We start from the raw sequence: 57,671 nt of genomic DNA on the forward strand, positions 1-57,671 counted from the left end.
CTCCGCCGCGCGGGCGCGACCAGCCACGGGCCACCCGCCCCGGTATGCAACAGCCCCCGGCGGCCCAGTGGCCGCAGGGGGCTGTTGCGCTGCTCGGCGCTGACGAGGTGCCGCCTGCGCCCACCCGTGCCGCCCAGCGGCACGACTGCCCGCAGGCTGCGGCGTTCTTCTAGCGGAGGCGGGCCATCAGGGCGTGTTCCACCAGGGTGATCAGGGCCGACTTCGCGTCGGCGCGGTGGCGCGCGTCCGTCGTGATGATCGGGGTGTCGGGACCGATCTGCAGCGCCTCGCGCACCTCGTCCGGCTGGTACGGCTGCTGGCCGTCGAAGCCGTTGAGGGCGATCACGAAGGGAAGACCCGAGTTCTCGAAGTAGTCGACCGCGGGGAAGCAGTCGGCGAGACGCCGGGTGTCCACCAGCACGATCGCGCCGATGGCGCCGCGCACCAGGTCGTCCCACATGAACCAGAAGCGGTCCTGGCCGGGCGTGCCGAACAGGTACAGGATCAGGTCCTGGTCCAGGGTGATGCGGCCGAAGTCCATGGCGACCGTCGTGGTCGTCTTGTCCCCGGTGTGGGTGAGGTCGTCGATGCCTGCCGAAGCAGACGTCATGACGGCCTCCGTGCGCAGCGGGTTGATCTCCGAAACGGCCCCGACGAACGTGGTCTTGCCCACGCCGAAGCCACCCGCCACCACGATCTTCGCCGAGGTGGTGGAGCGGGAAGGACCGCCGCTAGAGCTTGCGAAGTCCACTGAGCACCCTTTCGAGCAGTGTCACGTCTGGCTGGCCGCCGGCGTTCTCGTCGCCGCCGGGCTGATGGATGGCGACCAGTCCCGCCTCCGCCAAGTCGGCGACGAGGATCCTGGCCACACCGAGAGGGATGGTCAGCAGGGCCGAGATCTCGGCCACCGACTTGATCTCCCGGCAGAGGGTGCAGATCCGCTGATGCTCGGGCAGCTGGCCCTGCATCTGGTGCGGCTGCGCGGTGGTGTGCACCAGCGCCTCGATGGCGAGCTGGTACCGCGGCCTGGTGCGGCCGCCCGTCATCGCGTACGGGCGCACCAGGGGATTGTTCGACGCCCCGGCGGGCGCCGGCTCGGGTGCTCGGCGTTGCGGCTGCACCGGCTGGATGCGCGGGGCGTGCGGCTGGTCGTACGGCGAAGGGCCGGGGCCCTGCGGCGCGTACGGCTGGCCGTGGTGTGGCGCGGAGGGGTATCCGTACCGGTTCTGGGAACCGTCGTTCTGGCCCTGGGCGGAGCCGTACGACCAGTTGCCCGCTGATGAACCGTCTGGGGGTGTTGCCACTTTCTCCTCCTCCGACTGTGCCTGGCACCCATCACTGTGGAGCCGCGTCCCGAAACCTTAAGGCCCCGGGACGCCAAACCGCACCGTCTGTCCTCTAGTTGAGAAGGCTCCCTTGGAGCTCCGCTCGAAGGTCCGGCGTCAGGACCGTACCGGCCCGGTCGACCAGAAGGGCCATCTCGTACCCAATGAGACCGATGTCCGCTTCGGGATGTGCGAGAACTGCGAGCGACGAACCGTCGGAAATGGCCATGAGGAAGAGGAATCCCCGCTCCATCTCCACAACCGTCTGGTTCACGCTGCCGCCCTCGAAGATCCGGGAGGCGCCTGCCGTCAGAGACGTCAGACCGGAGGCGACGGCCGCGAGCTGGTCGGCCCGGTCACGGGGAAACCCTTCGGACATCGCCAGAAGGAGTCCGTCGGCGGAGACCACCACCGTGTGGGACACCCCCGGGGTGTTGTCCACGAAGTTGGTGATCAACCAGTTCAGGTTCTGTGCCGCCTGGCTCATCGGGCTCACACTAACGCTCCTGGTTGTAGGTGCTGTCAGAACCGAAGCCCTGACCGTTCGTTTCACTGCCCGCGCTGCGGCCCTTTTGGACACCGCGGCGCAGGTTGCTCAGCCTGCCCCGGACGTCCTCCGGGGCGCGGGAGACCTGGGGGCCGCCCTGGGGGGTGGTTTCGGCGGCTCCCTCGACCAGGTTGGCCTTGGGGACCCGTCGCGGCAGACCGGAGGAGGTCACTCCGCCGGCCTTGGGCTTCCGGAGCGACGATGCCTGCTGCCAGCGCTCGTCGTTCGCCGAACGCCAGCCGCTGTCGCCGTCACCCTCCGGAGTGGAAGCCGGCGGCTCCTGGTTCACACGCCGCGCGCCGCCCGAGCCGTTCGCGCCGCCCGCGGTGGATCCGCGGCGGGGAAGCCCGGCGTCGGTCAACGGGTGGACGTCGGAGACAGCCGGTCCCGGACGGTCGAAGCCTACGCTGTCCTGCTCACGTGCGTCAGCGGCCTGCGTATTTTCCGGTTCCGGGGCCTGAGCAGGGTACTGGTCCGGGTAGCCGTTGTGGTAACCGCCCTGCTGCGGCCAGTCGTCCTGGGCCGGCTCCGCGTAGGAGGCGTCCGGGTAGCCGCCGTTGGACGAGAAGGCGTCGTTCTGCGCCGGCCCGCCGTTCGGTGCGTAGAACCCCTCGCCGTACGCCTGCTGCTGAGGCTCCTCGTACGCCGTCCGCTGCCCGTCGTCGTACGCCTGCTGGTCGTACCCGGCGGTCTGCTGCTCCTGGTAGCCGCCGTCGAAGCCCTGGCCGTTGGCCTGGTAGCCCTGGCCGTTGTCGTAGCCCTGCGGGGCGGCGAATCCGTCCGGGTAGGCGGACGACTCGGGGGCCTCCTGGGCGTTCGCGGCGGCCGGCTCGGGCTGCGCCTGGGACTCCAGGGCCGCCCGGCGCTCCTCGCGCATCAGGGAACGGCCGACCGGGTCCAGGTCGCGGATGTCGTCCGGGACCTCGTAGCGGCTGTCGTCGAAGCCCAGCTCCGCGGCGGTGCGCAGCGGCTGCCGGCCGAAGTCCTCACCCTGGAAGTTCTGCTCCGGGATGATCTGCGAGACCGTGAACTCGTCGCGGTTCGGCTGCTGCTCGCCGCCACCACCGTGGGTGATCGCGTCCGGCAGCATGACCAGCGAGGTGGTGCCGGCCTGCTCGCCCGAGGGGCGCAGCTGGACCCGGATGCCGTGCCGGTCGGACAGCCGGCCGACCACGAACAGGCCCATGCGCTGCGAGATCGCGGCGTCCACGGTCGGCGGGTTGGCCAGCTTGTGGTTGATGTCGGCGAAGTCCTCGGCGGTGAGGCCGATGCCCTTGTCGTGGATCTCGACCATCACACGGCCGTCGGGGAGACGGGTCGCGGTGACGCGGACCTTGGTCTGCGGGGAGGAGAACGTGGTGGCGTTCTCGAGCAGCTCGGCGAGCAGGTGCACGAGGTCGGTCACCGCGCGGCCGTGGATCTCGGCCTCGGGGACACCGGACAGCTCGATGCGCTCGTACTGCTCCACCTCGGAGGAGGCGGCGCGCAACACGTCGACCAGCGGCACCGGCTGGTCCCAGCGGCGGCCGGGCTCCTCGCCGGCGAGGACCAGGAGGTTCTCGCCGTTGCGGCGCATACGGGTCGCGAGGTGGTCCAGGCGGAAGAGGTTCTCCAGCTGGTCCGGGTCGGCCTCGTTGTTCTCCAGGTCGGTGATCAGGGTCAGCTGGCCCTCGATCAGCGACTGGTTGCGGCGCGACAGGTTGGTGAAGATCGCGTTGATGTTGCCCCGCAGCAGGGCCTGCTCGGCGGCGAGCCGGACGGCCTCACGGTGGACCTGGTCGAAGGCGCGGGCGACCTCACCGATCTCGTCGGTGGTGGAGATCGGGATCGGCGCGACCTTGGTGTCGACCCGGCCGGGGTCGGTACGGGAGAGCTGGTCGACCAGCATCGGCAGGCGCTGCTCGGCGATACCGAAGGCGGCGTTGCGCAGCTGGCGCATGGAGCGGCTCATCTGGCGGGCCACCATGCCGGCCAGGATGAACGCGGCGAGCAGGGCGATGACGACGGCGGCACCGGTGATGAGGGCGTCGCGCTGGGCGTCGTCGGCGATCTGCGCGGCCTCGCTCACCGCGGTGTCGGTGAGGTCGGACTCGATCTCGCTGTAACCGTCGAACTTGAGGGTGGTCACGGCCCACCAGTTGGTGGGGGTGATGCCCTGGGCGGCGAGTCCGGCGCGGGCGGAGGCGTCCGTGGAGGGGAGCCGGCCCAGCTCGGAGATCATCGTCTCCGGCTTGGCGGGCGGCGCCACGTAGTCCGGGTCCCGCTGCTTGGCCTCCCGGGCCATGGTCGTGCCCTCGGCCTGGATCCGCTGCGAGGTCTGCTCGAGCTTCTCGGCGTCGGCCTCGGTGCCACCGCCCCTGTACTCCTCGATGGCGATGCGCTCGAGGTAGGCGTAGGAGGTGAGGGCCACGCGCTGGCTGGCGAGCTGGCTGTCGGTCGGGCCGGGCTTCACCAGCAGGTGCATGCCGATGGAGCGCTCCAGCGACAGGGCCGACTTGGTCAGCGAGATCGCGTAGACCGTACGTCCGTAGCTGGTGACGTTGCCGGTGCCGAGACCGAGGTCGTTGGCGAACTCCATCAGGGGGTGGGCGACGGTGACGTAGCCCTCCTCGGTCGCGACACCCTTGAGCTTGGAGGTGTACGCCGCGGCGCGCAGCGCGGTCAGCTGGGGCTCGGCCTCGCGGAACAGCTCCATCCGGCGCTTCAGGCCGGGCTTGTCCGGCATGCTCCGCGCGGCCTCGTCGAAGGCGTCGGCGGCCTTGTCGGTCGCGGCGCGGGCCTTGGTGACGTCCGGGTCGTCCTTGCCCTTGCCCTGCAGCAGGGGGACCGCGGTGACGTCCCGCTCGTTGTAGAGGGCGTTGGCGTAGGTGAGGGAGGCCTGCACCAGACGCGCGGTGTTCTCCGCGTCCTCGGCGTCGTTCCAGGTGTCGATCGAGCCCTTCACCTGGAAGCCGCCCATGACCAGACCGACCAGCACGGGTATGAGCAGGATCGCGTTCAGTCTGGTCGTCACGCGCCAGTTGCGCGGGGAAAGGCGGCCTCCGCTCTTGGCGGGCGCGGCCGTCGGTTCGGGACCGGGCACGGGGGCGGGCGCCGCTGTGCGCGGCGGCGGCGTGAAGTTGCCCCGGGCCGACGGCTCGGGACTGTTCTTGCTTCGCCTCACTCGACCAACAACCTCTCGGCGGTCGGCACCATCGTTGTGCCGCTGTGTCTCAGAGCCCGGTGTGCCATCGACTGTGGAGTACGTCTTTGACTATTGGGCAGTTCAGGCATTCCAGCATGCCGACCAGAGCTCTTCCAAACACTGGAAGGCGGGGAATCCGAGTGATGTAAGTCCCAGATAAAACGGTCATACAGAGCGAGCGCCTGCAAAAGGCGGTTCGTTCGTGCGCGCAGCGGTACCGCGCGAACGCGTCGCGTGTCGGCCTCCCCCGATTCCTCTGCCGAAACGTTATGAACACCGAGGCCGGCCGTGTCGAAGGACACAGCCGGCTCCGGGGCATCTACGACAACTGCCGTATGTCGCTTCTTTTCTGGCTCTACCTGAGACGCGCCATGAGAGCGTGCTCGACCAATGTGATCAGCGCACTCTTCGCATCCGCGCGGTGCCGGGCGTCGGTGGTGATGATCGGGGTGTCGGGCCCGATCTGGAGCGCCTCGCGCACCTCTTCCGGCTGGTACGGCTGCTGGCCGTCGAAGCCGTTGAGGGCGACCACGAAGGGCAGTCCGCTGTTCTCGAAGTAGTCCACCGCGGGGAAGCAGTCCGCCAGCCGGCGGGTGTCCACCAGGACCACCGCGCCGATGGCGCCGCGCACCAGGTCGTCCCACATGAACCAGAAGCGGTCCTGGCCGGGCGTGCCGAACAGGTACAGGATCAGGTCCTGGTCCAGGGTGATACGGCCGAAGTCCATGGCCACCGTGGTGGTGGTCTTGTCCCCGGTGTGGGTGAGGTCGTCGATGCCCGCCGAGGCGGACGTCATGACGGCCTCCGTACGCAGCGGGTTGATCTCCGAAACGGCCCCGACGAACGTGGTCTTGCCCACGCCGAAGCCGCCCGCCACCACGATCTTCGCGGACGTGGTGGCACGGTTTTCGGAGACCGCCCCGCCGTTAGAGCTTGCGAAGTCCACTGAGCACCCTTTCGAGCAGTGTCACATCGGGGGCGCCGGTCGTCTCGTCGCCGCCCGGCTGGTGCACGGCGACGAGTCCCGCCTCCGCCAAGTCGGCCACCAGGATCCGGGCAACACCCAGTGGCATGTTGAGCAGCGCCGAGACCTCGGCGACCGACTTCACCTCACGGCACAGATGGCAGATGCGCTGGTGCTCCGGAAGGAGTCCCATGAGCGCTGCCGGGTCGGCCGTCGTACTGATCAGTGCCTCGATGGCCAGCTGATAACGCGGCCTGGTCCGGCCGCCGGTCATCGCATACGGACGCACCAGCGGCTGGTCGCCCTCGTCCTCGTACGGCTCCGCGTACGGATCATGAGAGGCGGTGGGCGGGGTCATGGGTCCTCCGGGCGGGACAGCAAGTCGGTCAGTCAAGCCGTCTGACGGGGCCGGTGGGGGGAATGTGGCGGCCGGACGGTGATTTGGTGAGACGGGTGGTGCCGGGGCCGATCAGTGGAGCAGACTTCCTTGTAGTTCGGCGCGGAGGTCCGGGGTGAGGACCGCTCCCGCACGGTCGACCAGGAGCGCCATCTCGTAGCCGACGAGGCCGATGTCGCACTCGGGGTGCGCGAGAACGGCCAGGGACGAGCCGTCCGAGACGGACATGAGGAAGAGGAATCCCCGCTCCATCTCGACGACCGTCTGGGCCACGCTGCCGCCTTCGAAGATCCGGGAGGCGCCGGCCGTCAGGGAGGTCAGTCCCGAAGCGACGGCCGCGAGCTGGTCCGCGCGGTCGCGCGGGAACCCCTCGGACATGGCCAGCAGAAGACCGTCGGCGGACACGACGACGGTGTGGGACACCCCGGGGGTGTTGTCCACGAAGTTGGTGATCAACCAGTTGAGGTTCTGTGCCGCCTGGCTCATCGGGCTCAACTAACGCTCCTGCTGGTGAGTGGGGTTCGGGAAGCTGCCGGTCTGGGTGGTACCGGCCTGACGACCCTGTGCGATACCCCGACGGAGATTGGTCAGCCGGCCGCGCACGTCATCGGGGGCGCGCGAGACCTGAGGACCGCTCTGGTGCTGTTGCTGCTGAGCCGTACCCGGGACGAGGTTCGCCTTGGGCACCCGGCGCGGCAGGCCGGAGGTGGTGACGCCGCCCGCGGCCGGCTGCCGGACGCGTTCGGCCTGCCGGACCAGCTCGTCGTTGGGCGAGCTGCGCCAGGCGGTGGAAGCGGACCGCTGCGGACCGGTGGGGGCCTGCGGCTGCTGGGACTGCTGGGGCTGCTGGTGCTGTTGCGGCTGCTGGGGTGCCGGAGCCGAGCCGTTGCCCTGCTCCTGCCCACCGCCACCGTGGAACCAGTTGGTCTCCAGCGTGTCGTACAGCGGCGTACGGCCGTCGCCGGGGCCGGACGCGGGCGGCAGCGCCCACGCGTCGGACACCGCGCGCCCGTCGGGCCGCTGCGCGGCACCGCCGTTGCCCTGCTGCTCCGGGTGGACCGGACGCTGCTGCGGGACCGGCGGACGCGGGGCGACCGGGCCGGGTCCGTGCGCGCCGTTCGGCTGCGGACGCTCGTACTGGCCGGTGACGGCCGGGTCCGCGGCGTTCGGACGCTCCGGGAGGGAGTGACGGCCCGTGGCACCGTTGTCCTGGCCCGGCATCTGGAACTGGCCGGTGGAGCCGTTGTCGTAGCCCTGCGGGACGGGGAACTGGCCCGTCGCGGCCGGGTTCTGCCCGCCCGGACCGCCCTGCGGGGCGCCGAAGATGTCACCGCGGAGGAACGGGCCGGTGTTCTGGGCACCGTTCGCACCGGGCTGGGCGTACTGGCCGGTGTTCTGGGCACCGTTCGCACCGGGCTGGGCGTACTGGCCGGTGTTCTGGCCACCGTTCGCACCCGGCTGGGCGTACTGGCCCGTGTTCTGCGGGGCGTCGGCACCGGGGGCGCCGTAGGCGGGCGCGCCGGGGTTCTGACGCTCGTCGAACCGGGGGATCTCCGCCGTCGCACCAGGGCCCTGCCGGTCGTCGAACCGGGGCATGGCCGAGGTCCGGGCGGCGTCCGGCTCCTCGTGACCGCGCGGGGCGTCCAGCGAGGCGCGCGGCACCGGCGGCTGGGCGTTCTCGTCGCTCCAGCTGGGCACGCGCGGCTGCTGCTGGTCGCCGCCGGGCAGCTCAGGGCGCGCACCGCCGCGCGGCGGCAGCTGCGGACGACGGGAGCGCTCGGGCTTTCCGGTGCCGCGCTGCGGCGGCACCTGGCCGCGGCCGCCACCGAAGGCGTCCTGGTCCTGCTGTCCGTTCGGGCCCGCGGCCTGCATGCCCTGCGGGGCACCGGGCGCCTGGCCGCCGAAGCCGGCCGGAGCCGGACGGCTCTGCGGAGCCGCACCGGGAGCGCCCCGGTCGAACAGCGACGGCGTGGAGTTGGCCGGCTGGCCCTGCGGCCCCCGCGCTCCGTCGGGCCGGCCCGCGCCGTCCCGACCGGGCAGCGCGGCCCGCGGACCCTGACCGGCACCGAGCCGGCCACCGCCGGACGCGCCGGCACCGAGAGCACCGCCCGCGGACTGACCGGCACCGGCGGCACGCCGTGCGGCCGCGGCACCCGCGGCAGCCTGCGCGGCGGCGGGGCCACCGCCGCCCGCGCCCGGCTGGCCCGGCTTGCCCTGCGGCTTCTTGCCGCCCTGGGCGACGTCGACGGGCAGCATGACCAGTGCGGTCGTACCACCGGAGTCGGACGGACGGAGCTGGATGCGGATGCCGTGGCGCTGCGACAGCCGGCCGACCACGAACAGACCCATGCGGCGGGAGACGGAGACGTCCACGGTGGGCGGCGCGGCGAGCCGCTCGTTGATCGCCGCCAGGTCCTCCGGCGACAGACCGATACCGGTGTCGTGGATCTCGATCAGCACGCGGCCGTCGGGCAGCGCGTGACCGGTGACCTTGACCTTGGTCTGCGGCGAGGAGAACGAGGTCGCGTTCTCCAGCAGCTCGGCGAGCAGGTGCACGAGGTCGTTGACCACGCGGCCGGCCACTTCGGTGCTCGGCACGGAGGCCAGCTCGATGCGCTCGTACTGCTCCACCTCGGACGCGGCGGCACGGAGCACGTCGACCAGCGGGACCGGACGGGTCCACCGGCGGCCGGGCTCCTCACCCGCGAGGACGAGGAGGTTCTCACCGTTACGGCGCATACGCGTGGCGAGGTGGTCCAGCTTGAACAGCGAGGAGAGCTGGTCCGGGTCGGCCTCGCGGGACTCCAGCTCGGAGATCAGCGACAGCTGGCGCTGGATCAGGCCCTGGGAGCGGCGCGAGAGGTTGGTGAACATCGCGTTGACGTTGCCCCGCAGCAGGGCCTGCTCGGCGGCGAGGCGGACCGCCTCGCGGTGCACGTCGTCGAAGGCCGCGGCCACCTTGCCGATCTCGTCCCGGGAGTGCACACCGACCGACTCGACGGAGGTGTCGACGTCCTGCGGGTCGGACTCGGAGAGCTGCTTGACCAGCTCGGGCAGGCGTTCCTGGGCGACCTTGGTGGCGGTGTCCTCCAGCCGGCGCAGCGAGCGGATCATGGAGCGGGCCACGACGAAGGCGCCGACCAGCGACACACCGAGCACGAGCAGGATCAGCACACCGGAGACGATCGCGTCGCGCTCGGTGGCGCTGCGCAGCTCACGGGCCTGCTGTTCCATGTCCTCGAGCAGCGTGAGCTCGATGTTCTTCATCTGCTGGATCTTGGTGGAGCTGTCGTCCAGCCAGTCGCGGTAGGACCGCTCGCCCACCGACGTGAGGCCGAACTCCGAGGCCAGGGCACGCCCGGCGTACTCGTCGGTGGCCTTGATCGTGCTGTTGCCCTCCTCGATCGGCAGCAGCAGCTCGGTGGCGGCGACATCGCCGTAGATGCTCTTGAAGCTGCGGAGCTCGGACTTCTGGCTCGCCAGCGCGGACTCGGCGTAGAGCCGGTCGTTGTCGGAGAGCTCGCCCTTGGTGGTGTTGCTGGCGGGCAGCGCCGCGGCGAGGACCGCGCGCTGGATCGACGCGTACTCCTTGGCGGAGGAGAAGGACGCCAGGGCACGGGTGCGCTGGATCATCTCGGGGTTGCTGGTCGCCTCCGCCATGTCCTGCGAGAGCTCGACCAGCTTCTCGATCAGACGGTGGTAACCCTCGACGGTCTGCGTGGAGTTCTTCTCCGACTGGTACGCCGTGTTGCGGATCTTCTCGAGTTCGCCCAGTTCACCGGCGAGCTGCACCAGGTTGTCGCGGACGCCCTTGAGGTTGCCGTCCTTGCTGGCGTCGTCGATCTCCTCGGAGCTGTCGATGAAGAGGTTGCGCGCCCGGTCGGTCTTCTCGCGGTAGCCCTTGACCGAGAAGTCGGTGGCCTTGCCGCCGTGCGCCAGCGGGCCGGCCGACTGGTCGCGCTCCTCCTGGAGCGCGTGGGCCAGTTCGGTGGCCTGCTTGGTCATGTCCGTCAGCAGCTTCATGTTGTCGAGCTGCTGGATGTCGTCCAACGACTGGTTGATACGCAGCGCGCCCAGCGAGGTGGCCGCGACCACCGGGAGGGCGAGCAGCGACACCAGACGGGTCGAGATCCGCCAGTTCCGCAGGGCTATTCGCGGCCCCGGGCCGGTCGGGCCCTTCGGGGCGGCCGGCGCCGGGCCCGACGCGGCGGCGCCTTCGCCGCCGTTCCCGGCCGCGTCCGGACCCTGGTTCTGGGCGTGCTGGGGCGTGGAGCCGACGGCCTTGGGGCCGGTCCCGCCCTGCGGCTCCGGCTCTGCCGAAGCGCTGCCATCCCTCTTGAAACGTCCCTGCACTAGCGTCGCAACCTCTGAACCAGGCACCCCTCCGCGTGAACGGCGAGGCACGGTGTCGGCGTCATAGGGGCGCCCTGAATACGCCCCGTGGTGGTCGTGAGTGACCGGCGCTGGTTCCCCCTTCTCGCCCGCCACTCGGCGCGTCTGTGCGCCCCCTGTGCGCCGGCTCGATCCTGCGGCGGTTCCGTGGAATTCCAGCACAGTGCAGGATCTCCAACAAGGCCCATCGCCTTACGGGTGAGATACGTGACACCGCGTGAGTGGCGAGTCACCGGGGGTAGAAAGTGATCTCGTCCATAAGGGACGTATGCCCGCGAGTCGTAGGGTCGCTCCGGGTGTCCCAGTCGCCATGATCAGGAGCGGAATGGTGGCTTCAGGGGGTGAATGTCCGATTCCACCTCGTCGGGGGGCGGGGTGAAATGGGCGGTTTGTCCAGTGATCCGTGAGCAAACTCACACCCTGATCAAGGGCTCCGACCGAGGTCGGCGGGGAATTGCATGTTTAGCCTGACGCTTTACAGGGATGGCGAAACCGACAACCCGCGCCCTCACCGGGGTCTCTTACCCCCCTCCGGGCGCCCGTGAACAGGACAGGGTCAAGTAAACAGTGAAGACGACGATGATGTTCCACAAGATCGCCAACCCGCGGCGCACCACGCTGGCGCACCTCGACGGCGCCGATGAACTGCAGACACCGGTCCAGCAGGAGCACACCGTCGACCTCCCGGCCCAGACCGCCAACCCCAAGCGCACCGTCCTCATGGAGATCCCGGCCGCGGCCACCGCCGCGAAGTGACACCGGTCCATACGCGCACCGGCCGCGAAACACTCAAGGGGCGTCCCCACGGCAACGGGGACGCCCCTCGTCATTGCGCGGGACGCGGACCCCTGCCGCGTTAGCCTGGGGCGTCAGACTTCAGCCGATCGGTCAAGGGGACAAGCATCCCGTGCGCATCGCCAGATTCTCCATCGACGGGAACGTCGCCTTCGGCGCGGTCGAGGGCGAGAAGCAGGACGAACTCGTCCTGGACATCATCAAGGGCATCCCGTTCGCGGACTTCGAGCTCTCCGGCACCAAGGTCCCGGTGAGCAAGGTCAGGCTGCTGCCCCCGGTGCTCCCCAACAAGGTGGTGGCCTTCGGCCGCAACTACGCCGAACACGCCAGGGAACTCGGCAACGAGGTGCCCGACGCCCCGTTCGCCTTCTTCAAGCCCTCCACCTCGGTGATCGGCCCCGGCGACGAGATCCAGTACCCCTCCTTCTCCCAGGACGTGCACCACGAGGCCGAGCTGGCCGTGGTCATCGGCCGGATGTGCCGCGAGGTCCCGCGCGAGCGCGTCAAGGACGTGATCTTCGGCTACACCTGCGCCAACGACATCACCGCGCGCGACGTCCAGAAGCGCGAGAAGCAGTGGGCCCGGGCCAAGGGCTTCGACACCTCCTGCCCGCTCGGCCCCTGGGTGGAGACGGACATCGACATCGCCGCCGCGGGCGACCTGACCATCCAGCTCACGGTCAACGGTGCCCAGCGCCAGCTCGGCCGCACCAGCGAGATGATCCACTCCATCGAGGACCTGATCGTCAACATCTCCGAGGCCATGACGCTGCTCCCGGGCGACGTCGTCCTCACGGGCACCCCGGCTGGGGTCGGCCCCCTCAACGTCGGCGACGAGGTCGCCGTCACCATCGAAGGCATCGGCACTCTCACCAACAAGGTTGTCAAGCGTGGCTAGCGCACCCGTCCGCGTACGTTTCTGCCCGTCGCCCACCGGTAACCCCCACGTGGGCCTGGTCCGCACCGCCCTGTTCAACTGGGCGTTCGCCAAGCACCACCAGGGCACCCTGGTCTTCCGCATCGAGGACACCGACGCGGCCCGCGACTCCGAGGAGTCGTACGACCAGCTGCTCGACTCGATGCGCTGGCTCGGCTTCGACTGGGACGAGGGCCCCGAGGTCGGCGGCCCGCACGCGCCGTACCGCCAGTCGCAGCGCATGGACCTCTACAAGGACGTCGCGGCGAAGCTCCTGGAAGCCGGCCACGCCTACCGCTGCTACTGCTCCCAGGAGGAGCTGGACAGCCGCCGCGAGGCCGCCCGCGCCGCCAACAGGCCCTCCGGCTACGACGGCCACTGCCGCGAGCTGACCGACGCGCAGGTCGAGGAGTACAAGTCCCAGGGCCGCGAGCCGATCGTCCGCTTCCGGATGCCCGACGAGACGATCACCTTCACCGACCTGGTCCGCGGCGAACTGACCTTCACCCCGGAGAACGTCCCCGACTACGGCATCGTCCGTGCCAACGGCGCCCCGCTCTACACGCTGGTCAACCCGGTCGACGACGCCCTGATGGAGATCACCCACGTCCTGCGCGGCGAGGACCTGCTCTCCTCCACCCCGCGCCAGATCGCCCTGTACAAGGCGCTGACCGAGCTGGGCATCGCCAAGGGAACGCCCGCCTTCGGCCACCTGCCGTACGTGATGGGCGAGGGCAACAAGAAGCTCTCCAAGCGCGACCCGCAGTCGTCGCTCAACCTCTACCGCGAGCGCGGCTTCCTCCCCGAGGGCCTGCTCAACTACCTCTCCCTGCTCGGCTGGTCGCTCTCCGCCGACCGGGACGTCTTCTCGATCGACGAGATGGTCGCGGCCTTCGACGTCGCGGACGTGCAGCCGAACCCGGCCCGCTTCGACCTGAAGAAGTGCGAGGCGATCAACGGCGACCACATCCGCATGCTCGACGTGAAGGACTTCACCGAGCGCTGCGCGCCCTGGCTCAAGGCCCCCTTCGCGCCCTGGGCCCCGGAGGCCTTCGACGAGGCCAAGTGGGCGGCCGTCGCCCCGCACGCGCAGACCCGCCTGAAGGTGCTGTCGGAGATCACGGACAACGTCGACTTCCTGTTCCTGCCGGAGCCGGTCTTCGACGAGGCGTCCTGGAACAAGGCGATGAAGGAGGGCTCCGACGCCCTGCTCCGCACGGCCAGGGAGAAGCTGGAGTCCGCCGACTGGACGTCCCCGGACTCCCTCAAGGAGGCCGTCCTGGCAGCCGGCGAGGCCCACGGCCTCAAGCTCGGCAAGGCCCAGGCCCCGGTCCGCGTCGCCGTCACCGGCCGCACGGTCGGCCTGCCGCTCTTCGAGTCCCTGGAGGTCCTGGGCAAGGAGAAGACCCTGGCCAGGATCGACGCGGCGCTGACGAAGCTCGCCGCGTAACCCACAGGCCGTGAAGGGGCGGCGCCCGGAACCGTCCGGGCGCCGCCCCTTCACGTTGCCGGGTACCGCCGGCGGCGTGGTGATCCGGGCGGTCGTCCGGGACGTGGAGGCCCCCCTCTCCGACGCTGCGTCCGTCGGGGGACGACCCCCGGGTCCCCGGCCGGTCCGGCTGTACCGTCGGTGGCATGGTGATCCGAGCAGTTGTCTGGGACGTGGACGACACGCTTTTCGACTACACCACCGCCGACCGCGAGGGCATGCGGGCGCACCTGCTGGCCGAAGGGCTGATGGACGGGTATGCCTCCGCGGAGGAGGCGCTGGAGCGGTGGCGGGAGGTGACACGGCAGCAGTGGGCGCGGTTCGCCGCGCGGGAGGTGGACTTCGAGACGCAGCGGCGCGACCGTACCCGGATCTTCCTGGGGCGGCCGGAGCTGACGGACGCCGAGGCCGACGACTGGTTCCGGCGGTACGTCACGTACTACGAGTCCGCCTGGAGCCTCTTCCCGGACGTGCTGCCCGTCCTCGACGCCCTCGCCGCCAGCCACCGGCACGCGGTGCTCTCCAACTCCAGCCTCCACGTCCAGGACCGCAAGCTGCGCGTCCTCGGCGTCCACGACCGCTTCGAGGCCATCCTGTGCGCCGCCGAACTGGGCGTCTCCAAGCCCGAGGCCGGCGCGTTCCTCGCCGCCTGCGACGCGCTGGCGCTGCCCCCGGACCAGGTGGCGTACGTCGGTGACCACCCGGAGATCGACGGCCGGGGCGCCGCCGACGCCGGGCTGCTGTCGGTGTGGATCGACCGCGGCGGTGCCCGCGTGACGGTCGAGCCGCCGGTGGGACCGCGCCGTATCGCCTCTCTCGACGAACTCCCCGCGGTACTCGCCGATAGTCGTTTTGGAGCCCCGTCCTCCTTCGGGTAATGTTCTTCCTGCGCCGAGGGGAGCAGGTCGGAAGACCGGAGCCCCAGGCGTCAAGCTAGAACAAGATCCCCTTCGGGGCTTGCGTTCCAGTGGCCTATGGTGTAATTGGCAGCACGACTGATTCTGGTTCAGTTAGTCTTGGTTCGAGTCCAGGTAGGCCAGCTCGCAGAGCTCATCTGCACCGCGGATCTCATCCGCAAAGCCCCCGTTGTGTAGCGGCCTAGCACGCTGCCCTCTCAAGGCAGTAGCGCCGGTTCGAATCCGGTCGGGGGTACAGATCCTTCCCGCGAGGATGGTCAGGGTAGCTCCCGCCGTCGTCGACGCAGGATCGCTAGGGCCCCCGTTGTGTAGCGGCCTAGCACGCCGCCCTCTCAAGGCGGTAGCGCCGGTTCGAATCCGGTCGGGGGTACTGACTGGTCTAAACCATCATTGGTCTATGGTGTAATTGGCAGCACGACTGATTCTGGTTCAGTTAGTCTTGGTTCGAGTCCAGGTAGACCAGCAGGATCTGCGGAAACGTATGATCCACGCCCCCGTTGTGTAGCGGCCTAGCACGCCGCCCTCTCAAGGCGGTAGCGCCGGTTCGAATCCGGTCGGGGGTACACAGTGAAAGCCCTCCACCTCGGTGGAGGGCTTTCGGCGTTCCGGAACGGGACGGTACCGGAAACCAGGGGAAGGGCCCGCCGCGGCGTTGAGGCGGGCCCGGTTCCCACGGGACGGTACGGACAGGGGGTTCAGGAGCGGCGCAGCGCCTCGGAGAGACGAGCGGCGGCGTCGATGATGGCCTGGGCGTGCATCCGGCCCGGGTGGCGGGACAGGCGCTCGATGGGGCCGGAGACCGAGACGGCGGCCACCACCCGGTTCGACGGCCCGCGCACCGGCGCGGAGACGGACGCCACGCCCGGCTCGCGCTCGCCGATCGACTGGGCCCAGCCCCGGCGTCGTACGCCCGAGAGGGCCGTCGCCGTGAACCGGGCGCCCTGCAGGCCCCGGTGCAGCCGCTCCGGCTCCTCCCAGGCCATCAGGATCTGCGCCGAGGAACCGGCCTTCATCGTGAGCGTGGAGCCCACCGGCACCGTGTCCCGCAGGCCCGAGAGGCGCTCCGCCGCGGCGACGCAGATGCGCATGTCGCCCTGGCGGCGGTAGAGCTGGGCGCTCTCGCCGGTCACGTCGCGCAGATGCGTGAGCACCGGGCCCGCCGTGGCGAGCAGCCGGTCCTCGCCCGCCGCCGCGGCCAGTTCGGCCAGGCGCGGGCCGAGAATGAAACGGCCCTGCATGTCACGCGCCACCATGCGGTGGTGCTCCAGCGCCACGGCCAGGCGGTGGGCCGTGGGTCGTGCCAGTCCGGTGGCGCCGACCAACCCCGCGAGGGTGGCCGGACCGGACTCCAGAGCGCTCAGGACGAGGGCTGCCTTGTCCAGAACGCCGACGCCGCTACTGTTGTCCATGCAACGATACTTGCGTCTCACTCTGTGAAACGCAAGTTCAATTTTCCGTGGAACCCGCCACTCTGGAAGCACGGAAGCAACGCGGCCCGTGGACCACCGGGCCTGGCGGCGGACGCCCGGAAGCAGGGGTGCGGGCGCCGTCTCCCCACAGATCTAGTTGGACCGGCGCACCACGGCCGGCCGGAGGGACAGCGATGGGTAGGACACTCGCGGAGAAGGTCTGGGACGACCACGTCGTCCGGCGCGCCGAGGGCGAGCCCGACCTCCTCTTCATCGATCTGCACCTGCTGCACGAGGTGACCAGCCCGCAGGCCTTCGACGGCCTGCGCAAGAACGGCCGCCCGGTGCGCCGTCTCGACCTCACCATCGCCACCGAGGACCACAACACCCCGACCCTGGACATCGACAAGCCGATCGCCGACCCGGTCTCCCGGGTCCAGCTGGAGACGCTGCGCAAGAACTGCGCCGAGTTCGGCGTCCGGCTGCACCCGCTGGGCGACGTCGAGCAGGGCGTCGTGCACGTCGTCGGCCCGCAGCTCGGTCTGACCCAGCCCGGCATGACCGTCGTCTGCGGCGACTCGCACACCTCCACGCACGGCGCCTTCGGCGGACTCGCGTTCGGCATCGGCACCTCCCAGGTCGAGCACGTGCTGGCCACCCAGACGCTGCCGATGGCCCGCCCGAAGACCATGGCGATCACCGTCAACGGCGAACTGCCCGACGGCGTCACGGCCAAGGACCTGATCCTGGCGATCATCGCGAGGATCGGCACCGGCGGCGGCCAGGGCTACGTCCTGGAGTACCGCGGCGAGGCCGTCGAGAAGCTCTCGATGGAGGCCCGGATGACCATCTGCAACATGTCGATCGAGGCCGGCGCCCGCGCGGGCATGATCGCCCCCGACGAGACGACGTTCGCCTACCTGGAGGGCCGTCCGCACGCCCCGAAGGGCGAGGACTGGGACGCGGCCGTCGCCTACTGGAAGACGCTGAAGTCCGACGAGGACGCCGAGTTCGACGCCGAGGTGGTGATCGAGGCCGCCGAGCTGTCGCCGTTCGTCACCTGGGGCACCAACCCGGGCCAGGGCGCCCCGCTTTCGGCGTCCGTCCCCGACCCGGCTTCGTACGAAGACGCCTCGGAGCGGCTCGCCGCCGAAAAGGCCCTGGAGTACATGGGGTTGGAGGCCGGACAGACGCTGCGCTCCATCAACGTGGACACCGTCTTCGTAGGTTCCTGCACCAACGGCCGCATCGAGGACCTGCGCGCCGCCGCGGACATCATCAAGGGCCGCAAAGTCGCCGACGGCGTGCGGATGCTGGTCGTCCCGGGCTCCGCGCGGGTGGGCCTGCAGGCCGTCTCCGAGGGCCTGGACGTGGTCTTCAAGGAGGCCGGCGCCGAATGGCGGCACGCGGGCTGTTCCATGTGCCTGGGCATGAACCCCGACCAGCTCGCCCCCGGTGAGCGCTCCGCCTCCACCTCCAACCGCAACTTCGAGGGCCGGCAGGGCAAGGGCGGTCGCACCCACCTGGTGTCCCCGCAGGTCGCCGCCGCCACCGCGGTCCTCGGTCACCTGGCCTCCCCGGCCGACCTCGCCGCCGACGCCCGTACGCCCGCTGGAGTCTGATCAGTCATGGAAGCATTCACCACCCACACCGGCCGGGCCGTCCCGCTGCGCCGCAGCAACGTCGACACCGACCAGATCATCCCCGCCCACTGGCTCAAGAAGGTGACCCGGGACGGGTTCGAGGACGGGCTGTTCGAGGCCTGGCGCAAGGACGCGTCCTTCATCCTCAACCAGCCCGAGCGCGTGGGCGCGACCGTGCTGGTCGCCGGCCCCGACTTCGGCACCGGCTCCTCCCGTGAGCACGCCGTCTGGGCGCTGCAGAACTACGGCTTCAAGACCGTGATCTCCTCCCGCTTCGCCGACATCTTCCGCGGCAACTCGCTGAAGAACGGCCTGCTGACGGTGGTCCTCGACCAGAAGATCGTCGACGCGCTGTGGGAGCTCACCGAAGCCGACCCCACCGTCGAGATCACCGTGGACCTCCAGGCCCGCGAGGTGCGTGCCGAGGGCATCACCGCCTCCTTCGAGCTCGACGAGAACTCCCGCTGGCGGCTGCTGAACGGGCTCGACGACATCTCCATCACGCTGCAGAACGAGGCGGACATCGCCGCGTACGAGGCGAAGCGCCCGTCGTTCAAGCCGAGGACGCTCACGGCCTGACCCGCGCCACGGCCGAAGTCCTCGCCCGAGGTCGACTTTCGGCCACCGGACCACCCCTCCCGTACCCCCGATCGCCCCGATCGGGGGTACGGGCATGTCTGCACCCGTCCGGCCCCGCGCGCCACCTCGACGGCCCCCAACTTGCTACGTTACGAAGGCGGTTGCCGGGGTACACGTGTCACGTGCCCGTGATCTTCGCGTGTGTCCGGACCGCCGTCCGAGGCGGCAGTTGCCCCCTGCGCAGGCGACAACTCGCCCCAGATGGCACAATCTGTGCATGGAACACGACGGCCAACTCCAGCTCTATGCGGCGGTCGCGGTCCGGCTCAAGGAAGCGCACGCAAAGGTGCGCGCACTGCAAGTCCCGGAGGGCGTACGGATGGCGCTGACCCGGAAGCTGCTGGTCATTACGGCCGCGGCCAAACATGATCTCGCCGGTGCGGCAAGGCGTCTGGAGCGGTTCACCGAGGACCTCGACGAGGGTCGATTCCCCGAAGAGGAACGCTGAACCAGTCGAGACAACCGAGTTCGTTGCGGCACAAGGGTGATTAGCCCGTTTCGTGTTTGATTTGCGGTATATATCTGCCTAACGTGCGAAAAAGCTTGAACACTTTCGTTCTGGCGATGTCTCCGAAGGGGAAGACGTGAACAAGGCGCAGCTCGTAGAAGCGATTGCCGACAAGGTGGGCGGCCGCCAGCAGGCCGCCGAGGCCGTCGACCATGTACTGGACGCCATCGTCCGCGCGGTCGTCTCGGGTGAGCGGGTCTCGGTCACCGGCTTCGGTTCGTTCGAGAAGGTCGACCGTCCGGCCCGCTACGCCCGTAACCCCCAGACGGGCGAGCGGGTTCGGGTCAAGAAGACCTCCGTTCCGCGCTTCCGCGCGGGCCAGGGCTTCAAGGACCTGGTGAGCGGCTCGAAGAAGCTGCCGCGCGGTGGTGAGGTCTCGGTCAAGAAGGCACCCAAGGGCAGCCTGACCGGGGGTGCTTCGGCCACGGTCAAGAAGGCCGCCGCGAAGAAGACGACGGCGAAGAAGGCCGCCACCGCGAAGAAGACGACCGCCAAGAAGGCTCCGGCGAAGAAGGCCACCACCAAGACGGCGGCGGCCAAGAAGACCACGGCCAAGAAGGCGCCCGCCAAGGCCGCGGCGACGGCGAAGACCACCGCCGCGAAGAAGACGACCGCCAAGAAGGCCCCGGCGAAGAAGGCGACGGCCACGAAGGCGCCCGCCAAGAAGTCCACCGCGCGCAAGACCACCGCCAAGAAGACCACCGCCCGCAAGAAGTAGCGGGCGGGGCCCCGTCCCTTCGGACAAGCGGCACTCACGCGCCGGGCCGGACTCCCTCGGGAGCCCGGCCCGCGGTGTGTTCCGGGGCCTGTCCGGCGGATCGAGCCGGAGAAGACCGACGGCGCCCTGCGGACCGGGTGAGCGGGGGTGATGGGGTCCCCCGAGCACGGGGTCCCTCCCGCGCGGGAGGGAGTCGGGCGGGAGGGAGTCCGCGACCGACGGCAACGCCGCTGGGGACGCCGCCCATGCCCTTCAGGCAGTGGGGGAGGGTGTGCCGGGCCCGTGTCTCCGGCGTGATCCGCCGGACAGGCCCTGGGGCCGGCGCCCCGGGTGGTCAGAACGTCTGGAGCGTCACCAGCGTGATCCGCCGGGCCCCGCCCTCGCCCTCGGTCTCGATGCGTACCCGCTGCCCGGGACGCAGCAGCAGCAGACCCCCCGCGTCGAACGCCGGGGCGTCGAAGGGCACCGGCGTGCCGTCGTCCAGGAGCACCTGGCCGCTGCGGCTGTCGGGGTCGTAGGTGTACGCGGTGGCCTGCATGCCGGCAGCCTACTGCCCGGTGATGAGCGACCGCGCGGCGACCGCGGCCGTGCGGGGGCCCACGCCCAGCGCCAGCGCCGCCCGCAGATCGTCGCCGGTGTCCACGTCCTGCCGTACCGAGTCCACACCGTCGAGACCCAGCTCCACGGCTCCGGACTCCCGGTGCCGGGCCCGGGAACCCGGGCCGAAGAACGGACGCAATTCCCGGCCCCGGCTCGCGGCCAGCAATGTCGTGCCGACCCCGGCGGAATCGGCGAGAAACGCGCGCGGGAATTCGGCGGCCGTATCGAGAACACGGGCCAGTTCCGACGGGCGGAGCGCCGGGAGATCGGCGTTGAGGGCCGCGACACAAGCCGCGCGGCGAGCGGCGCCCGCCACCGCCGCGCCGTGGGCGAGAGCCGCGTTCAGGCCGTCGCGCGGCTCGTCCGGGACGATTCCGGCACCCAGTGCGGCCAGCTCCCGGGAGGCGAGGGCGTCGTCCGTGACGACCACCACATCCCGTACCGCCGGGCATTCCAGCGCGGCGGCCACCGTGTCCTGGGCGAAGGCGAGCGCGAGGCCCGGGCGCAGGGCGTCGTCCGCGGTGTCCGAGAGCCTGCTCTTGGCCCGGTCCAGCGGCTTCAGGGGTACCACCAGGGTCCACTGCACGAGTGTTGCGTCCCTCTCTTGTCGCGGCCATTGTCACCCGGCACACCGGGCGGCCGGGGGGTCGGGGCGTACGGTGTTCTCGACAGACCGGCGGCCCGGGGCGACACTTGTGCGGCCCGCCTGGCCTCCGGGTCCGGGCCCCGGGCCTGACATTCGGAAGAGGAAGGTGTACTCGTGCCGCGCCGCAGAATCGGCTTCTGGTACCGCTTCGCCGCGGTTCTCTGCAAACCGCCGCTGGTGGTTCTGCTCAAGCGGGACTGGCGCGGAATGGAGAACATTCCGGCCGAGGGTGGATTTATCACCGCGGTGAACCACAATTCGCACATCGATCCCTTCGCCTATGCGCACTTTCAGTACAACACCGGACGCGTTCCGCGATTCCTGGCGAAGAGCGGGCTTTTCAACAAGGGATTCATCGGTGCCGCGATGCGCGGCACCGGGCAGATCCCCGTCTACCGCGAGAGCACGGACGCGCTCAGCGCCTTCCGCGCGGCGATCGACGCCGTGGAGCGCGGTGAATGCGTCGCCTTCTACCCCGAGGGCACCCTCACCCGCGACCCCGACGGCTGGCCCATGACCGGCAAGACCGGTGCCGCGCGCGTCGCCCTGCAGACCAAGTGCCCCGTGATCCCGGTCGCCCAGTGGGGCGCCAACGAACTGCTGCCGCCGTACGCCAAGAAGCCCAGCCTGCTGCCGCGCAAGACGCACCGCGTGCTGGCCGGGCCGCCGGTGGACCTCGACCGCTTCTACGAGCGGGAGATGACCCCGGAGCTGCTCAAGGAGGCGACGGAGGTCATCATGGCGGCCGTAACGCGTCAGCTGGAGCAGATCCGCGGGGAGCGGGCCCCCGAGACGCCGTACGACCCGCGCCGTGAGCGGATCGAGCAGCGCCGCAGGACGCACACGCAGAAGCGGGAGGAGCGGGCGCGGGGCAGCAGGCCCACCGCGCGGGAAGAGGGGCTGGGCACGTGAGCGAGCCGGTCAAGGCGGCCGTCTTCGGCACCGGATCGTGGGGGACGGCCTTCGGCATGGTCCTCGCCGACGCGGGCTGCGACGTCGTGCTGTGGGGGCGGCGCCCCGAACTCGCCGAGGCGGTCAACTCCACCCGCACCAACCCCGACTACCTGCCCGGGATCGAACTCCCGAAGAACCTGCGGGCCACCGCGGACGCCGCCGAGGCCGCGCGCGGAGCCGACTTCACCGTCCTCGCCGTCCCCTCCCAGACCCTGCGCGGCAACCTCGCCGAGTGGGCGCCGCTGCTCGCGCCCGGCACGGTCCTGGTGTCGCTGATGAAGGGCGTCGAACTCGGCTCCGCGATGCGGATGAGCGAGGTGATCGACGACGTCGCCAAGGTCGGCGCCGACCGCATCGCCGTGGTCACCGGGCCCAACCTGGCCCGGGAGATCGCCGCCCGGATGCCGGCCGCCGCCGTGGTCGCCTGTACCGACGAAGGCGTCGCCCGACGGCTCCAGACCGCCTGCCACACGCCGTACTTCCGGCCGTACACCAACACCGACGTCATCGGTTGCGAACTGGGCGGCGCCGTGAAGAACGTCATCGGTCTCGCCGTCGGCATCGCGGACGGCATGGGGCTCGGCGACAACGCCAAGGGCTCGCTCATCACCCGCGGCCTCGCCGAGACCACCCGGCTCGGCGTCGCCCTCGGCGCCGACCCGCTGACCTTCTCCGGACTGGCGGGCCTGGGCGACCTGGTGGCCACCTGCTCCTCGCCGCTGTCGCGCAACCACACCTTCGGCACCAACCTCGGCAAGGGCCTGACCCTCAAGGAGACCATCGCGGTCACCAAGCAGACCGCGGAGGGCGTGAAGTCCTGCGAGTCGGTGCTGGACCTGGCCCGTCGGCACGGCGTCGACATGCCGCTCACCGAGACGGTCGTCTCCATCGTGCACGAGGGCAAGCCCCCGGTGGTCGCCGTCAAGGAGCTGATGTCGCGCAGCGCGAAGCCCGAACGACGCTGAGCGACGGCCCCCTCCGTTCGGCTCACGCACGGCGTTGCGGGCGCTGCGTCCCGGCCCTACGGGCGGGTACGCTCATCGCGATATGAGCACCGAGAACCTCCCCCAGAGCCCCGAGCAGCCGTCCCGCAAGCCGCGTGTGGCCGTCGTGTTCGGCGGGCGCAGCTCCGAACACGGGATCTCCGTGGTCACCGCCGGCGCCGTCCTCAAGGCCATCGACCGGACCACGTACGACGTCCTGCCGATCGGCATCACCACGGACGGCCGCTGGGCGCTCACCGCCGACGAGCCGGAACGCATGGCGATCACCGACCGCCGCACGCCCAGCGTCGACCAGCTCGCCGAGTCGACGGAGGGCGGCGTGGTGCTCCCCGTCGACCCCGCCAACCGCGAAGTCGTCTACAGCGAGCCGGGTTCGGTGCCCAAGGCGCTCGGCGAGGTCGACGTGGTCTTCCCGGTGCTGCACGGCCCCTACGGCGAGGACGGCACCCTCCAGGGCCTGCTGGAGCTCTCCGGCGTCCCCTACGTCGGCTCGGGCGTGCTCGCCTCGGCCGTCGGCCAGGACAAGGAGTACATGAAGCGGGTGTTCACCTCCTTCGGGCTGAAGGTCGGCCCGTACGTGGTGATCCGGCCGCGCGAGTGGCAGCGGGACGAGTCCGCCGCCCGGAAGAAGATCGTCGACTTCGCCGGCGAGCACGGCTGGCCGCTGTTCGTGAAGCCCGCCCGCGCGGGCTCGTCGATCGGCATCACCAAGGTCGACGACATCTCCGGCCTGGACGAGGCGATCGCCGAGGCCCGGCGCCACGACCCGAAGATCCTCGTCGAGGCGGCACTGCGCGGCCGTGAGATCGAGTGCGGTGTGCTGGAGTTCGAGGACGGCCCGCGCGCCTCGCTGCCGGCCGAGATCCCGCCGCCCGACGCGCACGCGTACTACGACTTCGAGGCCAAGTACATCGACTCCACGCCCGGCATCGTGCCCGCGCCGCTGACCGACGAGGAGACGGCCGAGGTAAGGCGGCTCGCGGTGGAGGCGTTCGACGCGGCCTCCTGCGAGGGGCTGGTCCGCGCGGACTTCTTCCTCACCGAGGACGGCGAGTTCGTGATCAACGAGATCAACACCATGCCCGGCTTCACGCCCATCTCGATGTACCCGCAGATGTGGCAGGCCACCGGGGTGAGCTACCCGGAGCTGGTCGACCTGCTGGTGCGGGCGGCGCTGCGCCGGTCGACCGGTCTGCGCTGAGCCACCGCGCACGCACGCTTCAGAAGGCGATCCCCTCGGGGATCGCCTTCTTCAGGGCCGGGGCGAGATCGATCAGTACGCCCGTGCTGTCCCGTCCGTCGACCACCTTCACCTCGACATACGCCTCGCGGTTGGCGGTGGTGAAGCGCCGCACGTCCTCGTCCTGCGTCTCCATGAGCCAGTCGACGCCGTTCACTCCGCCCGGCACCGCGTCGGCGTCGTTCCCGTTGGCCACCTTGGGGTCGGCCATCTTCGGCGGTCGCTCGACACCGCACCGCAGTATGATCGCCACGCCGCCCCAGCCCGCGGTCAGTTCGGACGCGGGTTCGGGATCGTCGCGACTCTCACCGTCCACCTTCGCCGGCAGGGCCTCGTCCAGGTTCTGGCACAGCTTGGTGACCTTCGCGTCCGGGCTGGGAACCGCCGCGGACGCGCTGTCGTCTGCCGAGGAGCAGCCCGCGGCGGTGATCAGCACCGCGAGCGCGGGCAGGACGGTGTGCCGGTGACGGAAGGAGTTCACCGGCACAGGGTAGACGGGGGCTACAGATGGACGACCGGGCAGGTCAGGGTACGGGTGATGCCGTCCACTTGCTGGACTTTGGCGACCACCATGCGGCCCAGGTCGTCGACGGTGTCGGCCTGGGCGCGCACGATCACGTCGTACGGTCCGGTCACGTCCTCGGCCTGGATGACTCCAGGGATCTTGCCGATCAGCTCGGCGACGGTCGACGCCTTGCCGACCTCCGTCTGGATCAGGATGTACGCCTGTACCACGGAACCTCCAGGGCGGCCACGAGGATCATGTGGGGAAAAGGAACGCCACGGTATCGCGTCGCCGCTCCTCGCGGGGAGACCTGCGGGAACCGGGCCTTGCGCGCCGGGGTACAGACACGAGAGAAGTTGACGGTCACTTCGACCGTAGCGAGGACTCGAACGCCTCGCGACCGGGCACGGACAGGGATAGAAGGGTCGAAAGGGAAATGAAGGGCACTGTTGGTGAGCTCGGCGAGTTCGGGCTCATCAGGGAGCTCACCTCCCGCCTCACCACCACCCCGGCGGTCCGGGTCGGCCCCGGCGACGACGCCGCGGTGGTCTCCGCGCCCGACCGCAGGGTCGTGGCCAGCACCGACATCCTGCTGGAGGGCCGGCACTTCCGCCGCGACTGGTCCACGGCCTACGACGTCGGCCGCAAGGCCGCCGCGCAGAACCTCGCCGACATCGCCGCCATGGGCGCCGTGCCGACCGCGCTGCTGCTCGGCCTCGTCGTCCCCGCGGAACTGCCGGTGACCTGGCCCAGCGAGCTGATGGACGGCCTGCGCGACGAGTGCCAGGTGGCCGGTGCCGCGGTCGTCGGCGGCGATGTCGTACGCGGCGACACGATCATGGTGTCGATCACCGCGCTCGGCGATCTGCGCAACCAGGAACCCGTCACCCGGGGCGGAGCGCAGCCCGGCGACCTCGTCGCGGTGACCGGCTGGCTGGGCTGGTCCGCGGCCGGGCACGCGGTGCTCTCCCGCGGTTTCCGCTCGCCGCGCGCCTTCGTCGAGGCACACCGGCGCCCCGAACCGCCGTACCACGCGGGACCGGCCGCCGCCGGTCTCGGCGCCACCGCGATGTGCGACGTGAGCGACGGGCTGATCGCCGACCTCGGGCACATCGCCGAGGCCAGCAAGGTCCGCATCGACATCCGCTCCGGCGCGATCGACATCCCCTCGCAGATGAACGACATCGGCCAGGCCGTCGGCGTCGACCCCATGCAGTGGGTGCTGACCGGGGGAGAGGACCACGCGATCGTGGCGACCTTCCCGCCGGACGTGAAGCTGCCCGCCCGCTGGAAGGTGATCGGCGAGGTGCTCAACCCGTCGGCGCTGCCCCAGGTGACGGTCGACGGGGCGCCCTGGACGACCCAGGGCGGCTGGGACCACTTCGGGGACATCGAGTCATGAGCGCGCCTCCCAGGGTTCTCACCGTGGCCGGCTCCGACTCCGGTGGCGGTGCCGGCATCCAGGCGGACCTGAAGACGATGCTCGCGCTCGGCGTGCACGGCATGAGCGTGCTCACCGCGGTGACCGCGCAGAACTCCCTGGGCGTGCAGGGCGCCTGGGAGCTGCCCGTGGAGGCGGTGCGGGCCCAGTACCGCAGCGTCGTCGACGACATCGGGGTGCAGGCGGTCAAGACCGGCATGCTGTCCTCCGCCGAACTCGTCGAGACGGTGGCCGACTTGATCGCCGGCACGGACGCGCCGGCGGTCGTCGACCCGGTGGGGGTCTCCAAGCACGGGGACCCGCTGCTCGCCGCCTCCGCGCTGGACTCCGTACGGACGAGACTGCTGCCGGTGGCGACGGTCGCCACCCCGAACCTGGACGAGGTGGCGCAGCTCACCGGCGTACGGGTCGAGGCGGAGGGCGATCTGCGCCGGGCGGCTCGGGCGGTGCTGGAGTTCGGGCCGCGCTGGGTGGTGATCAAGGGCGGCCATCTGTCCGGCGACGCCGTGGACCTGCTCACCGACGGGTCCGGGGAACACTGGCTGCGCGCCCCGAGGCACGACAACCGCCACACCCACGGCACGGGCTGCACCCTCGCCTCGGCGATCGCCTCGGAACTGGCGAAGGGCCACCCGGTACCGGAGGCGGTGAGGACAGCCAAGTCCTACGTCACCGGAGCAATATCCTCCGGCTTCGCCCTGGGCACAGGCATAGGCCCGGTGAACCACGCCTGGAACCTGACCCCACCCCGCTGACGCGACCAGCCCCCCTGTCGTTCCCGCGGGTGACCGCCCCGCTGTTCCCGCGGGCAATCGTGCCGCCGTTCCCGCGGGTGACCGCCCCGCTGTTCCCGCGGGTGACTGCCCCGCTGTTCCCGCGGGCAGTCACCCCTGCCGTTCCCGCGGGCAGTCACCCCCGCCGTTCCCGCGGGCAGTCGTGCCGCCGTTCCCGCGGGTGACGCCCCGCCGTTCCCGTGGGCAGTCACCCCTGCCGTTCCCGCGGGCAATCGTGCCGCAGGGCGGCACGGGTGGGCGCGACGGCACTCCGCAAGCGCCGGGCCGCGCAACCCCACCCCCGGCCCACACCCACGCCGGGGCATCTCGCGAACGCGCCGACCCACAGCAAGAAGCCGGCCCACCCCAAGGTGGACCGGCTGTTGCGGCGAAACCGACTATGGCCGCGCGCTCAGCGAAAGCGTCAGCGCGAGACCTTGCCGGCCTTGATGCACGAGGTGCAGGCGTTCACGCGCTTCGGCGTCCCGCCGACCACGGTACGTACGCGCTGGATGTTCGGGTTCCAGCGACGAGGCGTACGGCGGTGCGAGTGCGAGATGTTGTTGCCGAAGCCCGGCCCCTTGCCGCAGACGTCGCAGTTGGCAGCCACGGGTCACTCCAAAGACTTCAGATGCACTTACGGTTGATCCCGGCATGCCGGGATCGAGATTCCGAGCTCCAGGAGCCCTGTGGAATCTGAGTGGCGGTGCCAGGTGAGAGGCCCGATCAGATCGGGCAACCGGAGCAGCATACAACGGCTGCTCCCGTAGAACGAAACTACCACGGCAGCTCAGAGGCCCGCCTCCGGCCCTCTTCCGGCGGGCGGCGTCCCACGGTCTACGCTGCCTGCCACGGTCGGCAGCTCAAGGAGGCGCAGGTGGCGCAGGTGCCGCAGACATTCTTCGATGCTCTCGCGGTGCGCTCCTGGTGCGGTCTCGCGCTCGAGGCGCTGGGACGGGCCCGTGAGGAGATCGACGCGATCAACGTCTACCCGGTGGCGGACGGGGACACCGGGACGAATCTCTATTTGACCGTCGAGTCGGCGACCGCGGCGGTGGAAGCGGTGTTCGAGGGGCACGAGGCCGGCGGGGACCGGCGGCCGGCACTGGCCGACGCCGTACGGGCGATGGCGCACGGGGCGCTGATCGGCGCCCGCGGCAACTCCGGGACGATCCTGGCGCAGCTGCTGCGCGGCATGGCCCAGGTGCTGGCCGGTGACGAGGCCCCGACCCATGCCGACGGGCAGGGGCTGCGGACCGCGCTGCGGCACGCGGCCGACTCCGCGCGGCAGGCGGTCGCGCATCCCGTCGAGGGCACGGTCCTCACCGTCGCCTCGGCCGCCGCCGACGCGGCCGGCCGGGCGGAGGGCGACTGCGGGGCGGTGGCGCGGGCGGCCCACGAGGGAGCCCGCGCGGCACTCGCAGAGACTCCGGCCCGGCTGGCCGTCCTCCAGCGCGCCGGAGTGGTCGACGCGGGCGGCAGGGGCCTGGTGGAGGTGCTCGCGGCACTGGTGGAGACGTTCACGGGAGAGGCGCCGCGAGCGATGCCCGCGGTGGGGGGACCGTGGAGCGGCTCCGTACGCACCACCGGTCCCGGGCTGCACGCGCGCGTGGAGCATGTGGCCGAGCCGCCCGCCGGGGGCGCGGCGGACCCGGGGGACGGGGAGCGGCGTCACACGTGTGCGGCGGCACGTGGAGATCTCCCCAGGGGCGCCGCCGAACCCGGTGAGCGCGCCGACGCCGGGGCAGCGCCGGGGGCCGGCGGTCCGGCCTTCGAGGTGATCTATCTCCTGGAGGCCGGGGACGCGGCCGTCGCGCGGCTGCGCGACCGGCTCGACGCGCTGGGCGACTCACTCGTGGTGGTCGGCGGGGACGGACTGTGGAACGTCCATGTGCACGTCGACGACGCGGGCGCCGCCGTGGAGGCCGGGGTCGAGGCCGGACGGCCGTACCGGATCCGGATCACCCACTTCGGCGCGGGGGACGTCCACACCACCGGGGCCGAGCCGACGGCGACGGCGCCCGGGGAACGCGCTCAGCGGGCCGTCGTGGCGGTGGTGCCCGGCGAGGGCCTGGCGGATCTGTACGCCGGGGCGGGCGCGACCACCGTGCTCGCCCGCCCCGGGGAGCCGCCCGCGAGCGGCGAACTCGTCCAGGCCGTACGGCGCGCGCACGCACGGGAGGTGGTGCTGCTGCCCAACGACGCCGACCTGCGCCACACCGCCGCCGCTGCGGCCGAGCAGGTCCGGGCGGAGGGCGTCCGGGTGGCCCTCATCCCGACCCGCTCCGCGGTCCAGGGCATCGCGGCGCTCGCGGTGCACGAGCCGGAGCGCCGCTTCGACGAGGACGTGGTGTCGATGACGTCGGCGGCGGGCGCGACCCGCTACGCCGAGGTCACCGTCGCCGAGCGTCAGTCCTGGACCATGGCGGGCATCTGCCAGGCCGGGGACGTCCTCGGTCTGGTCGACGGGGACGTGGCCGTGATCGGGCAGGACCTCACGGCCACCGCCGAGGCCGTCCTCGACCGCATGCTCGCGGCCGGTGGCGAACTGGTCACCCTGGTCCTCGGCGACGACGCACCCGGATCCGTCGCCGCCCACCTGGAGACCCGTGTCCGCGAGGGCTACCTCGCCGTCGACACGGTGGTGTACCACGGCGGCAGGCAGGGCGCCCTGCTGCTCATCGGGGTGGAGTGACACCCGTTGTCAGTGGTGTGGTGTCCAATGGATGCCGTGCCCGCACTGGAAGAACCACTGAAGAAGGTGCTCGGCCCCGCCACCGCGAAGGTGATGGCCGAGCACCTCGGCCTGCACACCGTAGGCGACCTCCTGCACCACTACCCGCGCAGATACGAGGAGCGCGGCCAGCTCACCCACCTCGCCGACCTCCCCATGGACGAGCACGTCACGGTGGTCGCCCAGGTCGCCGACGCCCGCCTGCACACCTTCGCCTCCGCCAAGGCCCCGCGCGGCAAGGGCCAGCGCCTGGAGGTGACCATCACGGACGGCAGCGGCCGGCTGCAACTGGTCTTCTTCGGCGCCGGGGTCCACAAACCGCACAAGGAACTCCTGCCGGGCACCCGCGCGATGTTCGCCGGCAAGGTCTCCGTCTTCAACCGCCGCCTCCAACTCGCCCATCCCGCATACGAGTTGCTGCGTGGTGATGCCGAGGAGACGGTCGAGACCTGGGCCGGCGCCCTCATTCCGATCTACCCCGCCACCGCCAAGCTGGAGTCCTGGAAGATCGGCAAGGCGCTCCAGACGGTCCTCCCCAGCGCCCAGGAGGCCGTCGACCCGCTCCCGGAGTCCCTCCGCGCGGGCCGCGGACTGGCCGCCCTCCCCGAGGCCCTGCTGAAGATCCACCGCCCGCACACCAAGGCCGACATCGAGGACGCCCGCGCCCGCCTCAAATGGGACGAGGCCTTCGTCCTCCAGGTCGCCCTCGCCCGCCGCCGCCACGCCGACGCGCAACTTCCCGCCGTGGCCCGCCGCCCCAAGCCGGACGGCCTCCTCAGCGCCTTCGACGACCGCCTCCCCTTCACCCTCACCGAGGGCCAGCAGAAGGTCTCCGCCGAGATCTTCACCGACCTCGCCACCGAACACCCCATGCACCGCCTGCTCCAGGGCGAGGTCGGTTCGGGCAAGACGATGGTCGCCCTGCGCGCCATGCTCGCCGTCGTCGACGCGGGCGGACAGGCGGCGATGCTCGCGCCCACCGAAGTGCTCGCCCAGCAGCACCACCGGTCGGTCACCGAGATGATGGGGGAGCTGGCCGAGGGAGGGATGCTCGGGGGAGCGGAGGCCGCCACCAAGGTGGTGCTGCTCACCGGGTCCATGGGAGCGGCGGCGCGGCGCCACGCGCTGCTCGACCTCGCCACCGGCGAGGCCGGCGTCGTCATCGGCACGCACGCGCTGATCGAGGACAAGGTGAAGTTCCACGACCTGGGCCTGGTCGTGGTCGACGAACAGCACCGCTTCGGCGTGGAGCAGCGCGACGCCCTGCGCGGCAAGGGCAAACAGCCCCCGCACCTGCTCGTCATGACCGCCACCCCCATCCCGCGCACGGTCGCGATGACGGTCTTCGGTGACCTGGAGACCTCCGTCCTGGACCAGCTCCCGGCCGGCCGCTCGCCCATCGCCAGCCATGTCGTACCGGCCGCCGACAAGCCGCACTTCCTCGCCCGCGCCTGGGACCGGGTCCGCGAGGAGGTCGCGAACGGCCACCAGGCGTACGTGGTCTGCCCGCGCATCGGTGACGAGGAGGACGACCCGAAGAAGGCCGGCAAGAAGAAGTCCCCCGAGGACGAGGCGGAGAAGCGGCCCCCGCTCGCCGTCCTCGACATCGCGGAGCAGCTCGCGAGAGGGCCGCTGCAGGGGCTCAGGGTCGAGGTCCTGCACGGGCGTATGCAGCCCGACGACAAGGACGCCGTCATGCGCCGCTTCGCCGCCGGTGAGGCCGACGTCCTGGTCGCCACCACCGTCATCGAGGTCGGGGTCAACGTCCCCAACGCCACCGCGATGGTGATCATGGACGCCGACCGCTTCGGCGTCTCCCAGCTCCACCAGTTGCGCGGCCGGGTCGGCCGCGGCTCGGCCCCGGGCCTGTGCCTGCTGGTCACCGAGATGCCCGAGGCGAGCGCGGCCCGGCAGCGGCTGAACGCCGTCGCCGCCACCCTCGACGGCTTCGAACTCTCCCGCATCGACCTGGAGCAGCGCCGCGAGGGCGACGTCCTGGGCCAGGCCCAGTCCGGCACCCGCTCCAGCCTGCGCATGCTCGCCGTCATCGACGACGAGGAGATCATCACCGAGGCGAGGGAGGAAGCGGCAGCGGTGGTCGCCGCCGACCCGGAACTGACCGGGCTCCCCGCCCTGCGAACGGCCCTGGACGCCCTCTTGGACGAGGAGAGGGAACAGTACTTGGAGAAAGGCTGAGCGGCGGCGCCGTTCAGGGGCGCGGGGCTGTATCGACATGCGGCTCCGCCGCGTGGGCGCGAGTGGCCACGACGAACCCGCAGCCGCTCACCACGCGAGGCGTCCCCCACCCCCGCCTGCCAGACTGAACAGAACACACCCCACGACCAAGGACCCCAGATGACCCGCGTGATCGCCGGCAAAGCCGGCGGACGCCTCCTAGCCGTCCCGCAGGGAAACCGAACCCGTCCCACCTCCGACCGCGCGCGCGAAGGCCTCTTCTCCACCTGGCAGTCCCTGCTCGGCGGCCCGTTGGACGGCGAACGCGTCCTGGACCTGTACGCCGGCTCCGGCGCCGTCGGTCTGGAGGCGCTGTCCCGCGGCGCCGGACACGTCCTGCTCGTGGAGGCCGACGCCCGCGCCGTCCGCACGGTCCGGGAGAACGTGAAGTCGCTCGGACTCCCCGGCGCCGAGGTCGGCTCCGGCAAAGCGGAACAGATCATCCGCACCGCGCCCCCGGAAGAGCCGTACGACATCGTCTTCCTCGACCCGCCCTACGCGGTCTCGGACGACGATCTCCGCGAGATCCTGCTCACACTCCGTTCGGGGGGCTGGCTCGCCGAAGAAGCCCTCGTCACCGTGGAGCGCAGCACCCGAGGCGGGGAATTCGCCTGGCCGCCCGGCTTCGAGGCGATCCGGGCCCGTCGCTACGGCGAGGGAACGTTTTGGTACGGTCGCGCCGCCTCTACGTGCGAAGACGCACGATGACCGGACCGGAGAGCGAGGGATCACAAGTGCGCCGCGCCGTATGCCCCGGGTCGTTCGACCCGATCACCAATGGACACCTCGACATCATCGCCCGGGCCTCCCGGCTGTACGACGAGGTCTACGTCGCGGTGATGATCAACCAGTCCAAGAAGGGCCTGTTCGAGATCGAGGAGCGGATCGACCTGATCCGCCGGGTCACCGCCGAGTACGGCAACGTCCGTGTCGAGGCCTTCCACGGCCTGCTCGTCGACTTCTGCAAGCAGCGCGACATCCCCGCCATCGTCAAGGGCCTGCGCGCGGTCAGCGACTTCGACTACGAGCTGCAGATGGCCCAGATGAACAACGGCCTCTCGGGAGTGGAGACCCTCTTCGTCCCCACCAACCCCACCTACAGCTTCCTGTCCTCCTCGCTCGTCAAGGAGGTCGCGGCCTGGGGCGGCGACGTCGCCCACCTGGTGCCGCCGGAGGTCCTGACGGCCCTCACTGAACGCCTGGGCCAGGACTGACCGTCCGCACCGGCCGCCCGGTGTCCACCGGACGCCCCATGGCCGTACAGTCGTCCCGTCCGTCTCCAACACAGCTGTAGAGAGTGGCGAGCACACGGTGGACGTGCAGAAGAAGCTCGATGAGATCGTCGCCGCGGTCTCCAGTGCCCGGTCGATGCCCATGTCGGCCTCGTGCGTGGTCAACCGCGCCGAACTGCTCTCGATGCTCGAAGAGGTGCGCGCGGCGCTGCCCGACTCCCTCGCGCAGGCCGAGGAACTGATCGGCGGCCGGGAGCAGATGGTCGAGCAGGCCCGCCAGGAGGCCGAGCGGATCATCGAGGGCGCGCACGCCCAGCGCGGTTCCCTGATCTCCGACACGGAGATCGCCCGCCGTTCCCAGTCCGAGGCCGACCGGATCCTCGAGGAGGCCCGCAAGGAGGCCGAGGAGGTCCGCGCGGAGGCCGACGACTACGTCGACTCCAAGCTGGCCAACTTCGAGGTCGTCCTCACCAAGACGCTCGGTTCGGTCGGCCGCGGCCGCGAGAAGCTGCTCGGCACCGGACCCGGCCTCGACGAGCAGGGCTACGAGGACGAGGACGCCCCCGAACGCAGCCACGACCCGGAGACCCTGCGCCGCAGCGCCGACGAGTACGTCGACGTCAAGCTCGGCGCCTTCGAGGCGGTCCTCGCCAAGACCCTGGAGGCGGTAGGGAAGGGCCGGCAGAAGCTGCACGGCCGGATCGCCAGCGACGACCTCGGCGCCCTCGCCGACGACCCGACGACCGTCCAGCACTCCAGCGACGCCGACTACCTCGCCGACCTCGCCTCCCTCGCCGAGCAGGACGCCGCCCCGGCCAAGCAGCCCGGGCCGCAGCAGCAGACCTACGCCCAGCCGGAGCCCGCGTACGGCTATCAGCAGCAGTACGGCGGCCGGCAGGACGCCTACGGCTACCAGCAGGACGCCTACGGCTACCAGCAGGCCGACCCGTACGCCGCGTACCAGGGCTACGACGCGCAGGGACAGGCGTACGACCCGAACCAGGCCCAGCAGGCCGGGCACGACCAGCAGGCGCAGCAGGCCCAGCAGGGCTACGCCCTGGACGAGACCAGCCTCTTCGACACCAGCATGATCACGCCCGAGCAGTTGCGCGCCTACGAGCGCGAGCGGGGTCTGTAGGGGCGGATTGGGCCGAGAGCGAAAGGTCCAGTATCCTGGCTCTTCGGTCGCGCTTACGTCCGCGATCCACGCTGCCCGGGAACATCGCACGGCAGTGATATCTCTGAGCTCGAAGACCGAAAGCAGGAATGGCTCTGAACGCCCGCCTCGACCACCGCAACCCCCTCGTGTTCGACACGCACGAGCTGGGGCGGCGGCCCGGTGCGCTGCAGCGCCTGACCCGCACGGTCGACGCTCCCCAGGACTTCGGGATCAAGGACGTCATCGGAGTGCCGGAAGGCGCCCCGGTGGAGCTGGAACTCCGGCTCGAGTCGGTCATGGAAGGTGTGCTCGTCACAGGCACCGCCCGTGCCAAGGCCGAGGGGGAGTGCGTAAGGTGTCTGGAGCCGCTGGAGCAGGAGCTCGAAGCGGACTTCCAGGAGATGTTCTCGTACCCTGACGCCGACGACCGGGGCCGCGTGATCGCGGAGCCGGGCGACGACGCCGAGGACGACGAGGACAGGCTCTTTCTCGAGGACGGCCTGTTCGACCTCGAGCCTGTGCTGCGTGATGCGGTGGTGCTCGCACTGCCGATGCAGCCGGTGTGCCGGGAAGACTGCCCGGGTCTGTGCTCCGAGTGCGGAGCACGGCTCGCTGACGACCCGGACCACCACCACGATGCCGTCGACATCCGTTGGGCGGCTTTGCAGGGACTCGCCGGTTCACTCGGAGACGGCGAGAAGGACGAGATGAGCGGCGCCGAGCCTGGCGTCGACGAGAAGCAGGAGAAGTAGCCGTGGCTGTTCCGAAGCGGAAGATGTCGCGCAGCAACACGCGCCACCGCCGGTCGCAGTGGAAGGCTGCGGTCCCCACCCTGGTTGCGTGCGAGCGCTGCCACGAGCCCAAGCAGCAGCACATCGCGTGCCCGTCTTGCGGCACTTACAACAAGCGCCAGGTCCTCGAGGTCTGAGCGGCTGGTGAGAGGCACTGTGTCGACGCCGAAGAAGAACTCAGCGGACCACCAGGCCTCGTCCCACACGCTTCTGGAAGGGCGGCTCGGCTACCGGCTCGAGTCCGCCCTTCTGGTGCGTGCGCTGACCCACCGTTCCTACGCGTACGAGAACGGCGGCCTGCCGACGAACGAGCGGCTGGAGTTCCTCGGGGACTCCGTGCTCGGCCTCGTCGTCACGGACACGCTGTACAACACCCACCCCGACCTGCCCGAAGGCCAGCTGGCCAAGCTGCGGGCCGCGGTGGTCAACTCGCGTGCGCTGGCGGAGGTGGGCCGCGGGCTCGAACTGGGCTCCTTCATCCGGCTCGGCCGCGGTGAAGAGGGCACGGGCGGCCGGGACAAGGCGTCCATCCTCGCCGACACCCTGGAAGCGGTGATCGGCGCCGTCTATCTCGACCAGGGACTCGACGCGGCCTCCGAACTGGTGCACCGCCTGTTCGACCCGCTGATCGAGAAGTCCTCGAACCTCGGTGCCGGCCTGGACTGGAAGACCAGTCTCCAGGAGCTCACCGCGACCGAAGGGCTCGGCGTGCCCGAGTACCTGGTCACGGAGACCGGCCCCGACCACGAGAAGACCTTCACTGCTGCCGCCCGCGTCGGAGGCGTCTCGTACGGCACCGGCACCGGCCGCAGCAAGAAGGAGGCGGAGCAGCAGGCCGCCGAGTCCGCGTGGCGGTCCATCCGGGCCGCGGCGGACGAGCGCGCCAAGGCGGCGGCGGAGGCCGAGGAGGCCGTCCGGACCGCCGAAGCCGATGCCTCCGGGAAGAGCGCCGACGCCCCGTCGGCCTCCGCCTGAAAGAACAGCGCGACCCGAGCGCCCGCCCCCGGACCGGAGGCGGGCGCTCGCGGCGCCAGAGCCTGTCCGGCCGTCCGGGCCGGAGCCGGACGGACGGCCTCGACGCGACGGGGCCCCCGCGCACGGGGGAGAGGCCGACCGCCGACGCCCTCCGGACAGCTCTCAGTACACCGGTCCTTGGAGGGGACACCATGCCCGAGCTGCCCGAGGTCGAGGTCGTACGGCGCGGACTCGAGCGGTGGGTCGCCCACCGGACCGTCGCCGACGCCGAAGTGCTGCATCCGCGCGCGGTACGCCGTCACCTCGCCGGCGCCGACGACTTCGCGCACCGGCTCAAGGGACACCGCATCGGCGTCCCCAGGCGCCGCGGCAAGTACCTGTGGCTGCCCCTGGAGGACACCGGCCAGTCGGTCCTGGCCCACCTCGGCATGAGCGGCCAGCTGCTGGTGCAGCCGCACACGGCACCGGACGAGAAGCACCTGCGCATCCGCGTCCGCTTCACCGACGCCCTGGACACCGAACTCCGCTTCGTCGACCAGCGCACCTTCGGCGGCCTGTCGCTGCACGACACCACCCCCGACGGACTGCCCGACGTCATCGCGCACATCGCCCGCGACCCCCTCGACCCGCTCTTCGACGAGGAGGCGTTCCACCAGGCGCTGCGCCGCAAGCGGACCACCGTCAAGCGGGCCCTGCTCGACCAGTCACTGATCAGCGGCGTCGGCAACATCTACGCCGACGAGGCGCTGTGGCGGGCCCGCATCCACTACGAGCGCCCCACGGCAGGCTTCACCCGCCCGCGCACCCTGCTCCTGCTGGGCCACGTCCGGGACGTCATGAACGCGGCGCTCGCGGTGGGCGGCACCAGCTTCGACAGCCTCTACGTCAACGTCAACGGGGAGTCCGGCTACTTCGACCGGTCCCTGGACGCGTACGGCCGTGAGGGTCTGCCCTGCCGCCGTTGCGGTACGCCGATGCGCCGACGGGCGTGGATGAACCGCTCCAGCTACTTCTGCCCGAGGTGTCAGCGGGCGCCGCGCGTCCCGTCGTAGCGCTCACGCGCCCGGAGCACCGCGTCCATGCTGCCCTCGACGCACTGGATGAGGGAGAGCAGACGCCGGGCGACCTCGTGGCCGAGCGGGGTCAGTTCGTAGTCCACGCGGGGCGGGTTGGTGGGCTGGGCCTCGCGGTGCACCAGCCCGTCGCGCTCCAGCGCGTGCAGCGTCTGGGAGAGCATCTTCTCGCTCACCCCGTCGACCCGGCGGCGCAGCTCGTTGAACCGCAGCGAGCCCTCGTGGAGCGCGCCGAGGGTCAGTGCGCCCCAGCGCCCGGTCACATGCTCCAGCGTGCCGCGGGACGGGCACGCCTTGGCGAACACGTTGAAGGGGAGCCCCTGCTCCTCCGGGCGCCGCACGGTCGTCATGCATGCAAGCCTACGTCAGAGCAGCGCTGACCATCGGATTGCGCTAACCAGGAGTCAGTACCCGAAGTTCTGGGTCCACCACGGGCCGCCCGACCCCATGTGGACGCCCACGCCCAGCGTCTTGAAGTCGCAGTTCAGTATGTTCGCCTTGTGGCCGGGGCTGTCCATCCAGGCCTGCATCACGGCCTCGGCGTCGGCCTGGCCCCGGGCGATGTTCTCGCCGCCCAGGTTGCTTATGCCGGCCGTCTTGGCCCTGTCCCACGGGGTGTCGCCGTCGGGGTCGGTGTGGTCGAAGAAGCCGCGCTCGGCCATGTCGTCGCTGAACGCCGTGGCCAGATCGGTCAGCGCGCTGCTCGCGGTGACCGGGCTGCAACCCACCTTGGCCCGCTCCACGTTGACCAGCCGGAGCACCTCGGCACCGGCGACGGACTCCGCGGACGAGGGTGCCGGGTCGCTCGTCTTCTTTTCCGGCTCCGGCTCCGGCTCCGGCGTCGCCTCGCGGGACGGCGTCTTCTCCGCGGTCTTCTCGGGGGCCGCCGCGGGCTCCTTCTTCTCCGGAGTCTTCTTCTCCGGGGTCTTCGTCGGCGCCGCCGACGTCGAGGCCGACGCGGACGGCTCGGGCGAGGCGGAGCGCTCCGCGTCGCGGCTCGCCGGGGTGCCGGCGTCGCGGCTCTGATTCTCCAGGCTGCCGGACGTGCCGCCCTGCTCGCTGGGCGAGTTGGTCGGCGCGTTCCCGGCCTGCACGCTGTCACCGGAGGTGCTGTCGCCGCCGAGCCTGTAGTTCTCCAGACCGGGCACCGCGCCCGTGGCCACCGCCACCGTGCCGAGGGCCACCGCGGCGGAGACACCGAGCAGGCCGGTACGGACCGGGGTCGCGGCCTTCTTCTTCCGGCGCCGGTGTCCGTCGGGGCGGGGAGCGTCGTCGTCGGGCGCGAGGCCGTCACCGGCGAAGGCGTGGCCGATCCGGTCCGGGGCGTGGCCGATCCGGTCCCGGGTGGAGCCGGTCCGGTCCGGGCCCGTCGAGAAGTCGGTGTCCGGGAAGCCGCCGCGGGTGAAGTCGCCGCCCCCGGCGGGGGTTCCGGCGCCGTCCGTCGCGTAGAGATAGGCCTCGCTCCTGGCGTACGTCTCGGCGTACGCCTGCGGGTTCAGATACGGCGCGGTGCCCATCGTGGGCGGGCCGTCCCCCCGGTCGTCCCTCGGAAGCGGGCCGCCGTCGTAGGGATCGTCGTGAGTGACCCCGGTGGCGCGGCCCGTGGCGGCGCGGCCGGCGGCGGAGCGTCGGTGGCGTCCCATGTCCTGGCCTTCCTCGTCCTTGCGGTCGACTCATGCTGGCGACCAACCCGAAACCCGATGATCACGAAACTCACACGAACGAGTGAGTTTCATATGAGATTCATGGCTGGGGACGCTACCGCATGGCGCAAGGGCCAGGTGTGCCCCAAGTGACTTTGTCCGGTTAGGTTGCAGCCATGAGCGAGGATGTGCGAATGGTCGCCTGGGTGCGCGGGCGTGTCCAAGGTGTGGGTTTCCGCTGGTTCACCCGGGCCAAGGCGCTGGAGATCGGCGGCCTGAGTGGTTTTGCTCTCAATCTGGGCGACGGCAGGGTCCAAGTGGTCGCCGAGGGCGCCCGCGAACACTGCGAGGGACTGCTCGACTGGCTCCAGGCCGGCGACACGCCCGGACACGTGGACGGAGTCACCGAGATCTGGGACACACCGCGCGGCGGCTACGAGGGCTTCGCCATCCGCTGACCCCGCCCGCTCCGGCGGCCCCGAGTGCCACGGGCGGTCCGCGCGACGAACCCTCCCCGACGAAAAAGTCCTGGTGATTGCCGAGAAGGGCTTGCCGTGGGCAGCGCCGGCCGTCAAGATGATCGCCACGTCCCGAGGACCCGTGAGACTCGCGCCGCCGCCGTCCGTCGGCCGTGCGCGCCCGGTTGTCCGCCAATACGGGGCGTGATCGTGTTGACCCTCAAACTTTTTGGTGAGACGCTGAAAGCCCCGCGCACCTTAGCTGTTTGGCATGGCTGAACGGCAGCACAACTCCAGGCATGCCAAGCACCGCGGGTGCGAATCCCTCACGACCCACACCGCATCGGTCGGTCACTCATTGTGGAGGACCATCCATCATGGCAAAGGCGCTTCTCGGTTACGTCGGCGGCTCCGACCCTCGACTCCTCGCCGAGATGCGACGGCTCCAGCAGCGCGTCCAGGACCTGGAATCCGAGCTCGTACGGATCCAGGCGGAGAACGACGCGCTTTCGGCTGCCGCTTCTCACGACAGGATCATGGAGAGCGTTGACGCACACCAGGCGGAGCCTGCGCTCACCTGATCACTGCACCGCTGCTCACTTCACCGCTGTACGAACAGCACAGCAGTGGTCGGGCCTGCCCGTCACCACCGCCAAGCAGTCAGAACTGCAAGGGACGCCCCGGCGTCCCTTCTTTCTTTCCCGCCTCCGTGACCCCGCCCCGGCGCCCGCGCCCCCGCGCACGGCGCTCGTTGTCCCGCGCATCCTTTCACCCTCTTCAACGTCTGGTCTGCCCTGCGCGTTCACCCGCGAAACCGCGCGTTCATGGAGTGGGATCCGCCCGGCGGGTAAAGTCCGGCGGCGTGCACCTCAAGGCCCTGACCCTCCGTGGCTTCAAGTCGTTCGCCTCCGCGACCACGCTCCGGTTCGAGCCGGGGATCACGTGCGTCGTGGGTCCGAACGGCTCGGGCAAGTCCAATGTCGTGGACGCGCTCAGCTGGGTCATGGGCGAGCAGGGCGCCAAGTCGCTGCGCGGCGGCAAGATGGAGGACGTCATCTTCGCCGGCACCACCGGCCGTCCCCCGCTGGGCCGTGCCGAGGTGTCCCTGACCATCGACAACTCCGACGGCGCCCTCCCCATCGAGTACGCCGAGGTCACCATCACGCGGATCATGTTCCGCAACGGCGGCAGCGAGTACCAGATCAACGGCGACACCTGCCGGCTCCTCGACATCCAGGAACTGCTCTCCGACTCCGGCATCGGCCGGGAGATGCACGTCATCGTCGGCCAGGGCCGACTCGACTCCGTACTGCACGCCGACCCCATGGGCCGCCGCGCCTTCATCGAGGAGGCCGCCGGCGTCCTCAAGCACCGCAAGCGCAAGGAGAAGGCGCTGCGGAAGCTGGACGCGATGCAGGCCAACCTCGCACGGGTGCAGGACCTCACCGACGAGCTGCGGCGCCAGCTCAAGCCGCTCGGCCGCCAGGCCGCCGTCGCGCGGCGGGCCGCCGTCATCCAGGCCGACCTGCGCGACGCGCGGCTCCGCCTCCTCGCCGACGACCTCGTACGGCTGCGCGAGGCGCTGCGGGCCGAGATCGCCGACGAGGCCGCCCTCAAGGAACGCAAGGAGGCGGCCGAGGCCGAGCTGAGGAAGGCCCTCCAGCACGAGGCCCACCTGGAGGACGAGGTACGCCGGCTCGCCCCGCGGCTCCACAGCGCCCAGCAGACCTGGTACGAGCTCTCCCAGCTCGCCGAACGGGTGCGCGGCACGATCTCGCTGGCCGACGCGCGCGTGCAGAGCGCGACCTCCGCACCCCTCGAGGAGCGGCGCGGCCGGGACCCGGAGGACATGGAGCGCGAGGCCGCCCGCATCCGAGAGCAGGAGGCCGAACTGGAGGCCGCCCTGGAGGCGGCCGAACGCGCGCTGAAGGACACGGTCACCCACCGCGCGGAGCTGGAACGTGAACTCGCCCAGGAGGAGCGGCGGCTGAAGGACGCCGCGCGGGCCATCGCCGACCGGCGCGAGGGGCTCGCCCGGCTCAAGGGGCAGGTGGGCGCGGCCCGTTCGCGCGCCGCCGCCGCCCAGGCGGAGATCGAGCGGCTGGCCGTCGCCCGTGACGAGGCCCAGGAGCGGGCCGTCGCCGCGCACGAGGAGTACGAGACGCTCAAGGCCGAGGTCGACGGCCTCGACGCGGGCGACGCGGAACTCGCCGAGCTGCACGATGCCGCCAAGCGGCAGCTCGCGGATGCGGAAGCCGCCCTCACCGCCGCCCGCGAGGCGGCCACCGCCGCCGAACGCAGCCGCGCGGCGACCCAGGCCCGCCACGAGGCCCTCGCCCTCGGCCTGCGCCGCAAGGACGGCACCGGCGCCCTGCTGGGCGCGAAGGACCGCCTCACCGGGTTGCTGGGCCCGGCCGCGGAACTGCTGACGGTGACACCCGGCTACGAGGTACCGCTCGCAGCCGCGTTCGGCACGGCGGCGGACGCCCTCACGATGACCTCACCGTCCGCCGCGGCCGAAGCGATCCGTCTCCTGCGCAAACAGGACGCGGGCCGGGCAACCCTCCTCCTGGCAGAAGCAGCCGAAACACCGCTCCAAAGGGGCGCGGGGAACCGCGCGACCGACCACAACGAACCCGCAGCCGCCCTCCCCGCAGAGCGCCTCGTCAGTGGCCCCCCCGCTCTCATGCCGGCCGTACGACGGCTACTGCACCGCATCGTCGTCGTCGGCACCCTGGAGGACGCCGAGGAACTCGTCGGCGCCCACCCCGACCTCACCGCCGTCACCGCCGAAGGCGACCTGCTCGGCGTCCACTTCGCGCAGGGCGGTTCCGCGGGCGCCCCCAGCCTGCTGGAAGTACAGGCATCCGTGGACGAGGCCGCCGCCGAGCTCGCGGAGCTGGCCGTACGCTGCGCGGAGCTGGCCGAGGCGCAGGAGGCGGCCACCGGCCGGCGCCGGGAGTGCGCGGCCCTCGTCGAGGAACTCGGGGAGCGGCGCCGGGCCGCGGACCGGGAGAAGTCCTCCGTCGCCCAGCAGCTCGGCCGGCTCGCCGGACAGGCACGCGGCGCCGCCGGGGAGGCCGAGCGGGCCGGCGCCGCCGCGGCCCGGGCACAGGAAGCCCTCGACAAGGCGCTCATCGACGTCGAGGAACTCACCGAGCGGCTCGCCGTCGCCGAGGAGACGCCGTTCGAGGAGGAGCCCGACACCGCCGTACGCGACCGGCTCGCAGCCGACGGGGCCAACGCCCGCCAGACCGAGATGGAGGCCCGCCTCCAGGCCCGTACGCACGAGGAACGGGTCAAGGGACTCGCCGGACGGGCCGACTCCCTCGACCGGGCCGCCCGCGCGGAACGCGAGGCACGCGCGCGTGCCGAACAGCGACGGGCCCGGCTGCGCCACGAGGCGGAAGTCGCCCGGGCCGTCGCCGCCGGCGCCCGGACGCTCCTCGCGCACGTCGAGGTCTCCCTCGCCCGTGCCGACCAGGAGCGCACCGCCGCCGACGCCGCCAGGGCCCGCCGCGAGCAGGAACTCGCCCGTGCCCGCGCCGAGGGACGCGACCTCAAGGCGGAACTCGACAAGTTGACGGATTCAGTTCACCGGGGCGAGGTACTCGGCGCCGAGAAACGGCTGCGGATGGAGCAGCTGGAGACCAGGGCGCTGGAGGAACTGGGTGTGGAACCGGCCGGGCTGGTGTCGGAGTACGGTCCGCACCAGCCGGTGCCGCCCTCGCCCCCCGCCGAGGGCGAACAGCTGCCGGAGGACCCGGAACACCCGCGCAACAGGCCCCGCCCCTTCGTACGGGCCGAGCAGGAGAAGCGCCTGAAGGCCGCCGAGCGCGCCTACCAGCAGCTCGGCAAGGTGAATCCGCTCGCCCTGGAGGAGTTCGCGGCGCTCGAGGAACGCCACCGGTTCCTCGGCGAGCAGCTGGAGGACCTGAAGAAGACCCGCGCGGATCTGCTCCAGGTCGTCAAGGAGGTCGACGAACGCGTCGAGCAGGTCTTCGCCGAGGCCTACCGGGACACCGCGCGCGAGTTCGAGGGCGTCTTCTCCCGGCTGTTCCCGGGCGGTGAGGGGCGGCTGGTGCTGACCGACCCCGACAACATGCTCACCACGGGCGTGGAGGTCGAGGCGCGTCCGCCCGGCAAGAAGGTCAAGCGGCTCTCCCTGCTCTCGGGCGGCGAACGGTCGCTGACCGCCGTGGCGATGCTCGTGTCGATCTTCAAGGCGCGGCCCAGCCCGTTCTACGTCATGGACGAGGTCGAGGCCGCTCTCGACGACACCAACCTCCAGCGGCTGATCCGGATCATGCAGGAGCTGCAGGAGGCCTCGCAGCTGATCGTGATCACGCACCAGAAGCGCACCATGGAGGTCGCCGACGCGCTCTACGGCGTCTCCATGCAGGGCGACGGCGTGTCCAAGGTCATCAGCCAGCGTCTGCGCTAGACCGGCACACAACATTCAAGTTCTGAACGATCTCTACTCCGTCGCGTCTTAAAACTCACAGCACACGACCTATTGACTTCAAAAGTTGAAGGCATAGTCTCTGCAATGTTGTTTTTACCTTCAGGTACCTTCAGCTGGACCTCGAAGGGCTGACCCCCATCCGGCGATGTTGCCGGTGGCCCGAGGAGTACACGTGACCAGCACCACGCAGGCACAGAAATCAGGAGCCGGGACGGCTCACCCCGAACATCTCGGGCACGTCATCTTCATCGCGGCGGCGGCCGCCATGGGCGGTTTCCTCTTCGGCTACGACAGCTCCGTGATCAACGGCGCCGTCGAGGCCATCCGCGACCGCTACGACATCGGCTCCGCCGCGCTCGCGCAGGTCATCGCCATCGCCCTGATCGGCTGTGCCATCGGCGCCGCGACCGCCGGCCGCATAGCCGACCGCATCGGCCGCATCCGGTGCATGCAGATCGCCGCGGTCCTGTTCACCATCAGCGCCGTCGGCTCCGCGCTGCCCTTCGCGCTGTGGGACCTGGCCTTCTGGCGGGTCGTCGGCGGCTTCGCCATCGGCATGGCCTCCGTCATCGGCCCGGCCTACATCGCCGAGGTCGCCCCGCCCGCCTACCGAGGCCGGCTCGGCTCCTTCCAGCAGGCCGCGATCGTCGTCGGCATCGCCGTCTCGCAGCTGGTCAACTGGGGCATCCTCCACGCCTCCGACGGCGACCAGCGCGGTGAGCTGATGGGCCTGGAGGCCTGGCAGGTCATGCTCGGCGTCATGGTGGTCCCGGCCGTCCTCTACGGCCTGCTCTCCTTCGCCATCCCCGAGTCCCCGCGCTACCTGATCTCCGTGGGCAAGCACGAGCGCGCCCGGCAGATCCTCGAAGAGGTCGAGGGCAAGGACGTCGACCTGACCGCCCGCGTCACCGAGATCGAGTCGGCGATGCACCGCGAGGAGAAGTCCAGCTTCAAGGACCTGCTCGGCGGCGGCTTCTTCTTCAAGCCGATCGTCTGGATCGGTATCGGCCTGTCGGTGTTCCAGCAGTTCGTCGGCATCAACGTCGCGTTCTACTACTCCTCGACGCTGTGGCAGTCGGTCGGTGTCGACCCGACGGACTCGTTCTTCTACTCGTTCACCACGTCGATCATCAACATCGTCGGCACCGTCATCGCGATGATCTTCGTCGACCGCATCGGCCGCAAGCCGCTCGCGATCATCGGCTCCGTCGGCATGGTGATCGGCCTCGCCCTCGAGGCCTGGGCCTTCTCCGCCGACCTCGTCGACGGATCGCTGCCCGCCACCCAGGGCTGGGTCGCCCTGATCGCCGCGCACGTCTTCGTCCTCTTCTTCGCCCTGTCGTGGGGCGTGGTCGTCTGGGTCATGCTCGGCGAGATGTTCCCCAACCGGATCCGCGCCGCCGCCCTCGGTGTCGCCGCCGCCGCGCAGTGGATCGCCAACTGGGCCATCACCGCGAGCTTCCCCTCGCTGGCCGACTGGAACCTGTCGGTCACCTACGTGATCTACACGGTCTTCGCCGCGCTCTCCATCCCGTTCGTCCTGAAGTTCGTGAAGGAGACGAAGGGCAAGGCGCTGGAGGAGATGGGCTGAGCCGCAGCCCCCAGGACCGGGGAGAAGGGGCCAAGTCCCCGCTGCCCCTCTCCTCGTACCTTCACCGCCGCCCCGGCCCGGGTCACCCCCGGGCCGGGGCGGCGGTGTGTCCACCGCGGGAGAAGGGCGTCCCGCGACGCACGGCACGTACCGCCCGGCACGGGTCCGCATCGGCCCCACCGGGGTACCCATGGCCGATACTGGAGCCGTTATGGACATCGTCATCCTTGCTGTAGTCATCGCCGTGGTCGTGCTCGGCGCGCTCAGTGGGCTCATCGTCGGCAGCCGGCGCAAGAAGTCGCTGCCCCCGCCGCCGCCCGCCGCGCCCGACATCACCGCCCCTCCGGCCGAGCCGCACGTCGGCGAAGAGGCCGAGACGCCGCGGGAGGAACCGCGGCGCACCATAGAGGAGGTTGATCTTCCGGCGGGCGCCGGTCCCGTCGTCATCGAGGAACCGCCCGCCGCCGAGGCTCCCGAGATCGAGATCCCGGAGCCCACCGCCGGCCGTCTGGTCCGGCTGCGCGCCCGTCTCTCCCGTTCGCAGAACGCCCTGGGCAAGGGCCTGCTCGTCCTGCTGTCCCGCGAGCACCTCGACGAGGACACCTGGGAGGAGATCGAGGACACCCTGCTCACCGCCGACGTCGGTGTGCAGCCCACCCAGGAGCTGGTCGAGCGGCTGCGCGAGCGTGTGAAGGTGCTCGGCACCCGCACCCCCGAGGAGCTGCGCGGACTGCTCCGCGAGGAGCTGATCACGCTGGTCGGTCCCGAGATGGACCGCACCGTGCACACCGAGAACGCGGCCGGCGGTCCCGGCATCGTGATGGTCGTCGGAGTCAACGGCACCGGCAAGACCACCACCACCGGCAAGCTCGCCCGCGTCCTGGTCGCCGACGGCAACACCGTCGTGCTCGGTGCCGCCGACACCTTCCGTGCCGCCGCCGCCGACCAGCTGCAGACCTGGGGCGAGCGGGTCGGCGCCCACACCGTGCGCGGTCCGGAGGGTGGTGACCCGGCCTCCGTCGCGTTCGACGCGGTCAAGGAGGGCAAGGAGATGACCGCCGACGCCGTGCTCATCGACACCGCGGGACGGCTGCACACCAAGACCGGTCTCATGGACGAGCTCGGCAAGGTCAAGCGGGTCGTGGAGAAGCAGGCCCCGCTGGACGAGGTACTGCTCGTGCTCGACGCCACCACCGGGCAGAACGGTCTGGTCCAGGCGCGGGTGTTCGCCGAGGTCGTCGACATCACCGGCATCGTGCTGACCAAGCTGGACGGTACGGCCAAGGGTGGCATCGTGATCGCCGTGCAGCGTGAGCTGGGTGTGCCGGTCAAGTTGATCGGGCTCGGTGAGGGGGCGGACGATCTGGCGCCGTTCGAGCCGGAGGCGTTCGTGGATGCCCTTATCGGGGAGTGAGGCCCTGACTCCGACTCCGTCGGACGGATTCGGCAGACGCGAAGAAGCGCCCGCCCTCGCGGGGGACGGGCGCTTCGCCATGTCCGGGTGCCCCGGCGTGGGTGTGGGCCGGGGGCGGTTCACGCTGCCCGGCGTTTGCGGGGTGCCGTCGCGCCCACCCGTGCCGCCCCAGCGGCACGACTGCCCGCGGGGGCGGCGGGAATGGCGGGGGTGGTGGCACGACTGCCCGCGGGGGCGGCGGGAATGGCGGGGGTGGTGGCACGACTGCCCGCGGGGGCGGCGGGAATGGCGGGGGTGGCGGCACGACTGCCCGCGGGAACGGCGGGGGTGGTGGGGGTGATGGCACGACTGACCGCGGGGACGGCGGGGTGGCGGCTATGTTCCTGATCGGTGTGCCACGTATGCCAGTGTGCCCAAGAGCAGGCGGGCCTCCGGTGGGGGGGACGCCGAGTCCGGGGCGGGGGAGCGGAGCCAGCGGACCGGGCCCAGGTCGCCCCGGTCGGACGGTGGCGCCGTGATGTGCGTACCGGGCCCGAGGCCGCGCAGGTCCAGGGCGGCCGGGGCGTCCCAGCCCATGCGGTAGAGCAGGTCGGGGAGCGCGGCGGCGGCGCCGGGGGCCACGAAGAAGTGGGCGCGGCCGTCCGGGGTGACGGCGACCGGGCCGACCGGCAGGCCCATGCGCTCCAGCCGGGCCAGGGCGTGGCGTCCGGCGGCCTCCGCGACCTCGATCACGTCGAACGTCCGCCCGACCGGCAGCATCAGCGAGGCCCCCGGGAACTCCGACCAGACCGCGGTCACCTCGTCCAGCGGGGCCCCGGCGCGGATCACCGGCGCGTGGTCCAGCGGATGCGCGCCCGGTGCCCGGCAGCCGGCGCGGCCGCAGGAGCAGGCGCCCGCGGCGGCCCGGACGCCCGGCACCACGTCCCAGCCCCACAGTCCGGTGTACTCCGCCACGACGGTGCCGTCCGAGGAGCGGTTCCGGCGACGCGAACCGGACCGGATGTCGCGGATGCCCCGACTGATACCGATCGTGAAGCCCATGCCCCCTCCAACGGGTCCGACGTGCCGATGGTCACGTAGCGAACGCAGAAAGTGACTCTCTGTTTCCGACTTCCCGACGCCGTTCCGCTCAACCGGCGCTTCGAGGCGCCAGGGGTGGTGCGTCCGGTGATGCGCGCCCCTCACTGCATCGCTGCATCCACTCTTGGCTGTCCAGTGTCAAGTGAATCGCGGGATGGCAACAGTGAGTTCATTCGAAGGGGTGGCGAATGGTGGCGATTGCGGTTCCGCCATGGTGAGACGGGTGATCGTAGAGTTACTTTGTGTGCACGGCTTCTTGGGGCACATGCACTCGTGGGTATGCCGGAGGCAACTCGGCTTTCCGTTCGAAGGGTGACAACCGTCGGACGGGCGGCCCCGACAACCGGCATTCTGATAGGGCTTGGCGCAATCGGCGACAAGTGGTCTTCAGGGATGGGGGCGTTCCAGTGAGCGGCAACGGCGGTGGCGGGACGAACGCTACGAGTGCGGAGAAACGCCCGAACGAGCTGCTCGCCTCGTGGTTCGTCCGCAGCGGCTGGTCCAAGGGCGAGCTCGCCCGCCAGGTCAACCGCAGGGCACGCCAGTTGGGCGCCAACCACATCTCCACCGACACCTCGCGCGTACGGCGCTGGCTGGACGGCGAGAACCCGCGCGAGCCGATCCCCAGAATCCTGTCCGAACTGTTCTCCGAACGCTTCGGCGTCGTCGTCTCCGTCGAGGACCTGGGCCTGCGCACCACCCGCCCGGCGCCCTCCGCCACCGGCGTCGACCTCCCCTGGACGGGCCCGCAGACCGTGGCCCTGCTCAGCGAGTTCTCGCGCAGCGACCTGATGCTGGCGCGGCGCGGCTTCCTCGGGAGCTCGCTGGCCCTCTCCGCGGGCCCGTCCCTCATCGAGCCCATGCAGCGCTGGCTCGTCCCCTCCCCGTCCGCCACGCCGGCCCGGCCCGAGGCCGACCCGGTGTCCTCCGCCGCACGCGCCCGCGGCCGGCTGTCCAGGCCGGAGCTGGACCTGCTGGAGACCACCACCGTGATGTTCCGGCAGTGGGACGCCCAGTGCGGCGGCGGCCTGCGCCGCAAGGCGGTCGTCGGACAGCTGCACGAGGTGACCGACCTGCTCCAGGAACCCCAGCCCGAGTCCACCACCCGGCGCCTGTTCAAGGTCGCCGCCGAACTCGCCGAACTGGCCGGCTGGATGTCGTACGACGTGGGGCTCCAGCCCACCGCGCAGAAGTACTTCGTACTCGCCCTGCACTCCGCCAAGGAGGCCGGCGACCGGCCGCTCGGCTCGTACGTGCTGTCCAGCATGAGCCGGCAGATGATCCACCTCGGCCGGCCCGAGGACGCCCTGGAGCTGATCCACCTCGCGCAGTACGGCAGCCGGGACTGCGCCAGCCCGCGCACCCAGTCCATGCTGTATGCGATGGAGGCCCGCGCCTACGCCAACATGGGCCAGCCCGGCCGCTGCAAGCGGGCGGTGCGGATGGCCGAGGACACCTTCGCCGAGGCCGACGAGTGGGACGAGCCCGACCCCGACTGGATCCGCTTCTTCTCCGAGGCCGAGCTGTACGCGGAGAACTCCCACTCCTACCGCGACCTCGCCTACGTCGCCGGCCGCAGCCCCACCTACGCCTCGCTCGCCGAGCCGCTGATGCGGCGGGCCGTGGAGCTGTTCGGCCAGGAGGGCGGCGAACACCAGCGCTCCTACGCCCTCAACCTGATCGGCATGGCCACCGTCCACCTGCTGCAGAGCGAGCCCGAGCAGAGCGCGGTTCTCGCCACCGACGCCATCAAGGCGGCCAAGAAGGTCCGTTCCGAGCGCGTCAACACTCGTATCCGAAAGACGGTCGACACCGCCGTACGCGACTTCGGAGACCTCGCCGAAGTCGTCGAACTCGGCGAGCGGCTCGCGATCGAGCTGCCCGAGTCCGCGGAGGCGGTCTGACACCCCCGAGGTACCGCTAGGCCCCGGCCGCGGCCGGTCCTCCCGAACTGCCCGACTCGGCTCCCCCATGCCAGGTCATCCGGAGGCCGGCCGCGGCCGGTCGTGTGTCTCCCCGGCCACGGCTCACCGCCGTACACCCGAGGTTGCGCCACGATAACGATCGGCGCGCCCCGGATCCGGCAGTTCATCGACCCGTAACACGCCAGGTGCCTTCGTCACGGCGGCGAAACAACGAGGGGCTTCCACCGAAACGGCGCTGCGCCAATCTCATGGCGCATAACCGGCCCACCCCTCAATCCGCTCAAGGCTTCGCCCGCACGGGGCCGTACCAACGACGAGGAGACGCCGATGGCACCAGCCATCACCCTGGCCGCAGACGCGCCCACGCTGTCCGCCGCCAACACAGGGTTCATGCTCATCTGTTCCGCCCTGGTGATGCTCATGACCCCGGGTCTCGCCTTCTTCTACGGAGGCATGGTCCGCGTCAAGAGCACGCTGAACATGCTGATGATGAGCTTCATCAGCCTGGGGATCGTCACCGTCCTGTGGGTGCTGTACGGCTTCTCCATGGCGTTCGGCACCGACTCCGGAAGCGTCATCGGCTGGAACTCCGACTGGGTCGGCCTGAGCGACATCGGCCTGACGGAACTCTGGGACGGCTACACCATCCCCGTCTTCGTCTTCCTGGTCTTCCAGCTGATGTTCGCCGTCCTCACGCCCGCGCTGATCAGCGGCGCCCTCGCGGACCGCGTGAAGTTCACCGCGTGGGCGCTGTTCATCGCCCTGTGGGCCACCGTCGTCTACTTCCCGGTCGCGCACTGGGTCTGGGGCGCCGGCGGCTGGGCCTTCGAACTGGGCGTCATCGACTTCGCCGGCGGTACGGCGGTCCACATCAACGCCGGTGCCGCCGCGCTCGGTGTGATCCTGGTGATCGGCAAGCGCGTCGGCTTCAAGAAGGACCCGATGCGCCCGCACAGCCTCCCGCTGGTCATGCTCGGCGCCGGTCTGCTGTGGTTCGGCTGGTTCGGCTTCAACGCCGGCTCCTGGCTCGGCAACGACGACGGTGTCGGCGCGCTGATGTTCGTCAACACCCAGGTCGCCACCGGCGCCGCGGTCCTCGGCTGGCTCGCCTACGAGAAGATCCGCCACGGCGCGTTCACCACGCTCGGCGCCGCCTCCGGCGCGGTCGCCGGTCTGGTCGCCATCACCCCGGCCGGCGGCGCGGTCTCCCCGCTCGGCGCGATCGCCGTCGGCGTCGTCGCCGGTGTGCTGTGCGCCATGGCCGTCGGCCTGAAGTACAAGTTCGGCTACGACGACTCCCTCGACGTCGTCGGCGTCCACCTCGTCGGCGGCATCCTCGGCTCCCTGCTCATCGGCTTCTTCGCCACCGGCAAGGGCCAGTCCGACGTCGCGGGCCTCTTCTACGGCGGTGGCCTGGACCAGTTCTGGAAGCAGTGCGCCGGTGTCTTCGGCGTCCTCGCCTACTCCCTGGTCGTCTCCGCGGTCCTCGCCTTCCTCCTCGACAAGACCATCGGTATGCGAGTCTCCGAGGACGACGAGGTGGCCGGCATCGACCAGGCCGAGCACGCCGAGACCGCATACGACTTCAGCGGCGCCGGCGGCGGCGCGGCCCGCACCGCGGCCACCGCCCCCGTCGCCCCGGCCGAGAGCAAGAAGGTGGACGCATGAAGCTCATCACCGCCGTCGTGAAGCCGCACCGGCTCGACGAGATCAAGGAGGCCCTGCAGGCCTTCGGAGTACACGGACTGACCGTCACCGAGGCCAGCGGCTACGGCCGCCAGCGCGGCCACACCGAGGTCTACCGCGGTGCCGAGTACACCGTCGACCTGGTGCCCAAGATCCGCATCGAGGTGCTGGTCGAGGACGACGACGCCGAGCAGCTCATCGACGTCGTGGTCAAGGCGGCCCGCACCGGGAAGATCGGTGACGGCAAGGTCTGGTCGATCCCGGTCGAGACGGCCGTACGGGTGCGGACCGGCGAACGCGGTCCGGACGCGCTCTGACACACGAGAACGGGAGCCGCCGGGTGACGAGTACGAACGTGACGAAAGAAGCAGAGGACTCGGGACCCGGCGGTTACGCGGCGGCCCGGCTGCGCCTCCTCACCGAGGAGGCGCGGTCCGGGCCGCCGCGCCGTACCGCCCTCGCGGACCTCACCGACGACTGGCTCGGCGGACTGTTCGCGGCGGGCGCGCAGAGGGCGCGCGGGGTGTCCCTGGTCGCCGTGGGCGGCTACGGGCGCGCGGAGCTCTCCCCGCGCAGCGACCTCGATCTGCTCCTGCTGCACGACGGCACCGACCCCGAGGCGGTCGCCGCCCTCGCGGACCGCCTCTGGTACCCCGTCTGGGACCTGGGCCTCGCCCTCGACCACTCCGTCCGCACCCCGGCCGAGGCCCGCAGAACGGCCGGCGAGGACCTCAAGGTGCAGCTCGGCCTGCTGGACGCCCGGCACATCGCCGGTGACCTCGGCCTCACCACCGCGCTGCGCACGGCGGTGCTCGCCGACTGGCGCAACCAGGCGCCGAAACGCCTCCCCGCCCTGCGGGAGCTGTGCGAGGAACGCGCCGAACGCCAGGGCGAACTGCAGTACCTCCTGGAACCCGACCTCAAGGAGGCCCGCGGCGGACTGCGCGACGCCACCGCCCTGCGCGCGGTGGCCGCCTCCTGGCTCGCCGACGCCCCGCGCGAGGGCCTCGCCGACGCCCGCCGCCGGCTCCTCGACGTACGGGACGCCCTGCACCTGACGACCGGGCGTGCCACCGACCGGCTCGCGCTCCAGGAGCAGGACCAGGTCGCGGCCGAACTGGGCGTCCTCGACGCGGACGCGCTGCTGCGGCAGGTCTACGAGGCCGCGCGGGTCATCGCCTACGCCGGTGACGTCACCTGGCGCGAAGTGGGACGCGTCCTGCGCTCCCGCGCGGTGCGGCCCCGGCTGCGCGCCGTCCTCGGCGGCGGGAAACCGGCACCCGAGCGCTCCCCGCTGGCCGAAGGGGTCGTGGAGCAGGACGGCGAGGTGGTACTCGCCCGCGCCGCGCGCCCCGAACGCGACCCCGTGCTTCCGCTGCGCGCCGCGGCCGCCGCGGCGCAGGCCGGACTCCCGCTCTCCCTGCACGCCGTACGGCGCATGGCGGCCGGCGCACGCCCACTGCCCGCGCCCTGGCCCGCCGAGGCCCGCGAACAGCTCGTCACCCTGCTGGGCTCGGGGCGCCCCACCGTCGAGGTCTGGGAGGCGCTGGAGGCGGAGGGCCTGGTCAGCCTGCTGCTGCCGGACTGGGACCGGGTGCGCTGCCGTCCGCAGCGCAACGCCGTGCACCTGTGGACCGTCGACCGGCACCTCATCGAGACCGCCGTACGCGCCTCCGCGTTCACCCGCCGGGTCAGCCGTCCCGACCTGCTGCTGGTCGCCGCGCTGCTGCACGACATCGGCAAGGGCTGGCCCGGCGACCACTCGGTGGCCGGCGAGGTCATCGCCCGGGACGTGGCCGCGCGCATCGGCTTCGACCAGCACGACGTCACCGTGATCGCCACCCTCGTGCGCCACCATCTGCTGCTCGTCGAGACCGCCACCCGGCGCGACCTGGAGGACCCCGCCACCGTCCGCGCGGTCGCCGACGCCGTCGGCGCCCAGGGCACCCTCGAACTGCTGCACGCCCTCACCGAGGCGGACGCCCTCGCCACCGGGCCGGCCGCCTGGTCGTCCTGGCGCGCCTCGCTCGTCGCCGACCTGGTCAAACGGGTCTCCGCCGTGCTCTCCGGAGACGCCCCGGACGGACCCGAGGAGGCCGCGCCCACCGCGGAACAGGAGCGCCTCGCGATCGAGGCCGTCGCCACGGGCGCGCCCGTGCTGTCCCTGCGGGCGCAGACCGAGCCGCCCGCCGAGCCCTCCGGCGACCCCGAACCGCTGGGCGTGGAACTGCGCATCGCCGTACCCGACCAGGCGGGCGTGCTGCCCGCCGTGGCCGGGGTGCTCGCCATGCACCGGCTGACCGTACGGACCGCGGAGCTGCGGGCGGTGGACCTCCCGGACGGTGTGGACGGCTCCGTGCTGCTGCTGGACTGGCGGGTCGCCGCCGAGTACGGCTCCCTGCCCCAGGCCGCCCGGCTCCGCGCGGACCTCGTACGCGCCCTCGACGGCAGCCTGGACATCGCCGCCCGCCTCGCCGAACGGGACGCCGCCTACCCGCGCCGCCGGGGCGTGATCGCCCCGCCGCCGCGCGTGACGGTCGCCCCGGCCGCCTCCCGGCACGCCACCGTGATAGAGGTCCGCGCGCAGGACGCGCCGGGCCTGCTGTTCCGGATCGGACGGGCACTGGAGGACGCGGCGGTACGGGTGCGCAGCGCCCACGTCTCCACGCTCGGCGCGAACGCCGTGGACGCCTTCTACGTGGTCGGCCCCGACGGCACGTCCCTGCCCGACGAGGAGGCGGTGGCGGTGGCACGGAAGCTGGAGGAGATGCTGCGGGCGTGACCTTTTGATCAGGTCATGCGTTCACCGAATGTGCTCCCCGCCGATGCGGGGGTGGTCCGATGGGCAGCATTTCCAAGCTGCTTGGGATTCTCTGCTCCCCGCCGACGCGGGGTTCCGTCCCTGCCCGTTCTCTGCTGCGGGCAGGGACGATTTGCTTGCCGGTCCGGATACCCTGGAGGGCAGCCCGTACCGACTCCGACCCTGAGGACCGACGCCGCCGTGTTCGACACTCTCTCCGACCGCCTCAGCGCGACCTTCAAAAATCTCCGCGGAAAAGGCCGGCTGAGCGAAGCGGACATCGACGCCACGGCGCGTGAGATCCGCATCGCTCTGCTGGAAGCGGACGTGGCCCTGCCGGTCGTCCGCACGTTCATCAAGAACGTCAAGGAGCGCGCGCTCGGCGCCGAGGTCTCCAAGGCGCTGAACCCGGCGCAGCAGGTGCTCAAGATCGTCAACGACGAGCTGATCACCATCCTCGGCGGCGAGACCCGCCGCCTGCGCTTCGCCAAGCAGCCGCCGACCGTGATCATGCTGGCCGGTCTGCAGGGTGCCGGTAAGACCACCCTCGCGGGCAAGCTCGGCCGCTGGCTGAAGGAGCAGGGCCACTCGCCGGTGCTGGTCGCCGCCGACCTCCAGCGCCCCAACGCCGTCAACCAGCTCAGCGTCGTCGCCGAGCGCGCGGGCGTCGCCGTCTACGCGCCCGAGCCGGGCAACGGCGTGGGCGACCCGGTGAAGGTCGCCAAGGACTCCATCGACTTCGCGAAGACCAAGGTCCACGACATCGTGATCGTGGACACCGCCGGCCGCCTGGGCATCGACCAGGAGATGATGCAGCAGGCCGCGGACATCCGCGACGCCGTCTCCCCGGACGAGATCCTGTTCGTCGTCGACGCGATGATCGGTCAGGACGCCGTCAACACCGCCGAGGCGTTCCGCGACGGCGTCGGCTTCGACGGCGTGGTGCTCTCCAAGCTCGACGGTGACGCGCGCGGTGGTGCGGCGCTGTCGATCCGGCAGGTCACCGGCAAGCCGATCATGTTCGCGTCCAACGGTGAGAAGCTCGACGAGTTCGACGCCTTCCACCCGGACCGGATGGCCTCCCGCATCCTCGACATGGGTGACCTGCTCACCCTGATCGAGCAGGCGGAGAAGACGTTCAGTCAGGAAGAGGCCGAGAAAATGGCCTCCAAGCTGGCGTCGAAGAAGGGCCAGGACTTCACCCTGGACGACTTCCTGGCCCAGATGGAGCAGGTCCGGAAGATGGGCAGCATCTCGAAGCTGCTCGGCATGCTCCCCGGCATGGGCCAGATCAAGGACCAGATCAACAACCTGGACGAGCGGGACGTCGACCGCACCGCCGCGATCATCAAGTCGATGACCCCGGCCGAGCGCCAGGAGCCGACGATCATCAACGGCTCGCGCCGTGCCCGTATCGCCAAGGGCTCCGGTGTCGAGGTCAGCGCCGTCAAGGGCCTGGTCGAGCGGTTCTTCGAGGCCCGCAAGATGATGTCCCGCATGGCCCAGGGCGGCGGCATGCCGGGGATGCCCGGGATGCCGGGCATGGGCGGCGGGCCCGGCCGGACGAAGAAGAAGCAGAAGCAGGCCAAGGGCAAGCAGCGCTCCGGCAACCCGATGAAGCGCAAGCAGCAGGAGCAGGAGGAGGCCGCGCGCCGCGCCGCCGCCGCGGAGGGCGCGGGCGCCTTCGGGCTGCCGCAGCAGGGCGGCAAGGACTTCGAGCTGCCCGACGAGTTCAAGAAGTTCATGGGCTGAGACCCACGCCGGTACGTCACTGGGGCGCCCCTCGTGCGAGGGGCGCCCCAGTGGCGTGTCTCAGGGCGTGCGCGCGACGAGGTACCGGAACACGTTCGGCATCCACACGGTCCCGTCCTGCCGCTGGTAGGGATGCAGGGCCTCCGCCAGTTCCTTGTCGACCTGCACCTGGTCCGTGGCCGTGACCGCCGGGTCGAACAGCCCGGTCGACTTCAGGCCCCGTACCGCACTGTCCGTGTCGGCGTAACCGAACGGGCAGGCCACCCGCCCGGAGCCGTCCGGCCTCAGCCCCGCCCGCGCGGCGACCCGCTCCAGGTCGTCGCGGTCCGTGGGGCGCCAGGTGCCCGCGCCGCGCAGCGGCTCCGCCAGCTTGGTGGCCACCCGGAGCACGGACGCCGTGGCGCACCGCTCCGGCGGACCCCAGCCGGCCAGCACCACGGCCGCTCCGCGCCCGGCGAGCGGCACCGCCTCGGCGAGCAGATCGGCCAGCCCCTCCGCGTCGCCCGCGAGGCAGCCGATCGGCTCGAAGGCGGTTACGACGGTGTACGCGTCCGTACGAGCGGCCTGGGAGGGTGAGCCGTGCACGATCCGGTTGTCGCCGCGCGCGCGTGGCTCCCGCTGCTCGTCGGGCAGCAGCCGCTCCCGCGCGAGGGCCAGCCGGTCGGCACAGGTGTCGACGCCGGTGACCGCGGCACCGCGCGAGGCCGCCATCAGCAGGGCCAGCCCGGAGCCGCAGCCGAGGCCGAGCAGCCGTGTCGTGGACCCCACGTCCAGTCGCTCGTAGACGGCCTCGTAGAGCGGTACGAGCATCCGCTCCTGGATCTCGGACCAGTCACGCGCGCGTGCACGTAGGTCCACACGGGGGACGGCCCCCGTGTGAGGCGGGTGCTGCCGCACGAGCGTAGGTGTCATAGGTAAGCGCCCCAATCAGCCGAGAGTTGCCGCAGTGCCCCGTTCCCTGGCCCCCGTGCAGTGCGCCCCGCACACCCCCCGTATGCCAGGAAACTCCGCCCTCGTCGTGTCGTCCAGTGGAATGCGGCGGCGGTCGGCAGTCGGCTTGTGCCAGTGGCAAGAATTCACATTCCGGTAATCCCGGGCCGTCCGGCCCGCAATGCGAAGGCACCCGTACGCCGGTTCCGGCCAAGGTCGACGGAACCGGGAGCGGCTTGTGGCGGGGCGGTGCGCGGTCGCGGGGGCGGACCCGGTAACGTCGCGCCCGAGGCGTGCCCGTCGAACGGGGCGCCGGGTCCCCGCGAGAGCGACCGAAACGCCTCTTGCACACCCGCGAGCCCCACGCGCACCGCCGCGCGGAGACCGCTTACACGTGGGGGCGTACGTCAGCCTACGCACCACCTTGAGGCGAGCTGTGAGGCTTCTCCGCAGATCAGCGCACCCGTACTCGTCAGGACGCATCAGCGGCAACTGACGGGTACGTGCAAATTATTTGGGATGCCCCGGAATCGGAACACAGAGGCACCCAGGCTCGTTGTCATTACGTGAGCACGACACAGACACCACCTGTTCTCGCCGCAGAGCTGGCGCAGGCGTGGGCCGATATTCAGCGGTACCACCCCGAGCTGCCCGATCTTGCCGCGCCCGAGTCCCTGATCGGGGAGTCGTCGTCCGCGTGCGGTCACGAACTCTCCTTCGAA

The 57,671-nt window shown here is 71.0% G+C and carries 51 protein-coding genes and 5 tRNA genes (1 of these 56 only partly in view); 38 read left to right on the forward strand and 18 right to left on the reverse strand.

Annotation, left to right across the window (positions count from 1 at the left end; translation table 11 throughout):
• Window positions 1-169: 169 nt before the first annotated feature.
• From ACFV5H_RS05735 to ACFV5H_RS05770, 8 genes are all read right to left on the reverse strand, one after another.
• Complete coding sequence (locus ACFV5H_RS05735) at window positions 170-751, reverse strand: ATP/GTP-binding protein (RefSeq protein WP_030216560.1); 582 nt, start codon at window positions 749-751, stop codon at window positions 170-172.
• On the reverse strand, window positions 732-1,304 hold the full coding sequence (locus ACFV5H_RS05740; protein ID WP_385058508.1) for a DUF742 domain-containing protein: 573 nt from the start codon (window positions 1,302-1,304) through the stop codon (window positions 732-734). Before ACFV5H_RS05740 ends, ACFV5H_RS05735 begins: the two co-directional genes overlap by 20 nt.
• 94 nt (window positions 1,305-1,398) lie before the next feature.
• Entirely contained in the window at window positions 1,399-1,812 is a 414-nt protein-coding gene (locus ACFV5H_RS05745; RefSeq protein WP_385058517.1) for a roadblock/LC7 domain-containing protein, read from the reverse strand.
• A 10-nt stretch (window positions 1,813-1,822) separates the two neighbouring features.
• Window positions 1,823-5,035, reverse strand: coding sequence for a nitrate- and nitrite sensing domain-containing protein (locus ACFV5H_RS05750; RefSeq protein WP_385193050.1), 3,213 nt, complete (start codon window positions 5,033-5,035; stop codon window positions 1,823-1,825).
• Window positions 5,036-5,411: 376 nt separating this feature from the next.
• Entirely contained in the window at window positions 5,412-6,002 is a 591-nt protein-coding gene (locus ACFV5H_RS05755; protein WP_073936442.1) for an ATP/GTP-binding protein, read from the reverse strand.
• Entirely contained in the window at window positions 5,983-6,378 is a 396-nt protein-coding gene (locus tag ACFV5H_RS05760; protein WP_004924977.1) for a DUF742 domain-containing protein, read from the reverse strand. The genes ACFV5H_RS05755 and ACFV5H_RS05760 overlap by 20 nt, the downstream gene beginning before the upstream one ends.
• A gap of 111 nt (window positions 6,379-6,489) precedes the next feature.
• Window positions 6,490-6,903 (reverse strand): roadblock/LC7 domain-containing protein, encoded by a 414-nt coding sequence (locus ACFV5H_RS05765; RefSeq protein ID WP_003993189.1) that lies wholly within the window; start codon window positions 6,901-6,903, stop codon window positions 6,490-6,492.
• Window positions 6,904-6,912: 9 nt separating this feature from the next.
• Window positions 6,913-10,770, reverse strand: coding sequence for a nitrate- and nitrite sensing domain-containing protein (locus ACFV5H_RS05770; protein ID WP_385193053.1), 3,858 nt, complete (start codon window positions 10,768-10,770; stop codon window positions 6,913-6,915).
• 606 nt (window positions 10,771-11,376) lie between these two features.
• Between ACFV5H_RS05770 and ACFV5H_RS05775 the strand changes: the two genes are divergently transcribed.
• The 9 genes from ACFV5H_RS05775 (at window position 11,377) to ACFV5H_RS05815 (ending at window position 15,489) form a co-directional block, all read left to right on the forward strand.
• Window positions 11,377-11,565, forward strand: coding sequence for a hypothetical protein (locus ACFV5H_RS05775; protein ID WP_385058513.1), 189 nt, complete (start codon window positions 11,377-11,379; stop codon window positions 11,563-11,565).
• 151 nt (window positions 11,566-11,716) lie between these two features.
• On the forward strand, window positions 11,717-12,502 hold the full coding sequence (locus tag ACFV5H_RS05780) for a fumarylacetoacetate hydrolase family protein (RefSeq protein WP_030866229.1): 786 nt from the start codon (window positions 11,717-11,719) through the stop codon (window positions 12,500-12,502).
• On the forward strand, window positions 12,486-13,970 hold the full coding sequence (gltX, locus tag ACFV5H_RS05785) for a glutamate--tRNA ligase (protein ID WP_385193055.1): 1,485 nt from the start codon (window positions 12,486-12,488) through the stop codon (window positions 13,968-13,970). The genes ACFV5H_RS05780 and gltX overlap by 17 nt, the downstream gene beginning before the upstream one ends.
• Before the next feature lie 185 nt (window positions 13,971-14,155).
• Window positions 14,156-14,887, forward strand: a complete 732-nt coding sequence (locus ACFV5H_RS05790) for an HAD family hydrolase (RefSeq protein WP_385193058.1) — start codon at window positions 14,156-14,158, stop codon at window positions 14,885-14,887.
• A 90-nt stretch (window positions 14,888-14,977) separates the two neighbouring features.
• Window positions 14,978-15,049 (forward strand) — tRNA-Gln (locus ACFV5H_RS05795).
• Between the two features lie 39 nt (window positions 15,050-15,088).
• Window positions 15,089-15,161 (forward strand) — tRNA-Glu (locus ACFV5H_RS05800).
• Window positions 15,162-15,223: 62 nt separating this feature from the next.
• A tRNA-Glu gene (locus ACFV5H_RS05805) sits at window positions 15,224-15,296 on the forward strand.
• A 21-nt stretch (window positions 15,297-15,317) separates the two neighbouring features.
• Window positions 15,318-15,389: transfer RNA gene (locus ACFV5H_RS05810), tRNA-Gln, on the forward strand.
• Window positions 15,390-15,416: 27 nt separating this feature from the next.
• Window positions 15,417-15,489 (forward strand) — tRNA-Glu (locus ACFV5H_RS05815).
• 132 nt (window positions 15,490-15,621) lie between these two features.
• On the opposite strand, the gene ndgR is transcribed toward ACFV5H_RS05815, so the two are convergent.
• Window positions 15,622-16,335: an IclR family transcriptional regulator NdgR gene (ndgR, locus tag ACFV5H_RS05820; RefSeq protein ID WP_385058633.1), complete on the reverse strand. Its 714-nt coding sequence runs from the start codon at window positions 16,333-16,335 to the stop codon at window positions 15,622-15,624.
• 194 nt (window positions 16,336-16,529) lie between these two features.
• On the opposite strand from ndgR, the gene leuC reads away from it, so the two are divergent.
• The 4 genes from leuC (at window position 16,530) to ACFV5H_RS05840 (ending at window position 19,843) form a co-directional block, all read left to right on the forward strand.
• Window positions 16,530-17,957 carry a 3-isopropylmalate dehydratase large subunit gene (gene leuC / locus ACFV5H_RS05825; protein WP_385058635.1) on the forward strand — a complete coding sequence of 476 codons (1,428 nt, stop codon included), beginning with the start codon at window positions 16,530-16,532 and terminating at the stop codon, window positions 17,955-17,957.
• A 6-nt stretch (window positions 17,958-17,963) separates the two neighbouring features.
• Complete coding sequence (leuD, locus tag ACFV5H_RS05830; protein ID WP_385058636.1) at window positions 17,964-18,557, forward strand: 3-isopropylmalate dehydratase small subunit; 594 nt, start codon at window positions 17,964-17,966, stop codon at window positions 18,555-18,557.
• A gap of 277 nt (window positions 18,558-18,834) precedes the next feature.
• Complete coding sequence (locus tag ACFV5H_RS05835) at window positions 18,835-19,065, forward strand: hypothetical protein (RefSeq protein WP_085573006.1); 231 nt, start codon at window positions 18,835-18,837, stop codon at window positions 19,063-19,065.
• A 136-nt stretch (window positions 19,066-19,201) separates the two neighbouring features.
• Window positions 19,202-19,843: an HU family DNA-binding protein gene (locus tag ACFV5H_RS05840; protein ID WP_385058638.1), complete on the forward strand. Its 642-nt coding sequence runs from the start codon at window positions 19,202-19,204 to the stop codon at window positions 19,841-19,843.
• Between the two features lie 334 nt (window positions 19,844-20,177).
• On the opposite strand, the gene ACFV5H_RS05845 is transcribed toward ACFV5H_RS05840, so the two are convergent.
• The gene (locus ACFV5H_RS05845) at window positions 20,178-20,381 is read right to left on the reverse strand and encodes a hypothetical protein (RefSeq protein ID WP_030824720.1); all 204 of its coding nucleotides are present in this window, start codon (window positions 20,379-20,381) and stop codon (window positions 20,178-20,180) included.
• Window positions 20,382-20,390: 9 nt separating this feature from the next.
• Window positions 20,391-21,029 (reverse strand): 2-phospho-L-lactate guanylyltransferase, encoded by a 639-nt coding sequence (cofC, locus tag ACFV5H_RS05850; protein WP_385058640.1) that lies wholly within the window; start codon window positions 21,027-21,029, stop codon window positions 20,391-20,393.
• A gap of 174 nt (window positions 21,030-21,203) precedes the next feature.
• Between cofC and ACFV5H_RS05855 the strand changes: the two genes are divergently transcribed.
• The 3 genes from ACFV5H_RS05855 (at window position 21,204) to ACFV5H_RS05865 (ending at window position 24,248) form a co-directional block, all read left to right on the forward strand.
• Window positions 21,204-22,001 (forward strand): lysophospholipid acyltransferase family protein, encoded by a 798-nt coding sequence (locus tag ACFV5H_RS05855; RefSeq protein WP_385058641.1) that lies wholly within the window; start codon window positions 21,204-21,206, stop codon window positions 21,999-22,001.
• Window positions 21,998-23,008, forward strand: a complete 1,011-nt coding sequence (locus tag ACFV5H_RS05860; RefSeq protein ID WP_385058643.1) for an NAD(P)H-dependent glycerol-3-phosphate dehydrogenase — start codon at window positions 21,998-22,000, stop codon at window positions 23,006-23,008. The genes ACFV5H_RS05855 and ACFV5H_RS05860 overlap by 4 nt, the downstream gene beginning before the upstream one ends.
• Window positions 23,009-23,090: 82 nt before the next feature.
• The gene (locus tag ACFV5H_RS05865; RefSeq protein ID WP_385058644.1) at window positions 23,091-24,248 is read left to right on the forward strand and encodes a D-alanine--D-alanine ligase family protein; all 1,158 of its coding nucleotides are present in this window, start codon (window positions 23,091-23,093) and stop codon (window positions 24,246-24,248) included.
• A 19-nt stretch (window positions 24,249-24,267) separates the two neighbouring features.
• Here ACFV5H_RS05865 and ACFV5H_RS05870 read toward each other — a convergent pair whose 3' ends face one another.
• Together ACFV5H_RS05870 and ACFV5H_RS05875 are read right to left on the reverse strand one after the other, a co-directional pair.
• Complete coding sequence (locus tag ACFV5H_RS05870; RefSeq protein ID WP_385058646.1) at window positions 24,268-24,768, reverse strand: DUF3515 domain-containing protein; 501 nt, start codon at window positions 24,766-24,768, stop codon at window positions 24,268-24,270.
• A 20-nt stretch (window positions 24,769-24,788) separates the two neighbouring features.
• Window positions 24,789-25,022 (reverse strand): Lrp/AsnC family transcriptional regulator, encoded by a 234-nt coding sequence (locus tag ACFV5H_RS05875; RefSeq protein WP_037933238.1) that lies wholly within the window; start codon window positions 25,020-25,022, stop codon window positions 24,789-24,791.
• Window positions 25,023-25,228: 206 nt separating this feature from the next.
• Between ACFV5H_RS05875 and ACFV5H_RS05880 the strand changes: the two genes are divergently transcribed.
• Together ACFV5H_RS05880 and thiD are read left to right on the forward strand one after the other, a co-directional pair.
• Window positions 25,229-26,194 (forward strand): thiamine-phosphate kinase, encoded by a 966-nt coding sequence (locus tag ACFV5H_RS05880; RefSeq protein WP_030866190.1) that lies wholly within the window; start codon window positions 25,229-25,231, stop codon window positions 26,192-26,194.
• A complete protein-coding gene (thiD, locus tag ACFV5H_RS05885) occupies window positions 26,191-26,988 on the forward strand; it encodes a bifunctional hydroxymethylpyrimidine kinase/phosphomethylpyrimidine kinase (RefSeq protein WP_385193060.1) in 798 nt (265 codons plus the stop codon). Before ACFV5H_RS05880 ends, thiD begins: the two co-directional genes overlap by 4 nt.
• 442 nt (window positions 26,989-27,430) lie before the next feature.
• On the opposite strand, the gene rpmB is transcribed toward thiD, so the two are convergent.
• Entirely contained in the window at window positions 27,431-27,616 is a 186-nt protein-coding gene (gene rpmB / locus ACFV5H_RS05890; RefSeq protein ID WP_004924906.1) for a 50S ribosomal protein L28, read from the reverse strand.
• A gap of 267 nt (window positions 27,617-27,883) precedes the next feature.
• On the opposite strand from rpmB, the gene ACFV5H_RS05895 reads away from it, so the two are divergent.
• The 9 genes from ACFV5H_RS05895 to mutM all read left to right on the forward strand — a co-directional run bounded on the left by ACFV5H_RS05895 (window position 27,884) and on the right by mutM (window position 37,184).
• Window positions 27,884-29,701 (forward strand): DAK2 domain-containing protein, encoded by a 1,818-nt coding sequence (locus tag ACFV5H_RS05895; protein WP_385058193.1) that lies wholly within the window; start codon window positions 27,884-27,886, stop codon window positions 29,699-29,701.
• Window positions 29,702-29,728: 27 nt separating this feature from the next.
• Window positions 29,729-31,936: an ATP-dependent DNA helicase RecG gene (gene recG, locus ACFV5H_RS05900; protein ID WP_385193062.1), complete on the forward strand. Its 2,208-nt coding sequence runs from the start codon at window positions 29,729-29,731 to the stop codon at window positions 31,934-31,936.
• 27 nt (window positions 31,937-31,963) lie between these two features.
• Window positions 31,964-32,683, forward strand: coding sequence for a 16S rRNA (guanine(966)-N(2))-methyltransferase RsmD (gene rsmD / locus ACFV5H_RS05905; protein WP_385058209.1), 720 nt, complete (start codon window positions 31,964-31,966; stop codon window positions 32,681-32,683).
• 26 nt (window positions 32,684-32,709) lie between these two features.
• Window positions 32,710-33,189, forward strand: a complete 480-nt coding sequence (gene coaD / locus ACFV5H_RS05910; protein ID WP_385058211.1) for a pantetheine-phosphate adenylyltransferase — start codon at window positions 32,710-32,712, stop codon at window positions 33,187-33,189.
• A 97-nt stretch (window positions 33,190-33,286) separates the two neighbouring features.
• Window positions 33,287-34,345 (forward strand): cell division initiation protein, encoded by a 1,059-nt coding sequence (locus tag ACFV5H_RS05915; RefSeq protein WP_385193065.1) that lies wholly within the window; start codon window positions 33,287-33,289, stop codon window positions 34,343-34,345.
• Between the two features lie 128 nt (window positions 34,346-34,473).
• On the forward strand, window positions 34,474-35,118 hold the full coding sequence (locus ACFV5H_RS05920) for a YceD family protein (protein WP_385058198.1): 645 nt from the start codon (window positions 34,474-34,476) through the stop codon (window positions 35,116-35,118).
• A gap of 2 nt (window positions 35,119-35,120) precedes the next feature.
• Window positions 35,121-35,294, forward strand: coding sequence for a 50S ribosomal protein L32 (gene rpmF / locus ACFV5H_RS05925; RefSeq protein WP_003951102.1), 174 nt, complete (start codon window positions 35,121-35,123; stop codon window positions 35,292-35,294).
• 19 nt (window positions 35,295-35,313) lie between these two features.
• The gene (rnc, locus tag ACFV5H_RS05930) at window positions 35,314-36,132 is read left to right on the forward strand and encodes a ribonuclease III (RefSeq protein ID WP_385058213.1); all 819 of its coding nucleotides are present in this window, start codon (window positions 35,314-35,316) and stop codon (window positions 36,130-36,132) included.
• Between the two features lie 191 nt (window positions 36,133-36,323).
• Complete coding sequence (gene mutM / locus ACFV5H_RS05935; protein WP_385058200.1) at window positions 36,324-37,184, forward strand: bifunctional DNA-formamidopyrimidine glycosylase/DNA-(apurinic or apyrimidinic site) lyase; 861 nt, start codon at window positions 36,324-36,326, stop codon at window positions 37,182-37,184.
• Here the strand turns inward: mutM and ACFV5H_RS05940 are convergent.
• Together ACFV5H_RS05940 and ACFV5H_RS05945 are read right to left on the reverse strand one after the other, a co-directional pair.
• Complete coding sequence (locus ACFV5H_RS05940; RefSeq protein ID WP_385193067.1) at window positions 37,157-37,555, reverse strand: winged helix-turn-helix transcriptional regulator; 399 nt, start codon at window positions 37,553-37,555, stop codon at window positions 37,157-37,159. The genes mutM and ACFV5H_RS05940 overlap by 28 nt on opposite strands.
• A gap of 54 nt (window positions 37,556-37,609) precedes the next feature.
• Window positions 37,610-38,848 (reverse strand): CAP domain-containing protein, encoded by a 1,239-nt coding sequence (locus tag ACFV5H_RS05945; protein ID WP_385193069.1) that lies wholly within the window; start codon window positions 38,846-38,848, stop codon window positions 37,610-37,612.
• 176 nt (window positions 38,849-39,024) lie between these two features.
• Between ACFV5H_RS05945 and ACFV5H_RS05950 the strand changes: the two genes are divergently transcribed.
• From ACFV5H_RS05950 to ftsY, 5 genes are all read left to right on the forward strand, one after another.
• Entirely contained in the window at window positions 39,025-39,306 is a 282-nt protein-coding gene (locus tag ACFV5H_RS05950; protein ID WP_073936470.1) for an acylphosphatase, read from the forward strand.
• A 377-nt stretch (window positions 39,307-39,683) separates the two neighbouring features.
• Entirely contained in the window at window positions 39,684-39,887 is a 204-nt protein-coding gene (locus ACFV5H_RS05955; RefSeq protein WP_073936471.1) for a hypothetical protein, read from the forward strand.
• 281 nt (window positions 39,888-40,168) lie between these two features.
• Window positions 40,169-43,750, forward strand: a complete 3,582-nt coding sequence (gene smc, locus ACFV5H_RS05960; protein ID WP_385193071.1) for a chromosome segregation protein SMC — start codon at window positions 40,169-40,171, stop codon at window positions 43,748-43,750.
• 193 nt (window positions 43,751-43,943) lie between these two features.
• Window positions 43,944-45,362, forward strand: a complete 1,419-nt coding sequence (locus tag ACFV5H_RS05965; protein WP_385193073.1) for a sugar porter family MFS transporter — start codon at window positions 43,944-43,946, stop codon at window positions 45,360-45,362.
• A gap of 211 nt (window positions 45,363-45,573) precedes the next feature.
• Window positions 45,574-46,776 carry a signal recognition particle-docking protein FtsY gene (gene ftsY, locus ACFV5H_RS05970; RefSeq protein WP_385059215.1) on the forward strand — a complete coding sequence of 401 codons (1,203 nt, stop codon included), beginning with the start codon at window positions 45,574-45,576 and terminating at the stop codon, window positions 46,774-46,776.
• A gap of 375 nt (window positions 46,777-47,151) precedes the next feature.
• Here the strand turns inward: ftsY and ACFV5H_RS05975 are convergent, their stop codons facing one another.
• On the reverse strand, window positions 47,152-47,817 hold the full coding sequence (locus ACFV5H_RS05975) for a bifunctional DNA primase/polymerase (protein WP_385193075.1): 666 nt from the start codon (window positions 47,815-47,817) through the stop codon (window positions 47,152-47,154).
• Window positions 47,818-48,263: 446 nt separating this feature from the next.
• On the opposite strand from ACFV5H_RS05975, the gene ACFV5H_RS05980 reads away from it, so the two are divergent.
• From ACFV5H_RS05980 to ffh, 5 genes are all read left to right on the forward strand, one after another.
• On the forward strand, window positions 48,264-49,760 hold the full coding sequence (locus ACFV5H_RS05980; protein ID WP_385059221.1) for a hypothetical protein: 1,497 nt from the start codon (window positions 48,264-48,266) through the stop codon (window positions 49,758-49,760).
• 348 nt (window positions 49,761-50,108) lie between these two features.
• Window positions 50,109-51,449: an ammonium transporter gene (locus tag ACFV5H_RS05985; protein WP_385059224.1), complete on the forward strand. Its 1,341-nt coding sequence runs from the start codon at window positions 50,109-50,111 to the stop codon at window positions 51,447-51,449.
• Window positions 51,446-51,784, forward strand: a complete 339-nt coding sequence (locus tag ACFV5H_RS05990; protein WP_030231663.1) for a P-II family nitrogen regulator — start codon at window positions 51,446-51,448, stop codon at window positions 51,782-51,784. Before ACFV5H_RS05985 ends, ACFV5H_RS05990 begins: the two co-directional genes overlap by 4 nt.
• A gap of 23 nt (window positions 51,785-51,807) precedes the next feature.
• Window positions 51,808-54,249, forward strand: coding sequence for a [protein-PII] uridylyltransferase (locus ACFV5H_RS05995; RefSeq protein ID WP_385193077.1), 2,442 nt, complete (start codon window positions 51,808-51,810; stop codon window positions 54,247-54,249).
• Window positions 54,250-54,468: 219 nt separating this feature from the next.
• The gene (gene ffh, locus ACFV5H_RS06000; RefSeq protein WP_385193080.1) at window positions 54,469-56,019 is read left to right on the forward strand and encodes a signal recognition particle protein; all 1,551 of its coding nucleotides are present in this window, start codon (window positions 54,469-54,471) and stop codon (window positions 56,017-56,019) included.
• Between the two features lie 60 nt (window positions 56,020-56,079).
• Here ffh and ACFV5H_RS06005 read toward each other — a convergent pair whose 3' ends face one another.
• Entirely contained in the window at window positions 56,080-56,931 is an 852-nt protein-coding gene (locus ACFV5H_RS06005) for a methyltransferase domain-containing protein (RefSeq protein ID WP_385193082.1), read from the reverse strand.
• A 584-nt stretch (window positions 56,932-57,515) separates the two neighbouring features.
• Here ACFV5H_RS06005 and ACFV5H_RS06010 point away from each other — a divergent pair.
• Window positions 57,516-57,671, forward strand: the 5' portion of a protein-coding gene (locus ACFV5H_RS06010; protein WP_385193084.1) for a hypothetical protein. The gene runs 447 nt beyond the window's last position; only the first 156 of its 603 coding nucleotides appear in the window; the start codon lies at window positions 57,516-57,518; its stop codon lies off the right edge, out of view.

This window comes from Streptomyces sp. NPDC059787 (genome assembly GCF_042732315.1).
Taxonomy (GTDB): domain Bacteria; phylum Actinomycetota; class Actinomycetes; order Streptomycetales; family Streptomycetaceae; genus Streptomyces; species Streptomyces atrovirens.

Coding starts and splice junctions, on each gene's coding strand:
- mutM (WP_385058200.1), top strand. CDS start 36,324: ATGCCCGAGCTGCCCGAGGTCGAGGTCGTACGGCGCGGACTCGAGCGG.
- ndgR (WP_385058633.1), bottom strand. CDS start 16,335: ATGGACAACAGTAGCGGCGTCGGCGTTCTGGACAAGGCAGCCCTCGTC.
- ACFV5H_RS06005 (WP_385193082.1), bottom strand. CDS start 56,931: ATGACACCTACGCTCGTGCGGCAGCACCCGCCTCACACGGGGGCCGTC.
- ACFV5H_RS05835 (WP_085573006.1), top strand. CDS start 18,835: ATGGAACACGACGGCCAACTCCAGCTCTATGCGGCGGTCGCGGTCCGG.
- ACFV5H_RS05845 (WP_030824720.1), bottom strand. CDS start 20,381: ATGCAGGCCACCGCGTACACCTACGACCCCGACAGCCGCAGCGGCCAG.
- leuD (WP_385058636.1), top strand. CDS start 17,964: ATGGAAGCATTCACCACCCACACCGGCCGGGCCGTCCCGCTGCGCCGC.
- ACFV5H_RS05765 (WP_003993189.1), bottom strand. CDS start 6,903: ATGAGCCAGGCGGCACAGAACCTCAACTGGTTGATCACCAACTTCGTG.
- ACFV5H_RS05985 (WP_385059224.1), top strand. CDS start 50,109: ATGGCACCAGCCATCACCCTGGCCGCAGACGCGCCCACGCTGTCCGCC.
- ftsY (WP_385059215.1), top strand. CDS start 45,574: ATGGACATCGTCATCCTTGCTGTAGTCATCGCCGTGGTCGTGCTCGGC.
- recG (WP_385193062.1), top strand. CDS start 29,729: ATGGATGCCGTGCCCGCACTGGAAGAACCACTGAAGAAGGTGCTCGGC.
- thiD (WP_385193060.1), top strand. CDS start 26,191: ATGAGCGCGCCTCCCAGGGTTCTCACCGTGGCCGGCTCCGACTCCGGT.
- ACFV5H_RS05940 (WP_385193067.1), bottom strand. CDS start 37,555: ATGACGACCGTGCGGCGCCCGGAGGAGCAGGGGCTCCCCTTCAACGTG.
- ACFV5H_RS05745 (WP_385058517.1), bottom strand. CDS start 1,812: ATGAGCCAGGCGGCACAGAACCTGAACTGGTTGATCACCAACTTCGTG.
- ACFV5H_RS05990 (WP_030231663.1), top strand. CDS start 51,446: ATGAAGCTCATCACCGCCGTCGTGAAGCCGCACCGGCTCGACGAGATC.
- ACFV5H_RS05945 (WP_385193069.1), bottom strand. CDS start 38,848: ATGGGACGCCACCGACGCTCCGCCGCCGGCCGCGCCGCCACGGGCCGC.
- ACFV5H_RS05920 (WP_385058198.1), top strand. CDS start 34,474: ATGGCTCTGAACGCCCGCCTCGACCACCGCAACCCCCTCGTGTTCGAC.
- ACFV5H_RS05975 (WP_385193075.1), bottom strand. CDS start 47,817: ATGGGCTTCACGATCGGTATCAGTCGGGGCATCCGCGACATCCGGTCC.
- ACFV5H_RS05880 (WP_030866190.1), top strand. CDS start 25,229: ATGAAGGGCACTGTTGGTGAGCTCGGCGAGTTCGGGCTCATCAGGGAG.
- ACFV5H_RS05760 (WP_004924977.1), bottom strand. CDS start 6,378: ATGACCCCGCCCACCGCCTCTCATGATCCGTACGCGGAGCCGTACGAG.
- leuC (WP_385058635.1), top strand. CDS start 16,530: ATGGGTAGGACACTCGCGGAGAAGGTCTGGGACGACCACGTCGTCCGG.
- ACFV5H_RS05950 (WP_073936470.1), top strand. CDS start 39,025: ATGAGCGAGGATGTGCGAATGGTCGCCTGGGTGCGCGGGCGTGTCCAA.
- ACFV5H_RS05865 (WP_385058644.1), top strand. CDS start 23,091: ATGAGCACCGAGAACCTCCCCCAGAGCCCCGAGCAGCCGTCCCGCAAG.
- ACFV5H_RS05955 (WP_073936471.1), top strand. CDS start 39,684: ATGGCAAAGGCGCTTCTCGGTTACGTCGGCGGCTCCGACCCTCGACTC.
- ACFV5H_RS05790 (WP_385193058.1), top strand. CDS start 14,156: ATGGTGATCCGAGCAGTTGTCTGGGACGTGGACGACACGCTTTTCGAC.